This window comes from Georgenia phoenicis (assembly GCF_047302425.1).
GTDB lineage: Bacteria > Actinomycetota > Actinomycetes > Actinomycetales > Actinomycetaceae > Oceanitalea.
Genome location: NZ_CP154855.1, coordinates 2,874,097 through 2,931,767, shown reverse-complemented (window position 1 = coordinate 2,931,767; position 57,671 = coordinate 2,874,097). Strand labels below are relative to the sequence as shown.

Genomic DNA, 57,671 nt, shown 5'->3' with positions numbered 1-57,671 from the left:
AGCGAGTCCGAACAGGGCGACACAGTCGCGTGCTCTAGACCCGAAGCGAAGTGATCTACCCATGGGCAGGTTGAAGCGCGGGTAAGACCGCGTGGAGGACCGAACCCACTTAGGTTGAAAACTGAGGGGATGACCTGTGGGTAGGGGTGAAAGGCCAATCAAACTTCGTGATAGCTGGTTCTCCCCGAAATGCATTTAGGTGCAGCGTTGCGTGTTTCTTGCCGGAGGTAGAGCTACTGGATGGCCGATGGGCCCCAACAGGTTACTGACGTCAGCCAAACTCCGAATGCCGGTAAGTGTAAGCGCAGCAGTGAGACTGCGGGGGATAAGCTTCGTAGTCGAGAGGGAAACAGCCCAGACCACCGGCTAAGGCCCCTAAGCGTGTGCTAAGTGGGAAAGGATGTGGAGTTGCACAGACAACCAGGAGGTTGGCTTAGAAGCAGCCACCCTTGAAAGAGTGCGTAATAGCTCACTGGTCAAGTGATTCTGCGCCGACAATTCAGCGGGGCTCAAGCACACCGCCGAAGCCGTGGCATCAGCACATGTCCCCAGCACCCACCTTCGGGTTGGTGTTCAGGGGTGTTGATGGGTAGGGGAGCGTCGTGTGGGAGGTGAAGCTGCGGGGTGACCCAGTGGTGGATCCCACACGAGTGAGAATGCAGGCATGAGTAGCGAAAGACGGGTGAGAAACCCGTCCGCCGAATGACCAAGGGTTCCAGGGCCAGGTTAATCCGCCCTGGGTAAGTCGGGACCTAAGGCGAGGCCGACAGGCGTAGTCGATGGACAACGGGTTGATATTCCCGTACCGGCGAAACACCGCCCATACCGAGCCCGGTGATGCTAACCGCCCAACGCCCACATGACACCCTTCGGGGTGCGCGTGGGCCGCGCGCGGGACCCGAACCGGTAGTAGGTAAGCGTATTAACAGGGGTGACGCAGACAGGTAGCCTCCGCGTGCTTTATGGCTATGCACGTCTAAGGAAGCAGGGCGAGGTCCAGGCAAATCCGGGCCTCATACAAGCCTCAGAGCCGATAGTGACCGCATTCGCGGGAAGCAGGGTGATCCTATGCTGCCAAGAAAAGCCTCGACGCGAGGTGTTAGCCGCCCGTACCCTAAACCGACTCAGGTGGTCAGGTAGAGTATACCAAGGCGATCGAGATAATCACGGTTAAGGAACTCGGCAAAATGCCCCCGTAACTTCGGGAGAAGGGGGGCCTGAGGGGTGAAGCCACTTGCTGGCTAGCCTTTGAAGGCCGCAGAGACCAGGGAGAAGCGACTGTTTACTAAAAACACAGGTCCGTGCGAAGTCGCAAGACGATGTATACGGACTGACGCCTGCCCGGTGCTGGAAGGTTAAGAGGACGGGTCAGCTCAACTTCGGTTGGGCGAAGCTCAGAATTTAAGCCCCAGTAAACGGCGGTGGTAACTATAACCATCCTAAGGTAGCGAAATTCCTTGTCGGGTAAGTTCCGACCTGCACGAATGGCGTAACGACTTCTCCGCTGTCTCAACCGTGAACTCGGCGAAATTGCACTACGAGTAAAGATGCTCGTTACGCGCAGCAGGACGGAAAGACCCCGGGACCTTTACTATAGCTTGGTATTGGTGTTCGGGACGGCTTGTGTAGGATAGGTGGGAGACTGTGAAGCAGCCACGCCAGTGGTTGTGGAGTCATCGTTGAAATACCACTCTGGTCGTTCTGAACATCTAACTTCGGTCCGTAATCCGGACCAGGGACAGTGTCTGGTGGGTAGTTTAACTGGGGCGGTTGCCTCCCAAAATGTAACGGAGGCGCTCAAAGGTTCCCTCAGCCTGGTTGGCAATCAGGTGGCGAGTGTAAGTGCACAAGGGAGCTTGACTGTGAGACTGACAGGTCGAGCAGGGACGAAAGTCGGAACTAGTGATCCGGCGGTGGCTTGTGGAAGCGCCGTCGCTCAACGGATAAAAGGTACCCCGGGGATAACAGGCTGATCTTGCCCAAGAGTCCATATCGACGGCATGGTTTGGCACCTCGATGTCGGCTCGTCGCATCCTGGGGCTGGAGTAGGTCCCAAGGGTTGGGCTGTTCGCCCATTAAAGCGGTACGCGAGCTGGGTTTAGAACGTCGTGAGACAGTTCGGTCCCTATCCGCTGCGCGCGCAGGAAACTTGAGAAGGCCTGTCCCTAGTACGAGAGGACCGGGACGGACGAACCTCTGGTGTGCCAGTTGTTCCGCCAGGAGCACGGCTGGTTGGCTACGTTCGGAAGGGATAACCGCTGAAAGCATCTAAGCGGGAAGCCTGCTTCAAGATGAGGTTTCCACCACCCTCGAGGTGGGAAGGCCCCCAGCAGAACACTGGGTTGATAGGCCGGACGTGGAAGCGGGGACTAAAGACCCGTGGAGCTGACCGGTACTAATTGGCCAACAACTTCACCACACTCATGAAGATCAATGACTGACGCGTCCACTGTACGGTTCTGGAGCCACCCACCCCTACACACACCCGTGTGTGAGGAAGCGGTCGGACAACTCCACAGAGTTACGGCGGTCATAGCGAGGGGGAAACGCCCGGTCCCATTCCGAACCCGGAAGCTAAGCCCCTCAGCGCCGATGGTACTGCGTGGGAGACTACGTGGGAGAGTAGGACACCGCCGAACACCCGTTCCGTAAGGGCCGCACCACTGGTGCGGCCCTTACGTGTTTCTAACGCCGGCCACCGGCGCCAACGACGGGGGCTCGAGGGCAGGCGCACACACCTCGTGCCGCGGAGACGGTTCGGCGCACCGTCCGTGGCCTCGCACGTAGGTGCTCGGCACCCGGTCCGTGGATTGGTAGGCTGCCCGTGAATCGTTACATCAGCGTGTGCTGTGCGGCTCCGTCGACATGGCTGTCGCGTCGCCGGCACCGGAGCTCGGCGGATGCGATCGGGCCGTGACGTGCCAGGCCCAGACACTTCTCGAAAGGCTGCCCATGACCGCTGTCCGCGCTGTCATCAACCTCGATCTTCCGGGTGCAACCATCAGCCGCCACGTCTACGGCCACTTCGCCGAACACTTGGGCAGGTGCGTCTACGGAGGCTTCTGGGTCGGGGAGGACTCCACGGTCCCGTACGCCGGCGGGATACGCCTGGACGTCGTCGAGGCGCTGCGCGAGCTCAACATCCCCAACCTGCGCTGGCCGGGCGGCTGCTTCGCGGACGAGTACCACTGGCGGGACGGTATCGGCCCGGGTAGCCAGCGCACCCGCGTGGTCAACTCGCACTGGGGTGACGTCGTGGAGGACAACTCCTTCGGCACGCACGAGTTCATGGCTCTGTGCGAGCTCCTCGGCGCCGACGCATACATCAGCGGAAACGTGGGTTCAGGCTCCGTGCAGGAGATGAGCGAGTGGATCGAGTACCTCACGCGAGCCGACGACTCGCCCATGGCAGCCCTCCGGCGAGCCAACGGCCGTGAGCAGCCGTGGAAGGTGCCCTTCTTCGGCATCGGCAACGAGGCCTGGGGATGTGGGGGCAACCTGCGCGCCGAGCAGTACGCCTCCCTGGCCCGTCAGTACTCGACCTACGTGCGCAGCCACGCGGGCAACGACGTGTACCGGATCGCGTCAGGTGCGTCCGACGCCGACTACCACTGGACCGAAACGCTGATGCGTTCGTTCGGCCCACTGGACGAGGACGACGGGCCGGCTGCTCCGTTCCAGGCGCTGTCGCTTCACTACTACACGATGACCGGCCCGTGGGCGGACAAGGGCTCGGCCACGGAGTTCTCGGACGAGGAGTGGTACCTCGCACTGAAGCGCGCTCACCACATGAACGAGCTGTTGACGCGACACGGGCAGGTGATGGACCGCTACGACCCCAAGAAGCGGGTCGGCCTGGTGGTGGACGAGTGGGGCACCTGGTGGAACGTCGAGAGGGGAACCAACCCCGGCTTACTGTTCCAGCAGAACACCCTGCGCGACGCCCTCGTCGCCAGCGTGCATCTCGACGCGTTCCACCGCCACTCCGACCGCGTCGTGATGGCGAACATCGCCCAGACGGTCAACGTCCTGCAAGCGATGCTGCTCACCGATCCGGAGACGGACCAGCTGGTGCGCACTCCGACCTTCCACGTCTTCGCGATGAACACCGGGCACCATGACGCGCAGGGACTGGCGACCCATCTGCTCGGCGATGTCCCCACGCGTCACGTCGAGGGAGTCGACCTACCACTGATCTCCATGTCTGCCTCGACCAAGGGCGACACCGCGCTCGTCTCGCTGACCAACCTCGACGCAGACCAGGGCCACACCGTCGTCCTCGACCTGCGGGGTCGCGACATCCACGCCCACCGCGCCCGGGTGCTGACGGCACCGCAGACGAATGCGCACAACACCGCGCCTGAGCCCGACGCCGTTGCCCCGGAGGACCTCGAGGTGGTGGCCGCGCACGAGCGTGGCCTCGAGCTGGCGCTCCCGCCTCACTCGTATGTCACCGTCCACCTGGAGCTGGCTGCGCCCGCCCATCGGTGACCGCGGCGACCTGGGCGAGCCTGCCCGCCCGTGGCCGTCGGCCGACGCGGGCCCAGGCGCTCGCGCACCCGGGAGCTCACCCCGCGGTATGAACGAGAACACAGCGGCGCAGTCAGGGCTGGCAACGTGCGCACAGCCCGATCGATGGCGCATCGCCGCAGGTCAGGAGCCTGGACGGGCCGGCAGGCGTCGTCTCCAGCCGTCGTTTGACGCAAGGCCGGCGAGCCCGTAGTGTTTCACCTCGTTGCCCCCCAGGGAGGCACGGACGCCAGGCCGAGAGGCTGAGCGGCCGGTCCCGGGGATGGCGAGTCCACAGCGAAGCGAGCGGCCGAGCGCCGTGCCCACTGGTGTGGATGTCGGGTGGTGCAGGTCCTGAAAACGCGAGTTGACAGGGCGGGGCCGCCCGGGTAACTTTAAGAAGTTGCCCCGGTCCGGGTCGGCGCTGCAGAGCGCAGATCACGGCGGTGTGTGTCTGTTTCTTGAGAACTCAACAGTGTGCCAAGTTTTTGGTGCCAAATATGGTCCTGGCGTCGGCTGTGTCCCCTCCGTCTGGTGGGGGCTGGTTGGTGTCTGGGGTCGTTAGTTTGTTTGGTTGATGCCCGTCCCGTGGTTCCTCGTTTCTGCGGGTGGGTGTTTGCCTGGATCGCTCGCCACTGTTTGGTGGTGGGTGTTTCTTCGTATGGTTGTTACCCCTTTTGGGGTGGCGATAGACATTTACGGAGAGTTTGATCCTGGCTCAGGACGAACGCTGGCGGCGTGCTTAACACATGCAAGTCGAACGATGAAGCCCAGCTTGCTGGGTGGATTAGTGGCGAACGGGTGAGTAACACGTGAGTAACCTGCCCCTGACTTCGGGATAACCTCGAGAAATCGTGGCTAATACCGGATATGACACGCATTCGCATGGGTGTGTGTGGAAAGATTTATCGGTTGGGGATGGGCTCGCGGCCTATCAGCTTGTTGGTGGGGTGATGGCCTACCAAGGCGACGACGGGTAGCCGGCCTGAGAGGGTGACCGGCCACACTGGGACTGAGACACGGCCCAGACTCCTACGGGAGGCAGCAGTGGGGAATATTGCACAATGGGCGCAAGCCTGATGCAGCGACGCCGCGTGAGGGATGACGGCCTTCGGGTTGTAAACCTCTTTCAGTAGGGAAGAAGCTCCTCGGAGTGACGGTACCTGCAGAAGAAGCGCCGGCTAACTACGTGCCAGCAGCCGCGGTAATACGTAGGGCGCAAGCGTTGTCCGGAATTATTGGGCGTAAAGAGCTCGTAGGCGGTTTGTCGCGTCTGCTGTGAAAACGCAAGGCTTAACCTTGCGCCTGCAGTGGGTACGGGCAGACTAGAGTGCGGTAGGGGAGACTGGAATTCCTGGTGTAGCGGTGGAATGCGCAGATATCAGGAGGAACACCGATGGCGAAGGCAGGTCTCTGGGCCGTTACTGACGCTGAGGAGCGAAAGCATGGGGAGCGAACAGGATTAGATACCCTGGTAGTCCATGCCGTAAACGTTGGGCACTAGGTGTGGGATCCATTCCACGGGTTCCGTGCCGCAGCTAACGCATTAAGTGCCCCGCCTGGGGAGTACGGCCGCAAGGCTAAAACTCAAAGGAATTGACGGGGGCCCGCACAAGCGGCGGAGCATGCGGATTAATTCGATGCAACGCGAAGAACCTTACCAAGGCTTGACATACACCGGAAAAGTGCAGAGATGTGCTCCCCGTAAGGTCGGTGTACAGGTGGTGCATGGTTGTCGTCAGCTCGTGTCGTGAGATGTTGGGTTAAGTCCCGCAACGAGCGCAACCCTTGTCCTGTGTTGCCAGCACGTGATGGTGGGGACTCATAGGAGACTGCCGGGGTCAACTCGGAGGAAGGTGGGGATGACGTCAAATCATCATGCCCCTTATGTCTTGGGCTTCACGCATGCTACAATGGCCGGTACAAAGGGCTGCGATACCGCGAGGTGGAGCGAATCCCAAAAAGCCGGTCTCAGTTCGGATTGGGGTCTGCAACTCGACCCCATGAAGTCGGAGTCGCTAGTAATCGCAGATCAGCAACGCTGCGGTGAATACGTTCTCGGGCCTTGTACACACCGCCCGTCACGTCATGAAAGTCGGTAACACCCGAAGCCGGTGGCCCAACCCCTTGTGGGAGGGAGCTGTCGAAGGTGGGACTGGCGATTAGGACGAAGTCGTAACAAGGTAGCCGTACCGGAAGGTGCGGCTGGATCACCTCCTTTCTAAGGAGCTCACCACATCATCGCCCGCTTCGTCGGGGTTCATCGGTGGTGTCAGGTGGCCACGCAGGCGCCGCACGTGTGCCTGGTGGTTGCTCATGGGTGGAACATCGATGCTTGGCATGCTGTTGGGTCCTGAGGACACAGGCACCCGGCCACGGTTGTGGCTGGTGGGCGTGTTTCTTCTGGTGGCCGCCTTCTGCCGGCTCTCGCACTGTGTGTGCTGGGGAGACGGGGTTGGTCGGTGGGTTGCTTGAGAACTGTACAGTGGACGCGAGCATCTTTGATCTTTTGTGGTCAAGTTTTTAAGAGCATTCGGTGGATGCCTTGGCACTAGGAGCCGAAGAAGGACGTGGTGGCCTGCGATAAGCCTCGGGGAGTTGGCTAACGAACCGTGATCCGAGGATGTCCGAATGGGGAAACCCAGCTGGGGTCATGCCCAGTTACCCGCGCCTGAATATATAGGGCGTGTGGAGGGAACGTGGGGAAGTGAAACATCTCAGTACCCACAGGAAGAGATATTCCGTGAGTAGTGGCGAGCGAAAGCGGATGAGGCTAAACCGGGGGTGTGTGATAGACGGCAGTCGTTGCACCTCCGGGGTTGTGGGACCCGCCAGCCCGGTCTGCCGACCGGGTAGGGAGTGACAAAGTGCTGTCATAGTCGAACGGTCTGGGAAGGCCGGGCACAGAAGGTGAGACCCCTGTAGACGAAATGGCAGTGCCTCCCGGTGGGGATCCCGAGTAGCACGGGGCCCGTGAAATCCCGTGTGAATCTGGCAAGACCACTTGCTAAGCCTAAATACTACCTAGTGACCGATAGCGGACAAGTACCGTGAGGGAAAGGTGAAAAGTACCCCGGGAGGGGAGTGAAATAGTACCTGAAACCGGATGCTTACAACCCGTCGGAGCCTCCCTAGTTGGGGTGACGGCGTGCCTTTTGAAGAATGAGCCTGCGAGTTAGTGGTACGTGGCGAGGTTAACCCGTGTGGGGAAGCCGTAGCGAAAGCGAGTCCGAACAGGGCGACACAGTCGCGTGCTCTAGACCCGAAGCGAAGTGATCTACCCATGGGCAGGTTGAAGCGCGGGTAAGACCGCGTGGAGGACCGAACCCACTTAGGTTGAAAACTGAGGGGATGACCTGTGGGTAGGGGTGAAAGGCCAATCAAACTTCGTGATAGCTGGTTCTCCCCGAAATGCATTTAGGTGCAGCGTTGCGTGTTTCTTGCCGGAGGTAGAGCTACTGGATGGCCGATGGGCCCCAACAGGTTACTGACGTCAGCCAAACTCCGAATGCCGGTAAGTGTAAGCGCAGCAGTGAGACTGCGGGGGATAAGCTTCGTAGTCGAGAGGGAAACAGCCCAGACCACCGGCTAAGGCCCCTAAGCGTGTGCTAAGTGGGAAAGGATGTGGAGTTGCACAGACAACCAGGAGGTTGGCTTAGAAGCAGCCACCCTTGAAAGAGTGCGTAATAGCTCACTGGTCAAGTGATTCTGCGCCGACAATTCAGCGGGGCTCAAGCACACCGCCGAAGCCGTGGCATCAGCACATGTCCCCAGCACCCACCTTCGGGTTGGTGTTCAGGGGTGTTGATGGGTAGGGGAGCGTCGTGTGGGAGGTGAAGCTGCGGGGTGACCCAGTGGTGGATCCCACACGAGTGAGAATGCAGGCATGAGTAGCGAAAGACGGGTGAGAAACCCGTCCGCCGAATGACCAAGGGTTCCAGGGCCAGGTTAATCCGCCCTGGGTAAGTCGGGACCTAAGGCGAGGCCGACAGGCGTAGTCGATGGACAACGGGTTGATATTCCCGTACCGGCGAAACACCGCCCATACCGAGCCCGGTGATGCTAACCGCCCAACGCCCACATGACACCCTTCGGGGTGCGCGTGGGCCGCGCGCGGGACCCGAACCGGTAGTAGGTAAGCGTATTAACAGGGGTGACGCAGACAGGTAGCCTCCGCGTGCTTTATGGCTATGCACGTCTAAGGAAGCAGGGCGAGGTCCAGGCAAATCCGGGCCTCATACAAGCCTCAGAGCCGATAGTGACCGCATTCGCGGGAAGCAGGGTGATCCTATGCTGCCAAGAAAAGCCTCGACGCGAGGTGTTAGCCGCCCGTACCCTAAACCGACTCAGGTGGTCAGGTAGAGTATACCAAGGCGATCGAGATAATCACGGTTAAGGAACTCGGCAAAATGCCCCCGTAACTTCGGGAGAAGGGGGGCCTGAGGGGTGAAGCCACTTGCTGGCTAGCCTTTGAAGGCCGCAGAGACCAGGGAGAAGCGACTGTTTACTAAAAACACAGGTCCGTGCGAAGTCGCAAGACGATGTATACGGACTGACGCCTGCCCGGTGCTGGAAGGTTAAGAGGACGGGTCAGCTCAACTTCGGTTGGGCGAAGCTCAGAATTTAAGCCCCAGTAAACGGCGGTGGTAACTATAACCATCCTAAGGTAGCGAAATTCCTTGTCGGGTAAGTTCCGACCTGCACGAATGGCGTAACGACTTCTCCGCTGTCTCAACCGTGAACTCGGCGAAATTGCACTACGAGTAAAGATGCTCGTTACGCGCAGCAGGACGGAAAGACCCCGGGACCTTTACTATAGCTTGGTATTGGTGTTCGGGACGGCTTGTGTAGGATAGGTGGGAGACTGTGAAGCAGCCACGCCAGTGGTTGTGGAGTCATCGTTGAAATACCACTCTGGTCGTTCTGAACATCTAACTTCGGTCCGTAATCCGGACCAGGGACAGTGCCTGGTGGGTAGTTTAACTGGGGCGGTTGCCTCCCAAAATGTAACGGAGGCGCTCAAAGGTTCCCTCAGCCTGGTTGGCAATCAGGTGGCGAGTGTAAGTGCACAAGGGAGCTTGACTGTGAGACTGACAGGTCGAGCAGGGACGAAAGTCGGAACTAGTGATCCGGCGGTGGCTTGTGGAAGCGCCGTCGCTCAACGGATAAAAGGTACCCCGGGGATAACAGGCTGATCTTGCCCAAGAGTCCATATCGACGGCATGGTTTGGCACCTCGATGTCGGCTCGTCGCATCCTGGGGCTGGAGTAGGTCCCAAGGGTTGGGCTGTTCGCCCATTAAAGCGGTACGCGAGCTGGGTTTAGAACGTCGTGAGACAGTTCGGTCCCTATCCGCTGCGCGCGCAGGAAACTTGAGAAGGCCTGTCCCTAGTACGAGAGGACCGGGACGGACGAACCTCTGGTGTGCCAGTTGTTCCGCCAGGAGCACGGCTGGTTGGCTACGTTCGGAAGGGATAACCGCTGAAAGCATCTAAGCGGGAAGCCTGCTTCAAGATGAGGTTTCCACCACCCTCGAGGTGGGAAGGCCCCCAGCAGAACACTGGGTTGATAGGCCGGACGTGGAAGCGGGGACTAAAGACCCGTGGAGCTGACCGGTACTAATTGGCCAACAACTTCACCACACTCATGAAGATCAATGACTGACGCGTCCACTGTACGGTTCTGGAGCCACCCACCCCACACACACCTGTGTGGTGCGGTCGGACAACTCCACAGAGTTACGGCGGTCATAGCGAGGGGGAAACGCCCGGTCCCATTCCGAACCCGGAAGCTAAGCCCCTCAGCGCCGATGGTACTGCGTGGGAGACTACGTGGGAGAGTAGGACACCGCCGAACACCCGTTCCGTAAGGGCCGCACCACTGGTGCGGCCCTTACGTGTTTCCGGGCTCCTTGTCAGCCGTGCAGCGCCAGGAGGGCGGACTCCAGGCGCTCGAGCAGCAGGGTGAGCTCGTCCCGCGTGATGATGAGTGGGGGAGCGAGGCGGATCGTCGAGCCGTGCGTGTCCTTGGCCAGCACCCCGTGCCGCTGCAGTTCCTCGCACAGGCGCCGGCCGCTGGCCACCCGCGGGTCGACATCGACGCCCGCCCACAAGCCTCGCACGCGGTGGTGCAGCACGCCCAGGGTGTGCAGGCGCGCGAGCCCCTCCTCGAGCACGGGCTCCAGCTCGCGCACGTGTGCCTGCACGTCGCCCGGCTCGAGGAGCTCGACCACCGCCTCGCCCACGGCGCAGGCCAACGGGTTGCCCCCGAAGGTCGAGCCGTGCTCTCCCACGCCGAGGACACCGAGGATCTCGTGGTTAGCCACGACCGCGGACACGGGCAGCACACCGCCGCCCAGCGCCTTGCCCAGGACGTAGACGTCCGGGACCACCTGCTCGTCGCCGCAGGCGAAGGTGTGGCCCGTGCGCCCCAACCCGCTCTGCACCTCGTCGGCGATGAGGAGCAGGCCGCGCCGGTCGCAGAGCTCCCGGACCGCGGCGAGGTAGCCGGGCGGGGGGAGGATGACGCCGGCCTCACCCTGGATCGGCTCGAGAAGAACTGCGGTGGTCGTCGGGGTGACGGCGGCCTCCAGGGCGTAGACGTCACCGAAGGGGACGAGGTCGAAGCCGCCGTCGTAGGGACCGAAGCCCGTACGGGTGGCAGGGTCGGAGGAGAAGCCGACGATCGTCGTCGTCCTGCCGTGGAAGTTGTTCTCGGCCACGACGATGCGTGCGCGGCCGTCCGGTACGCCCCGACGCGAGTAGGCCCACTTCCGAGCCACCTTGATTGCCGTCTCCACGGCCTCGGCCCCCGTGTTCATCGGCAGCACCCGGTCCTTGCCGCACAGGCCGGCGAGGCGGGCCGCGAAGCCGGCGAGCCGGTCGTTGTGGAAGGCGCGGCTCGTCAGCGTGAGCCGGTGGAGCTGCTTCTCCGCCGCGGCCAGCAGCTGGGGGTGGCAGTGCCCGAAGTTGAGGGCCGAGTAGCCGGCCAGGGCGTCGAGGTACTCGCGGCCTTCGGCGTCCCGCACCCACACCCCGCGCCCCTCGGTGAGCACCACCGGCAGCGGCGCGTAGGTCTGGGCGAGGACGGACGCCTCGGCCGCGATGGTCTCCGTCGTCGTCATGGAACGCCTCCTCGCGTCGGTGCGATCCATCACGATGCTATGCCTCAGATCCGCGGAAATCCCGCGTTCTGGGAGCCCTCCGGCGGTGCGGCCGTGTCATCCGCCGGTAACGTTGGAACGCGTAGCATGACGCGAGTCGTCTCTCACCCAGCAGAAGGACCACGCACCATGAACTCTCTTCCCCTGGCTCGACGCACCGCGCTCGCCGCGTCCGCGGCTGCAGCGCTCCTGCTCGTGTCGGCCTGCGGGGGCGGCGAGGAAGAGGGCGGCGAGGACGCCGGCCTCGGTCTCGTCAACGAGGGCACGCTGACGGCGTGCTCCAACGTCCCCTTCCCGCCCTTCGAGGTCGAGGACCCCGAGGCGCCCAGCGGGTACAGCGGCTTCGACATCGACCTCCTCCAGGCGATGGCCGACGAGATGGAGCTCGAGCTGGAGGTCCTCAACGTCAGCTTCGAGGCCCTGCAGTCCGGCTCCACCTTCGCAGCGGGTCAGTGCGACATCGGTGCCTCGGCCATCACGATCACCGAGGAGCGCGAGGAGAACCTCACCTTCTCCGAGCCCTACTACGACTCCCTCCAGTCCCTGCTCGTCGCGCCCGGCTCGGGCATCGAGTCGATCGACGACCTCGAGGGCAAGAGCGTCGGCGTCCAGGCCGGCACGACCGGCCTCTCCTACGCGCAGGAGAACGCCGAGGGCGCCACGCTCGTGGAGTACCCGGGTAACGCCGAGCTCTGGTCTGCGATCCAGGCCGGGCAGATCGACGCGATCCTCCAGGACCTTCCCGTGAACCTCGAGAACGCCCAGGCGGACCCGAGCTACGTCATCGTCGAGGAGTACGAGACGGACGAGCAGTACGGCTACGCCATGTCCAAGGACGCGTCCGCCGAGCTCGTGGAGGCGGTGGACTCCGCCCTCCAGACCCTGCGTGACGACGGTACCTACCAGGAGATCTACGACTCCTACTTCTCCGTCAACCCGCAGTAGACCATGCGCATCACCACACGTCGGCGGTTGACGAGGACCGGGCTGTACGTCCTGTTCTTCGCGGTTCTCGCGGCCGTCGCCCTGCTGGCGGACTGGGAACGGATCGCCAACCAGTTCTTCCGCCTCGACATCGCCCGGGACCAGTTCCCGGAGATCATCACGATCGCGCTGAAGAACACGGTTCTCTTCACGCTCATCTCCTTCGCCGGGGGACTGGTCCTCGGGATCTTCTTCGCGCTGATGAAGCTCTCGAGCGTGGGCCCCTACCGGTGGTTCGCGACGGCGTGGATCGAGCTGTTCCGCGGCATGCCGGCACTGCTCACCATCTTCGCCATGGTCTACGTGGTGCCGATCGCCTTTGGCTTCCGCATCCCGGGCGGACAGGTCGGGGCGGGGCTCATCGGCCTCATCTTCGTCGCGTCCGCCTACATGGCCGAGGTCATCCGCTCGGGGATCCAGGCGGTGCCGAAGGGGCAGACCGAGGCCTCGCGCTCGCTCGGCATGAGCCCGGCGAAGACGATGGGCTGGGTGGTGCTGCCGCAGGGCTTCCGGATCATCATCCCGCCGCTGACCAACGAGTTCGTCCTCCTCCTCAAGGACACCTCGCTGCTGTTCATCGCCGGCTCCACGGTGCTGACCAAGGAGCTGACGACCTTCGCGCGCGACGGCCTGACCAACACGGGCAACGGCACGACGCTCGTCATGGCCGCGATGCTCTACCTGCTCATCACGATCCCGCTCACCCGGCTCGTGGCGGTGCTCGAACGACGGATGGCGAGGGGACGATGACGGCACGCACCACGGTGCCCGCGATCGAGGTCGTGGGCCTGCGCAAGAGCTTCGGTGACAACGAGGTCCTCAAGGGCATCGACCTGTCGGTGCACAAGGGCGAGGTCGTCTGCGTCATCGGTCCGTCCGGCTCGGGCAAGTCCACCCTGCTGCGGACGGTCAACCGGCTCGAGGAGCCCAGCGGGGGCGCGCTGCGCATCGAGGGCGAGGACATCCTCGACCCCGACTGCGACATCGACGCCGTGCGCACGCGCATCGGGATGGTCTTCCAGCAGTTCAACCTCTTCCCGCACCTCGACGTCATGGGCAACCTCACCATCGCCCAGCGCCGGGTGCTCAAGCGCGGCAAGCAGGAGGCCGTCGAGGTGGCCCGCGCGATGCTCGAACGCGTGGGCCTCGCCGACCGCGGTGACGCCTACCCCGCCCAGCTCTCCGGCGGGCAGCAGCAGCGCGTGGCCATCGCCCGCGCGCTGTCGATGAACCCGGACATGATGCTCTTCGACGAGCCGACGTCCGCACTGGACCCCGAGCTCGTCGGGGAGGTCCTCGACGTCATGAAGCTCCTCGCCGCCGAGGGCATGACGATGATGGTCGTCACCCACGAGATGGGCTTCGCCCGGGAGGTGGGCGACCGCCTCGTCTTCATGGACGACGGCCTCATCGTCGAGGAGGGCGTCCCCGCCGAGGTCCTCGCCTCACCCCAGCACGCCCGCACACAAGCCTTCCTGTCGAAGGTGCTCTGACCCGCGCCACCTCCACCCCAGGCGCGTCCCTCCGAATGCCCGTTTGACCGGTCAACGAGAGGAACACCATGCAGGTTCGACGACGAGTCTGGGGAGGAGCAGCGGCGTGCGCCGTGCTGCTCGGGGCGGTGACGGTGCCCGCCGCGGGCACCGGGCCGGTGACGACCGCGGTGCCACCGCCGGCGGTGGACGCGGCACCTGAGGGCATGCCCTACCCCCGGCAGGAGCCGCTCGCGGAGCCTCCTCCCGACGCCGAGGACCAGTCGCTCTGGCGGGGCGCCATCCCCTTCCACGAGATCGCCCCGCTCCTCAACGGGCTCGCGGAGGACAGCCAGTACGTGTCCACCGAGGTGGTCGGTCAGTCCACCCAGGGACGCGAGCTCTACCTCGTGACGATCACCGCCCCTGAGACGGCGGAGGAGAGCGCCCAGCAGGACGAGTGGCGCGACCGGATCAAGCGCGACGCCGCGGCCGCCCAGGAGGACGCCGAGCTCATGGCCGGCTACAAGCCCCCGGTCTGGTTCAACAACAACATCCACGGCAACGAGTGGGACGGCACCGACGCCGCCCTGTCCTACATCACCGAGCTCGTCGGGGCCCTCGAGGCGGGGGACGCGGAGGCTCTCGCGCTCGCCGCGGGCTACCGGCTGTACTTCACGGTCACCAACAACCCCGACGGCCGCGTGGCCGGGACCCGGGCCACCGCCCTCAACCTCGACGCGAACCGCGACTTCATCACCAACACGACACCGGAGACGCGCGCCATCCGCGACCTCACCGGGGACCTGCAGCCGATCTTCTTCGTCGACCTGCACGGCTACACCGACATCCTCCAGGTCGAGCCCACCGGCCCGCCGCAGGGGGAGAACTACGAGCACGACCTCCTCATGCCGTACTCCTACGCCGCCGCGCTGCGCATCGAGCAGGACGTCGTGGCCGCGGACATCGAGGGCAACCCGCTGACGGAAGCCGGCGGGATCCTCATCCCGTACCGCGACATCCCCGACGGCTGGGACGGCTGGCCGCCGATCTTCACCCCGCAGTACGTCCAGTTCCAGGGCTCGATCGCCTACACCGTCGAGCTCGGTCCCGGCAGGGTCGACGACCCGGAGGAGAACGCCGCTCGCCTGGCGACCAACCGACAGGTCGGCCACCAGGTCATCGAGTCGACGATCGCCTACGTCGCCGAGAACCGCGACGCCATCCTCGGCAACCAGATGGAGATCTTCCGCCGTGGCGAGGCAGGGGAGCCGCTCCGCGAGATCCCCGCGAACCCCGACCCGGACGACTACGCCGGCCCCGACGAGTGGGCAGCGGAGTGGGACGCCGCCGACGTCACCGGCACCGCCTTCCCGCGTGCCTACGTCATCCCCGCCGGCTCGACCGACGCCGCGACGCTCGTCGACCACCTCCTCGCCCACGGCGTCGAGGTGGGCGCCGCCGACGCCGCCTTCACCGCTGGTGGGCAGGAGTACCCGGCCGGCACCTTCGTCGTCGACATGCACCAGCCGCTCCGCGGGCTGGCCAACGTGCTGCTCTCCGTCGGCTCGGACATCTCCGACCGCGTGCCGAGCATGTACGACATCTCCGCCTGGAGCCTCGGTCGCCTGTGGGGAGCGGACGTCGACCGCGTCGGTGCGACCACCGACCCGGCCCTCCCGGTGACGACGACCCCCCTCGCCGTCGCCCCGCCCACCGGCGCCTTCCCGCAGGGCACCGAGTACGTGAGCCTTACCCTCGACGGCGTCGCGCCCGTCCAGGCCGTCAACCTCCTCCTCGCCGGCGGGGTCGCCGTCGCCGACGTCGGTGACGGCACCGTCGTCGTCGGTCCCGAGGGCCTGGAGGACGCGGCCGCAGTGAGCGAGCTGCTCGGTGTCGCCTTCGCGGCCACCGACGGGAGCGAGCTCGCCGGCGACGACGTGCGCGGCCTGTCCGCGCTGCGCGTCGGCTACACCTCCTCGGCGCCCTACGGCGGTGAGGACGAGCTCGTCCTCACCGGCCTCGGCTTCGTCGACCCGGTGCGCGTGACGGCGGCCGGGCTCGCCGATGGCAGCGTCGACCTCGAGGAGGTCGATGTCCTGTGGCTCGGGGCGCCGCTGCGGCTGGGGGCGGACGACGCCGCGGCCCGGGCAACGCTCGCGCTGGACGAGTACTTCGAGGCGGGCAAGGGCGTCGTCGCCACCGCGCAGGCCGGTGTCTGGGCGGCCGACACCTTCGGGCTCTTCGACGCCTCGGCGGTCGGTGGGCCGGGCCGCGCCAACGGCGTCGTGCTCGTCGACACGGCCGACGGCGTCATCGGCGCCCAGGCGGAGGAGGCCGCCTTCACCTACGGGCCGGTGTACTTCACCGAGCTCGGGGAGGAGGTGACGGTCGAGCAGACCTTCACCACCGCGCCGCTCCTCAGCGGGCACTGGCTGCCGAACGCGGACGGCACCGGAGGGCCCGAGCAGGCCGCGGGCCGACCCTCGGTCATCTCGGCGGTGACCGACGCCGGCACCCGAGCGCTCGTCTTCGGCACCGACCCGCTCTTCCGCACGCACCCCCGGGGCATGTTCGACGACGTCGCCGCCGCGCTGCTGTGGGCCGGGCCGGAGGGGGCGCTCGTCGAGGCGCCGGTGGAGGAGCCCACGGGAGCACCGACGGAGGAGCCGACCACCGCGGAGCCCGGCGAGGGACCGACCACGCCGCCCTCGACGTCGGAGCCGCCCACCGCGGCGCCCACGGCCGCACCGGCCGACTGGCAGGGGAGCGGGCGCCTGCCCGCCACGGGCGCGGACGTGTGGCCGCTCGTCCTGCTCGCCGTGCTGCTCGCCGGTGGGGGAGCGGTGCTCGTCGTCCGCCGTCGTCGGCGCGAGGTCTGAGCCGGTGGGGCGGCACCTCCCACGGGGCTGCCGCCCCACCGCATGTCTTGCCGCTCGAACGGCGTACGAGCGTGTCGGCGGGGAGTCTAGACTCCCCCCATGACCACCGAAGCCACTGACATCAAGCCGCGCAGCCGTCAGGTGACCGACGGCCTCGAGGCGACGGCGTCGCGAGGCATGCTCCGCGCCGTCGGCCTGGGGGACGACGACTTCGCCAAGCCCCAGATCGGCATCGCGAGCTCGTGGAACGAGATCACGCCCTGCAACCTCTCCCTGGACCGCCTTGCCCAGGGCGCGAAGGAGGGCGTCCACGCCGGCGGTGGCTACCCCCTGCAGTTCGGCACCATCTCGGTGTCCGACGGCATCTCCATGGGCCACGAGGGCATGCACTACTCCCTCGTCTCGCGCGACATCATCGCCGACTCCGTCGAGACCGTCATGCAGGCCGAGCGCCTCGACGGCTCCGTGCTCCTCGCCGGCTGCGACAAGTCGCTGCCCGGCATGCTCATGGCTGCGGCCCGCCTCGACCTCGCCGCCGTCTTCCTCTACGCCGGCACGATCATGCCCGGCTGGGTCAAGCTCGAGGACGGCACCGAGAAGGACGTCACCCTCATCGACGCCTTCGAGGCCGTCGGCGCCTGCTCGCGCGGGCTCATGAGCCGCGAGGACGTCGACCGCATCGAGCGCGCGATCTGCCCGGGCGAGGGCGCCTGCGGTGGCATGTACACCGCCAACACCATGGCCTCGGTGGCCGAGGCTATGGGCATGTCCCTGCCCGGCTCCGCCGCGCCGCCGTCGGCCGACCGCCGCCGCGACATGTTCGCCCACCGCTCCGGCGAGGCCGTCGTCGAGATGCTGCGCCAGGGCATCACCGCCCGCGACATCATCACGAAGAAGTCGCTGGAGAACGCGATCGCCGTCGTCATGGCCTTCGGTGGCTCGACGAACGCCGTCCTCCACCTCCTCGCGATCGCCAACGAGGCCGAGGTCGACCTCACGCTCGACGACTTCAGCCGCATCGCCGACCGTGTGCCCCACCTGGGCGACCTCAAGCCTTTCGGCCGCTACGTCATGAACGACATCGACCGCATCGGTGGCGTGCCCGTCGTCATGAAGGCCCTGCTCGACGCCGGCCTGCTCCACGGGGACTGCCTCACCGTCACGGGCAAGACCGTCGCGGAGAACCTCGAGGGCATCAACCCGCCCGACCCGGACGGCAAGATCCTGCGCGCGCTCGACAACCCGATCCACGCGACCGGTGGCATCACGATCCTCGGCGGCTCCCTCGCCCCCGAGGGCGCCGTCGTGAAGTCCGCAGGCTTCGACTCCGACGTCTTCGAGGGCACCGCTCGCGTCTTCGAGCGGGAGCGCGCCGCCATGGACGCCCTCGAGGACGGCACCATCCAGGCCGGCGACGTCGTCGTCATCCGCTACGAGGGCCCCAAGGGCGGCCCGGGCATGCGCGAGATGCTCGCCATCACCGGTGCGATCAAGGGCGCCGGGCTCGGCAAGGACGTCCTCCTCCTCACCGACGGCCGCTTCTCCGGCGGCACCACCGGCCTGTGCGTCGGGCACGTCGCCCCCGAGGCCGTCGACGCCGGCCCGATCGCCTTCGTCCGCGACGGCGACAAGATCCGCCTCGACGTCGCCGGCAAGACGCTCGACCTCCTCGTCGACGACGAGGAGCTGGCCCGCCGCCGCGAGGGCTGGGCGCCGATCGCGCCGCAGTTCACCAAGGGTGTGCTCGGCAAGTACACGAAGCTCGTCCAGTCCGCGTCCAAGGGCGCCATCCTGGCCTGAGCCACCCCGCCCCACAGACGCCGAGAGCCGGACTCCTCGTAGAGGAGTCCGGCTCTCGGCGCCTGTGGGGGCGGCTACGGGACGAGGAGGACCTTGCCCGTCGTCTGGCGGCCCTCGAGGGCGGTGTGGGCGGCAGCGGCCTCGGCCAGCGGGAACTCCTGCCCGATGCGCACGTCCAGCCCCTCGGTGACAGCGTGGAAGAGGTCGGCGGCCCGCCACAGCAGCTCGGCGCGGTCGGCGGTGTAGTGCGCGAGCGTCGGGCGGGTGACGAAGAGCGAGCCCGCGGCGTTGAGCCGCTGGAGGTCGAAGGGCGGCACCTGGCCGCTGGAGCCGCCGAACAGCACGAGCATGCCGCGTGGGCGCAGGCTGCCCAGGGAGGCGTCGAAGGTCGCCTTGCCGACGCCGTCGTACACGACGTCGACGCCGCGGTCGTCGGTGAGCTCCCGGACGATCCGGGGAAGCTCGGCGGTGAGGTCGTCGAGCTCGGTGTAGCGGATGACGTGCTCCGCGCCTGCCTCCCGGGAGAGCTGCTCCTTCTCCGCGGTGCCGACGGTCGAGATCACCCGGCCACCGCGGCGCACGACCAGCTGGGTAAGCAGCAGGCCCACACCACCGGCGCCGGCGTGGACGAGCGCGACGTCGCCGGGGGAGACGGGGAAGGTCGAGGCGCTGAGGTAGTGGGCGGTCATGCCCTGGAGGGGGAGGGCTGCGGCGGTGTGGAGGTCGATGCCCGCGGGGACGGGGATGGCCTCGCGCACCGGCACGTTGACACGCTCGGCGTAGCTGCCCGGCGCGGCCGCCCACGCGACGTGGTCACCGACGGAGAACTCCGTGACGCCGTCGCCGACCTCGACGACGCTGCCGGCACCCTCGGAGCCGACCACGTGCGGGAACTCCATCGGGTACACCCCGCCGCGGCGGTAGGTGTCGATGAAGTTCACCCCCGCGGCGGCCACCTGGACCCGGACCTCGCCCGGACCCGGCGGGACGTCGGGCAGGTCGACGACGGTGAGGACCTCGGGGCCCCCGGCCTCGGTGGCATGGACGGCGCGCATGCTTCATGTATAGCGGGTGCTCCCGCCCCGGGGAGCGTGGCGGGCGGTACGCGTGCTGTCGACGCCCGAGAGTCCGGCTGTCGGCGGGCGCGGGTGTGTTCGGATGGCGGAATGGGAAACCAGTATGTGAGACGGGTTGGGTTCGGTCGGTGGGCGGGGTTACAGTTTCGGCATGCAGCAGGACGTCGTACTTCCCAGGCGCGCAGCCGCCGACCGCTGAGCCGGTCCCGCTGCGCGCATCCCTTCGCACCCACACCGGGTCGAGGGGTTTTTTCTTTGCCGCTCTGCCGCACCACCACCGAGGTACCAGGAGGGTCATCATGGCCAAGGGACCAGTCCCCGCGCCGCCCCGCACCACCCCGCAGCCGCCCAGCGTCGTGGCGCCGGCCGCGCCCGCCGGGCAGATCCGCGAGGAGGTCGACGGCGCCACGAGCATCGTCCGCTCCCTCGAGGAGGTCGGCGCGGAGGTCATCTTCGGCATCCCCGGCGGCGCGATCCTGCCGACCTACGACCCGCTCTTCGACTCCACCCGGCTGCGGCACATCCTCGTGCGCCACGAGCAGGGCGCCGGGCACGCCGCGACCGGCTACGCCGCGGCCACCGGGAAGGTCGGCGTGTGCATGGCGACCTCCGGTCCGGGGGCGACGAACCTCATCACCGCCCTGGCGGACGCGAACATGGACTCGGTCCCCGTCGTCGCCATCACCGGGCAGGTGGGTGCGAGCGCGATCGGCACCGACGCCTTCCAGGAGGCGGACATCGTCGGCGCGACGATGCCGCTGACCAAGCACTCCTTCCTCGTCACCGATGCCGACGACATCCCTGCCCGCATCGCCGAGGCCTTCCACATCGCCTCGACCGGCCGGCCCGGCCCGGTGCTCGTCGACATCGCCAAGAGCGCGCAGCAGGCGCGCACGACCTTCGCCTGGCCCCAGCAGCTCGACCTGCCCGGCTACCGCCCGGCCGTCAAGCCGCACTCCCGCCAGGTGCGCGAGGCGGCCCGCCTCCTCGCGACCTCGCGCCGCGCCGTGCTCTACGTCGGCGGCGGCGTCATCCGCGCCCAGGCCTCGGCCGCGCTGCGCCAGCTCACCGACCTGTCCGGGGCACCCGTCGTCACCACGCTCATGGCGCGCGGTGCGCTGCCCGACTCCCACCCCCAGCACCTGGGGATGCCGGGCATGCACGGCTCGGTGGCGGCGGTGGCCGCGCTCCAGCAGGCCGACCTCATCGTCACCCTCGGCGCCCGCTTCGACGACCGCGTCACCGGCCAGCTGTCCTCCTTCGCGCCGAAGGCGACGATCGTCCACGCCGACATCGACCCGGCGGAGATCTCCAAGAACCGCCACGCGGACGTCCCGATCGTCGGCGACCTCGCCGACACCATCCCCGACCTCGTCACCGAGCTCGCCGCCGCCCACGAGCAGTTCGGCAAGCCGGACATCGAGGCCTGGTGGAACCGCCTGGACGAGCTGCGCGAGACCTACCCGCTGGGCTGGACGCCGACGGCGGACGGTCTCGTCGCGCCGCAGCACGTCATCAGCCGGATCGGGGAGATCTCCGGGCCGGAGTCGATCTACGCCTCGGGCGTCGGGCAGCACCAGATGTGGGCCGCGCAGTTCATCCGCTACGAGCACCCGCGCACCTGGCTCAACTCCGGTGGCCTGGGAACGATGGGCTACGCCGTCCCGGCCGCCATGGGCGCCAAGGTCGGCATGCCCGACCGCACGGTGTGGGCGATCGACGGCGACGGCTGCTTCCAGATGACCAACCAGGAGCTGGCCACCTGCGCCCTCGAGGGCATCCCGATCAAGGTGGCCGTCATCAACAACTCCTCCCTGGGCATGGTGCGCCAGTGGCAGACCCTCTTCTACGACGGGCGCTACTCCAACACCGACCTCAACACCGGGCACCAGACCGCCCGCATCCCCGACTTCGTCAAGCTCGCCGAGGCCTACGGCTGCGTCGGCCTGCGCGCGGAGACCGTCGCGGACGTGGACGACACGATCAAGCAGGCGATGGAGATCGACGACCGTCCCGTCGTCGTCGACTTCGTCGTCAGCCGCGACGCGATGGTGTGGCCGATGGTCGCCGCGGGCGTGAGCAACGACGACATCCAGTACGCGCGGGGGATCACCCCCTCGTGGGACCGCGACGAGTGAAGCGAGGAACCCGATGAGTACCCGTCACACCCTGTCGGTGCTGGTGGAGAACAAGCCCGGCGTGCTCACCCGCGTCTCCGCGCTGTTCGCCCGCCGCGCCTTCAACATCCACTCCCTCGCCGTGGGCCCCACCGAGCACCCGGAGATCTCGCGGATCACGGTGGTCGTCGACGCCGCCGAGCTGCCCCTCGAGCAGGTGACCAAGCAGCTGAACAAGCTCATCAACGTCATCAAGATCGTCGAGCTCGAGCAGGAGTCCTCCGTCCAGCGCGAACTGCTGCTCGTCAAGGTGCGCGCCGACGACTCCTCGCGCACCGCCGTCCTCCAGGTCGTCGAGCTGTTCCGGGCGCACGTCGTCGACGTCGCCCCGGACGCCGTGACCATCGAGGCGACCGGCTCGCACGGCAAGCTCCAGGCGCTGCTCACCGCCCTCGAGCCGCACGGCGTCCGGGAGATCGTCCAGTCCGGCACCGTGGCCATCGGCCGCGGCTCCCGCTCGATGACCGACCGCGCCCTCGAGCGGGTCCGGTCCGCCTGACCCGCATACTGACCCCCAGAACCACCACCCGGCCCCGGCCGGACCGAACCCACCAACACCAGGGAGAACACTGTGGCTGAGCTGTACTACGACGACGACGCCGACCTGTCCGTCATCGCCGGGAAGAAGGTCGCCGTCATCGGCTACGGCAGCCAGGGGCACGCCCACGCGCTGAACCTGCGCGACTCGGGCGTCGACGTCACCGTCGGTCTGCGCGAGGGCAGCTCCTCGGCCGCCAAGGCCAAGGACCAGGGCCTGCAGGTCGCGAGCATCGCCGACGCCGTCAAGGGCGCCGACGTCGTCGTCATCCTCGCCCCGGACCAGGTGCAGCGGACCCTGTACGCGCAGGACATCGAGCCCAACCTCAAGGCCGACGCCACGCTGCTCTTCGCCCACGGCTTCAACATCCGCTTCGGCTACATCAAGCCGGCCGCCGGCCACGACGTCGTCATGGTCGCCCCCAAGGGCCCGGGCCACCTCGTGCGCCGCGAGTACGAGTCCGGCCGCGGCGTGCCCGTCATCGTCGCCGTCGAGCAGGACGCGACCGGCACGGCCTGGGACACCGCGCTGTCCTACGCCAAGGCCATCGGCGGCCTGCGCGCCGGCGGCATCAAGACGACCTTCACCGAGGAGACCGAGACCGACCTCTTCGGCGAGCAGGCCGTCCTGTGCGGTGGCACCTCCCAGCTCGTCCAGTACGGCTTCGAGGTCCTCACCGAGGCCGGCTACCAGCCCGAGGTCGCCTACTTCGAGGTCCTCCACGAGCTCAAGCTCATCGTCGACCTCATGTGGGAGGGCGGCATCGCCAAGCAGCGGTGGAGCATCTCCGACACCGCCGAGTACGGCGACTACGTCTCCGGCCCGCGGGTCATCTCCCCGGAGGTCAAGGAGAACATGAAGGGTGTCCTCGCCGACATCCAGTCCGGCGCCTTCGCCGACCGCTTCATCAAGGACCAGGACGCCGGTGCGCCGGAGTTCAAGGAGCTGCGCGCCAAGGGCGAGCAGCACCCGATCGAGACCACCGGCCGTGAGCTGCGCAAGCTCTTCAGCTGGGTCGAGACCAAGGACTCGGACTACACCGAGGGCAGCGCCGCGCGCTGAGCCCGGCACACGAGGCGCCGGTCGGGGAGCTCCCCGGCCGGCGCCTCGCGCGTTCGCCGCAGGCGCTACCAGCCGCGGTGGTGGTACCTCACGAGCTGCCCCTCACCCATGGCGCCGGTCGTCGCGTAGATCGTGCGACCGTCGACCTCGACGTCGGCCGGTGAGTCGGCCGTGAAGAGGGTGCTTGCCCGTCGGTGGAGCGGGCGGATGACCGAGACCTCGCCGCCGAACATCTCCGCGACGACGATGTGCCCGGACTCCATGAGCGCCAGGCCGGTCGCCCCGTGCATCCCCCCGGCGAGCTCCAGGAACCACCCCCGCTGGCTGACGCGGTACACCTTGCTCAGCGGCAGCGCCTCACCCGCGCCGCCCTCGAGCGTGGTGACGTAGAGCGCGCCGTCCCACCCGACCTCGACGTCGGTCGGGACCGGCTCGGGCGTGTAGCGCTTGCCCACGACGCAGTCCGGCAGCGCCGCCCCCTCGAACTGCCCGTCGGCCCAGGCCTTGAGCTCCGCGGTGAAGGTGATGGTGGTCGCGGGAAGAACATGGGTCCGCGTGACGCGCCCGGTCCTCTCGTTGATCTCGAGGATCGCGTTGGCGGCCGCGTCGGCGACGTAGATCGTCCCGTTGTGGACGTCGAGCTGGTAGCCGTGGGACTCGACGATGCCCTGGTACTCGCTGAAGAGCGGCAGCCCGATGGCCTCCTCGAACGCCGCCAGGTCCGCGGCGCACTGCGCGCCGAGGTTGCGGAAGCCGTAGGTGTCGTCCGCGTCCGGGTTGTGCGCCATCTCGTAGGCCCACAGGTCCTCGCTGACGACGGACCGCGTGCCGTTCTTCGCGGTCTTGACCACGTGGCTGGTCGGCGCCTCGCCCCTGTAGTCGGTCTCGATGTGGTAGGTCGCCCCGCGGTCGTAGGCGACGCCGACGAGCTCGCCCTCCTCGGGGGAGAGCGGGAGCTGGTGGAGGGTGGAGACCTCGCCGCGACTGGTCACCTTGGACAGGGTGTTGGCGAAGGTCTGGGTGACGTAGACGTCGCTCTTGTTGCCGACGGCGAGCGTGAGCGGGCCGATGAGGCCGCCCGCGACCCCCTCGGGCTCGCGGGCACGGTCATCGGCCTGTGCCGGGACCGTGAGGAGGGTGGCGGCCAGCGCGAGGACGCTCGCTCCGGCTGCCAGGGTGGACTTGCGCATGGGCTTCTCCAGGCGTGAGAGAGGACGGTCGGTCCCTGGGTGGGAACGCCGGTACCCGAGTGCGCGGCGACGGGCTGCCTGGGCCCGCCTCGCCCTCCCGTATCCGCCGGGACAGCGTGAGGTTATGCCCGCCCGTCGAGAAACGGACAGGGTGACGAGGGAGGATTCGCGCGGAGCCACCCGCACTCACCCTCCCGCGCTCAGCGCAGGATCGGGACCTGGAGCGGGTAGCGGTAGACCTCGCCCCGGTTGGCGGCGATGGCGCCCCTGATCGACAGGACGAGCTGGGCGATGAAGGCCCCCGCCCACAGGACGAGCGCGACGGGGATGAGGAACACGGTGACGAAGCAGACGAAGGCGATGACACCGACGATCCACACGGTGAGGTTGAAGTTGAAGGCGCTCGCCGCCGCGTTGCGGATGAGCGGCCCGCGGTCGCGCCAGACGAACCACACGATGAGCGGGGCGAGCCAGCTGACCGTCCCGACGCTCAGCACGATGCCGGCGAGCGGGGAGAGGTGGGCGATGACGGCGATGGTCCGGTCGTCGGCGGAGGGCTGCTGCCCGTAGGGCTGGTTCGCGTAGGGAGCCTGGCCGTAGAGCTGGTTGCCGTAGGGCGGGTAAGGGGGCTGCTGCTGACCATAGGGGTCGGCCGGGGCGCCGTAGGGGGACTGTCCGTACGGGCCGGCGGGCTGCTCGTAGGGCGAGTGTCCGTACGGGGACTGCCCGGGCCCTGGACCGCCGCTGGACGGGCGCTGGGGGTCGTCACCGAAGTCGGGTGTGGTGGACATGGTCGCTCCTTCGTCTGCACTGCGCGGCGCTCGCGACCAGCGTACGGGCGAGCAGGTGCCGCGCGCCGAGCTACTGGCAGACTCCCACCATGACCGACGACGCCGCTCACGTCCCGACCGACCCCCGCGACGCCGCGATCGCCGCGTACTGGGCCACCGCCCGCAAGCGGGCCGGGCTCAACCGGCTCGACGTCGTCGTGGGCCAGCAGGCCCTGGGGACGGTGCAGCCGCCGGCGTGGTCCTTCGGCTCCGACCCGCGGGAGGCCGACTCCCTCCTCGCCCTCGTGCTCTCGGGCGCGAAGACGGCGACGTCGAGTGCCGCCGAGCCCTACCCCGTGCGCGGCGAGCCCGTGCCGCGGCCCGGCGACCTCTCGATCATCCTCGACGGCGCGGGCCGGCCCCGGGCCCTCATCGTCACGACGGCGATCGACGTCGTCCCGTACGCCGCGGTCGGCGCGGAGCACGCCGCGGCCGAGGGGGAGGGCGACCTGTCCCTCGAGCACTGGCGGGCCGTCCACGCCCCCTTCTTCACGGCCGAGCTCGCCGAGGTGGGGCTGACCTTCGACGACGACAGCGAGGTCGTCCTCGAGCGCTTCCGGCTGCTGGACCCGCGGCCCGGCAAGGACACCGCGGACGTCCGCGAGCCGGTCACTACGTGAGACAGCCGTCCCGATCAGTGGACGGATGACTACGGTGGGCGCATGACGCGCACTATCGACCTCGCAGTGATCGCCGGAGACGGCATCGGCCAGGAAGTCGTCGCCGAGGGGCTCAAGGTCCTCGACGCCGCCCTGCAGGACGTCACCGTCCGCACGACGCCGTACGACCTCGGCGCCGCCCGCTGGCACCGCACGGGGGAGTCCCTCACCGACGAGGACCTCAGCGCCATCCGCCAGCACGACGCGATCCTCCTCGGCGCCGTCGGCGACCCGAGCGTGCCCAGCGGCGTCCTCGAGCGCGGGCTGCTCCTGCGGCTGCGCTTCGAGCTCGACCACTACGTCAACCTGCGCCCCTCGAAGCTCTTCCCCGGCGTCCCCACCCCGCTGGGCGAGCCCGGTGAGATCGACTTCGTCGTCGTCCGCGAGGGCACCGAGGGCCCCTACGTCGGCAACGGCGGCGCCATCCGCGTCGGCACGCCCCACGAGGTGGCCAACGAGGTCAGCGTCAACACCGCCTTCGGCGTCGAGCGCGTGGTCCGCGACGCCTTCGCGCGCGCGGCGGCCCGTCCCCGCAAGAAGCTCACCCTCGTCCACAAGCACAACGTCCTCGTCCACGCCGGCCACCTGTGGCGGCGGACGGTCGAGCGCGTCAACGCCGAGTTCCCCGACGTCACGGTGGACTACCTCCACGTCGACGCCGCGACGATCTTCCTCGTCACCGACCCCGGGCGCTTCGACGTCATCGTCACCGACAACCTCTTCGGCGACATCATCACCGACCTCGCCGCGGCCGTCACCGGCGGCATCGGCCTGGCCGCCTCGGGCAACGTCAACCCCGACCGCACCACCCCGAGCATGTTCGAGCCGGTCCACGGCTCCGCGCCGGACATCGCCGGCCAGGGCAAGGCGGACCCGACGGCCACCGTCCTGTCGGTCGCGCTCCTCCTCGCCCACCTCGGGCACGACGACGCCGCCACTCGCGTCGAGCGCGCCGTCGCCGCCGACATCGCCGGGCGCGGCACCACCCCGCGCACGACGAGCGAGGTCGGCGACGCGCTCGCGGCCGCCGTCGCCGAGGGCGCCCGCGCCCGCTGAGCGGCCGCGCGCCGGGCCTGTCCGGCGGCGCCCGGGCGATACTCTCGAGTACCACTGCACGCACCAGCACCCGCCGCCGGCGGATGACCGAAGGACCGCTGGAGGCCCGTCATGACCACTGCACCTGCCGATTTCGCGATCGTGCCGAGCTCGCGCCCGCGGACGACGGCGGAGCGCACCGCCGCCCTCGAGCGGCTGAGCTTCGGGGTGGAGTTCACCGACCACATGGCGCGGGCCACGTGGTCGGTCGACGGCGGGTGGCACGGTCACCGGGTCGAGGGCTTCGCCCCGCTCGAGCTGTCCCCGGCCGCCTCGGTGCTCCACTACGGCCAGGAGATCTTCGAGGGCCTCAAGGCCTACCGGCACGCCGACGGCTCGGCCTGGGCGTTCCGGCCCGAGGCCAACGCGCGCCGCTTCCAGCTCTCCGCGCGCCGCCTGGCGATGCCCGAGCTGCCGGTCGAGGACTTCCTCGCCTCCATCCGCGCCCTCGTCGAGACCGACCTCGAGTGGGTGCCCTCGACGCCGGGCGCGAGCCTGTACCTGCGGCCCTTCATGATCGCGACCGAGCCCTTCCTCGGGGTGCGGCCCGCCCACCGCTTCGAGTACCTCGTCATCGCCTCCCCGGTGGGGCCCTACTTCGTCAACGGCTTCCAGCCGGTCTCGATCTGGGTGGCCGAGGACTACCACCGCGCCGGGCCGGGCGGCACCGGCAACGCGAAGTTCGGCGGCAACTACGCTGCCAGCCTGCTGCCCCAGCAGACGGCCTACGCCCGCGGCTTCGACCAGGTGTGCTTCCTCGACGCCGCCACGGGCACCAACCTCGAGGAGCTCGGCGGGATGAACATCTTCGTCGTCGGGGCCGACGGCGTCGTGCGCACCCCGGCCCTCACCGGCACGATCCTCGAGGGCGTCACCCGCTCCTCGATCCTTACGCTGCTCACCGACCAGGGCACCGCCGTCGAGGAGTGCGACATCCCGCTCGCCGGGCTGCTCGACGGCATCCGCGACGGCTCCGTCAGCGAGGTCTTCGCCTGCGGCACCGCCGCGGTCATCACGCCCATCGGCCGCCTGGCGGGGGAGTCCTTCGACGTCACCGTGGGCGACGGCGCCGCCGGGCCGGTCACCGAGCGCCTGTTCACCCAGCTCACCGACATCCAGTTCGGCCGCGCCGCGGACCCGCACGGCTGGATGCAGCCGCTCGTCTGAGCGGGCGGGAGGCCGGGGTGGACGGGTGCTACAGGTCACCCGCCGGGTGTGGCATCATGACGCCATGCAGTTCCGGCTCATTATCGGCTAGCGCACGCGGCACCACCCGCCACGTGCGCAACCTCCCGTACCCCGGGAGGTTTTTTTGTTGCCGGAGACCCCGGCGGCGACCGAGACCGGCACCACCCCCGTCGGGGAGCAGGACTGCGACGGCTGACAGAGGGAAGACACACCATGAGCACGACGACGCGCCTCGCCTCGCAGGCTGAGCTCGCCATCGACGTCTACGACACCACCCTGCGCGACGGCGCCCAGCAGGAGGGGATGAACCTGTCCGTCGCGGACAAGCTCGCCATCGCCCCGCTGCTCGACGAGCTCGGGGTGGGGTACATCGAGGGCGGGTGGCCCGGCGCGATCCCCAAGGACACCGAGTTCTTCGCGCGCGCGGCCAAGGAGCTCGACCTGCGCCACGCCCGCCTGGCCGCCTTCGGCTCCACCTGCAAGGCCGGCACGCGTCCCCACGACGACCCCCAGGTCCGTGCGCTCGTCGACTCCGAGGCGCCCGTCATCACGATCGTCGCCAAGAGCGACATCCGGCACGTCGAGCGCGCCCTGCGCACGACGGCGGAGGAGAACCTGCGGATGATCGCGGACACCGTCCGCTACCTGCGCGAGCACGACCGCGAGGTCATCCTCGACGCCGAGCACTTCTTCGACGGCTACCGCTACGACGCCGAGTACGCCGTCGCCGCGGTCCGCGCGGGCCTCGACGCCGGCGCGCACGTCGCCGTCCTGTGCGACACCAACGGCGGGATGCTGCCGGGGTGGGTCCACGAGATCGTCACCGACGTCCGTGCGCGGGTCGACGGCGTCCTGGGCATCCACGCCCACAACGACACCGGCTGCGCCGTCGCCAACTCCCTCGCCGCCGTCGAGGCGGGGGTGCGGCACGTCCAGGGCACGGTCAACGGCTACGGCGAGCGCACCGGCAACGCCGACCTCGTCACCGTCGTCGCCAACCTCGAGCTCAAGCACGGGGTGGACACCCTCGCCGGGGACGGGCTGCGCGAGTCGAGCCGCCTGTCGCACGCGATCAGCGAGATCACCAACATCAGCCCCTACGCCCGCCAGCCCTACGTCGGCGCCAGCGCCTTCGCCCACAAGGCCGGCCTGCACGCCTCGGCGATCCGGGTGGACCCCGACCTCTACCAGCACATCGACCCGGTGGCCGTGGGCAACGACATGCGCATGCTCGTCTCGGAGATGGCGGGGCGGGCGAGCATCGAGCTCAAGGGCCGCGAGCTGGGGATCGACCTGTCCGGCCGGCCGGACGTGCTCGCCCGGGTCACCGAGCGGGTCAAGGCCGCCGAGGCGCAGGGCTACACCTTCGACGCGGCCGACGCGTCCTTCGAGCTGCTCCTGCGTGAGGAGCTCGACGGCAGCCGCCCGCGGTACTTCTCCGTCGAGAGCTGGCGGGCCATCGTCCAGACGCTGAGCGAGGACATCTCCCTCACCCTGGCCGAGGCCACCGTCAAGCTCCACACCGGCCGCGGCCGGGTCGTGTGCACCGGCGAGGGCAACGGTCCGGTCAACGCGCTCGACCACGCACTGCGCCAGGCCCTGGTCGACGTGTACCCCGAGCTCGAGGACTTCGAGCTCATCGACTTCAAGGTCCGCATCCTCGACACCCAGTCGGGCACCGACGCGACCACCCGCGTGCTCATCGAGACCTCCGACGGCGCCCGCTCCTGGAGCACCGTGGGCGTGGGGCCCGACATCATCGAGGCCAGCTGGGAGGCCCTCGTCGACTCGGTGGTCTACGGCCTGCTGCACCGCGACGTCGAGCCGCGCTGAGGCCGGGCGCCACTGCCGGTAGCCTGAGCCGGTGCGTGGTGAGTACAAGGTTCCCCAGGGCAAGCTCGTCGCCGTCGACCTCGAGGTCGTGGAGGACCGGCTGCGGCACGTCAGCGTCTCGGGGGACTTCTTCCTCGAGCCGGACACCGCCCTCGAGGCCATCAACGCGGCCCTCGAGGGCATGCCGGCGACGGCGGGCGCCGAGGAGCTCGCCCAGACGGTGACCCGCGCGCTCACCCCGGACGTCGCGCTCGTCGGCTTCAGTGCCGACGCCGTCGGCATCGCGGTGCGCCGCGCCCTGGGGCACGCGACGAGCTGGGCCGACCACACCTTCGAGGTCATCGGCCCGCGCGTGCTGCCCCCGGCGATGCACGTGGCCCTGGACGAGGTGCTGCCCGGCGAGGTGGCCGCCGGCCGCCGCGGCCCGCTCATGCGCATCTGGGACTGGGACGGCCCGCTCGTCGTCATCGGCTCCTTCCAGTCGGTGCGCAACGAGATCGACCCCGAGGGGCTCGCCCGCCACGGCATGTCGGTGGTCCGCCGCGTGTCCGGCGGCGGGGCGATGTTCATGGAGCCCGGCAACTGCATCACCTACTCCCTCGTCGTGCCCACCTCCCTCGTCGAGGGGCTGAGCTTCGAGCGCTCCTACGCCTTCCTCGACGACTGGGTCCTCGGCGCCCTCAAGGAGGTCGGCGTCAACGCCCGCTACGTGCCGCTCAACGACATCGCCTCCGACGCCGGCAAGATCGGCGGCGCCGCCCAGAAGCGCTTCGCGAGCGGCGTCGTCCTGCACCACGTGACGATGAGCTACGACATCGATGCCGACAAGATGCTCGAGGTGCTCCGCATCGGGCGCGAGAAGATGTCGGACAAGGGCACCACGAGCGCCAACAAGCGGGTCGACCCGATGCGCTCGCAGACCGGGATGAGCCGCGAGGCCATCATCGAGTCCTTCATCGCCCACTTCGAGGGCCGCTACGACACCGTGCGCTCGGACTACACCGCCGAGGAGCTGGCCCGCGCCGAGCAGCTCGTCGAGGAGAAGTTCCTCGACGACGCCTGGACCTACCGCGTGCCCTGACGCAGCCTCGCAGCCGGATCCCGCCACAACCGGCGGCGACACGCCGCCGGTCACGGGCGGCGAGTCGCGCTCATCCGCCGGCGTTTGTGGCGGGATCCGGAAGCTGGACGAGGGGCTCAGTCGATCCTGCGCGCGTAGGCGGGGATCGTGAGGAACGGCGGGTAGTCCTCCGCGAGAGCCGTCTCGGCGAAGAGCTCGGCGGCCTGCGCCACGCGATCCACCCGGTCCGCGTCCCCGTCCACCTCCGAGACCAGACGCAGCCGCTCCTCCTCGAGGAGCGCGGTGACGAGCTCCCGGGTGACCGGGGCGCCGTCGTCGAGCACGGTGCGGTGACGGACCCACTGCCACACCTGGGAGCGGGAGATCTCCGCGGTGGCGGCGTCCTCCATGAGCCCGGAGATCCCGACGGCGCCCCGCCCGCCGAGCCACGCCTCGAGGTAGCGCAGCGCCACGGCGACGTTCGTCCGCAGACCCTCGCGGGTCACCCGTGGCGGTGGGACGGCCAGGAGGTCGGCGGCGGTGACGGTGACCTCCTCCCGGGTCCGGTGGATCTGGTGCGGGGTGAAGCCGAGGGTGGCGTCGAAGACCTCCCGGACGGCGGCGACCATGCCCGGGTGGGCGACCCACGAGCCGTCGAAGCCGTCGTCGGCCTCCCGCTGCTTGTCGGCCCGCACCCGGGCGAGGACCTCCTCGGTTCGCTGCGGGTCCTTCGACGGGATGAATGCCGACATCCCGCCGATCGCGTGGGCGCCGCGCCGGTGGCAGGTGCGCACGAGAAGCTCGGTGTAGGCACGCATGAACGGGACCGTCATCGTGACGTCGGCGCGGTCGGGCAGGACCATGTCCGGCCGGTCCCGGAAGGTCTTGATGAGGGAGAAGATGTAGTCCCAGCGCCCGGCGTTGAGGCCGGCGCTGTGGTCCCGCAGCTCGTAGAGGATCTCCTCCATCTCGAAGGCCGCGGTGATGGTCTCGATGAGCACCGTCGCGCGGATGGTGCCGTGCTCGATGCCCAGCTGCCGCTCGGTGAAGGTGAAGACCTCGTCCCACAGCCGCGCCTCGAGGTGGTTCTCCAGCTTCGGCAGGTAGAAGTACGGGCCGGACCCGCGGGCGAGGAGCGCGTGAGCGTTGTGCACCATGTACAGACCGAAGTCCACGAGGCTGGCGGACATCGGCTGACCGTCGAAGCGCAGGTGCTTCTCGGTGAGGTGCCAGCCGCGCGGGCGCATGACGATCGTCGGGAGCTCGCCGTCGTGGAGGCGGTAGTCCTTGCCCTCGGGGGAGGTGTAGGTGATGGTGCGGCGGATCGCCTCGCGCAGGTTGGCCTGACCGGCGATGACGTTCTCGAGGTGCGGGGTGTTCGCGTCCTCGAGGTCGGCGAGCCACACCTTCGCCCCGGAGTTGAGGGCGTTGATCGTCATCTTCCGCTCGGTGGGGCCGGTGATCTCCACCCGGCGGTCCTCCAGGCCAGGCGCCGGAGGCGCCACGTGCCACGAGGTGTCCTCGCGGATGTGCCGGGTCTCGGGCCGGAAGTCCAGCCGCCTGCCGTCGGCGAGCTCCTGGCGGCGGCGCTGGCGCAGCTCGAGCAGCTCGGCGCGGCGACCGGCGAAGCGCTTGTGGAGCTCGGTGAGCAGGGCGAGGGCCTGGGGCGTGAGGATCGCCTGGCTCGCCGGCGTGGATGGGATGTCGACGACGGTGCGCACGGTCCCGTCCAGCCCGAAAGGTGGCCGTTCGCGGCGCCGACGACGGCGGGGCGGGGCGATCTCGTCTCCCGCGGTCGGCGGCGTGGGCGCCGAGGGCGGGGTGAGGGGAGGGTCGTACCGGTAGGGGGCGGTGGTCTGCGTGGTCATGGCGGTGTCCTTCGGTGTTGGCTTGGGAGTGCGGGCCGGGTCGGCGCCGGGTGGCGCCGCCCCACCGGCCTCAGAACTGCTGCTCCTCGGTGGACCCGCGCAGGGCGAGGGTGTCGCTGCCGGGGTTGAGCGCGGTGGAGACGAGGTCGAAGTAGCCGGTGCCCACCTCCCGCTGGTGGCGGGTGGCGGTGTAGCCGTCGGCCTCCGCGGCGAACTCCTTCTCCTGGAGCCCGACGTAGGCGGTCATGCCGTGCTGCGCGTAGCCGCGGGCCAGCTCGAACATGCCGTGGTTGAGCTGGTGGAAGCCGGCCAGGGTGATGAACTGGAACCGGTAGCCCATGGCGCCGAGCTCGCGCTGGAAGCGCGCGATCTCGTCGTCGTCGAGGTGCTTCTTCCAGTTGAAGGACGGCGAGCAGTTGTAGGCGAGCATCTTGCCCGGGTGCTCTGCGCGGACCGCCTCGGCGACCCGGCGGGCCAGGCCGAGCTCCGGCGTCGAGGTCTCGACCCAGATGAGGTCCGCGTACGGCGCGTAGGCCAGGGCGCGGGCGACGACGGCATCCGGTCCGGGCGCCGTGCGGTAAAAGCCCTCGGCGGTGCGCTCGCCGGTGGTGAAGGCGGCGTCGTGCGGGTCGATGTCGGAGGTGATGAGGTTGGCGGCGAGGGAGTCGGTGCGCGCGACGAGCACGGTGGGAACGTCGAGGACGTCGGCGGCGAGGCGGGCCGCGCTCAGCGTGCGGATGTGCTGGGAGGTCGGCACGAGCACCTTGCCACCGAGGTGGCCGCACTTCTTCTCCGCGGCGAGCTGGTCCTCGAAGTGGACGCCGGCGGCACCGGCCCGCACGAGGGCCTTGGTGAGCTCGAAGGCGTTGAGCGGCCCGCCGAAGCCCGCCTCGGCGTCGGCGACGATCGGGGCGAGCCAGTCGAAGCCCGGGTCGGTGCCCTCGGCGAAGGAGATCTCGTCGGCCCGGAGCAGGGCGTTGTTGATCCGCCGCACGACGCGCGGGACGGAGTCGACGGGGTAGAGCGACTGGTCGGGGTAGGTCTGGCCAGCGGTGTTCGCGTCGGCCGCGACCTGCCAGCCGGACAGGTAGATCGCCTCGAGGCCGGCACGGACCATCTGGGTGGCCTGGCCGCCGGTGAGCGCGCCGAGCGCGTGGACGTAGTCCCGGGTGTGGAGCAGCTCCCACAGCCGCTGCGCACCGCGCCGGGCGAGGGTGTGCTCCTCGCGGACGGTGCCGCGCAGCCGGACGACGTCCTCGGCCGAGTAGTCCCGCCGGACTCCCGCCCAGCGGGGGTTGCCCGCCCACTCCTGGGCGAGGTCGGCGGCCTCGCTGCGGATGCGGGTGGCGACCGACCGGCCCTCACCGTGCGTCGTCGGGGTCAGCGTCGTCGTGGTCATCGGTTCTCTCCCTGGTCGGCCGGCTCGCGCCGGTGAACAACTGCGTGCCTCCACTCTGGAAGCATGATCTGCGCCACACCAAGGTCTAAGGTTGGTGAAGTTCCGTGATCCTTCACTGGAGGAGAAGAAGTGCCGGACGCAGACGACATCGACCTCGCCGTCCTCGGGCCCCGGATCCGCCACGCCCGCCGCGCCCGCGGGCTCACGCTCGCGCAGCTGGCCGGGCGGGTGGGTCGGGCGCAGTCGCTGCTGTCCCAGATCGAGAACGGTCGGCGCGAGCCGCGGCTCGCCCTCCTCGCGGCGATCGCCCGCGAGCTGCACGTCCCGGTCGAGGAGCTCCTCCGTCCGGAGCCGCCGTCACACCGAGCGGCGCTGGAGATCGACCTTGCCCGGGCGCAGGCGGCACCTCACTACTCCGCGCTCGGCCTGCCCGTGGTCAAGCCGGGGGCCACCCTGCCCACGGAGGTGCTCGAGGCGCTGGTCGGCATGCACCACGAGCTCGCGCGGGCCACCGCGATCCGGGCGGCCACGCCCGAGGAGGCTCGTCGGGCCAACGCGGAGCTGCGCGCGGACATGCGTGCCCGGCACAACTACTTCCCGGAGATCGAGGAGCTCGCGGCACGGATCGGGGAGGCGGTGGGCCACCGGTCCGGGCCGCTCACCGACCGGGGAGTCGGTGCCGTGACGCGGCACCTCGGCTTCACGGTGGAGCGGGTCCCCGACCTGCCGCGCTCCACCCGCTCGATCATCGACCGCCGCAACCAGCGCATCTACCTGCCCGTCACCGCGCGGGCCGGCCAGGACCCCCGCACGATCGTCCTGCAGACCTTGGGGCACGTCGCGCTCGGGCACGTCGAACCGCAGAGCTACGCCGACTTCCTGCGCCAGCGGGTGGAGGTCAACTACTTCGCCGCAGCGCTGCTCGTGCCCGAGGCCGCGGCCGTGAAGTTCCTCAGCGCGGCCAAGGACGAGCGGGCGCTGGCGATCGACGACCTGCGCGACGCCTTCGCCGTCTCCTACGAGACCGCCGCGCACCGGTTCACCAACCTCGCCACCGAGCACCTCGACCTGCCCGTCCACTTCATGCGGGTGGGGGAGGACGGGGTCATCTACAAGGCGTACGAGAACGACGACGTCACCTTCCCCACCGACGTCACCGGAGCCATCGAGGGGCAGGTCGTGTGCCGCTACTGGGCCTCCCGCGCGGTGTTCCACAACCCTGACCGGTACGCCACCCACCACCAGTACACCGACATGGGCCGCGGGACCTACTGGTGCACCACCCACGTCGAGCGGACGGGAACGGGGGACTTCGCCATCGACGTCGGCGTCCCGTTCGCGTACGCGAAGTGGTTCCAGGGCCGCGAGACGACGGTCCGCGCGCGCTCGGCGTGCCCCGAGCCGGCCTGCTGCCGCCGGCCCCCGGCCGAGCTCGCCGCCCGCTGGGCGGCCGACTCGTGGCCCAGCGCCCGGGCGCACTCCCACCTGCTCGCCGCGATCCCGCCCGGCACCTTCCCGGGCGTCGACGACACCGAGGTCTACGAGTTCCTCGACCGCCACGGCGCCCGCTCCTGAGGCTCCGCAGGGGCGCCCCGGCGTCAAGGCCGGGCCTGTGGGGGCGATAGGCTCGGGCCCGTGAGTGAGGTCCTCGAGGCGCTGGCGGCGGTCCGGGACCGGGTGGCCGCCGGGGCACGGAGCGTCGGTCGTGATCCGGCCGAGGTCGACATCCTCCTCGCGGTCAAGACCCAACCCGTCGAGCTCGTGCGCGAGGCCGTCGCGGCCGGTTTCCCCCTCCTCGGGCACAACCGCGCCCAGGAGCTCGTCGCGACCGCGCCGGACCTCGCCGACCTCCCGCACGAGATGCACTTCATCGGGCGGCTGCAGTCGAACAAGGCGGGCAAGGTCGTCCCGCTCGTCGGCTGCGTGCAGAGCGTCGACAGCCTGCCTCTCGCCGAGCGGCTCGACCGCCTCGCCGGCCGCGAGGGACGCGAGCTCGAGGTCCTCGTCCAGGTCAACACCTCCGCAGAACCGACCAAGGCGGGTGCCGCGCCCGAGGACGCGGTGGCGCTCGCCGTCGCCGTCGGGGCACTGCCGCACCTGCGGCTGCGCGGGCTCATGACGATCGGGGCGAACTCCACCGACGTCGACGTCGTCCGTGCCTCCTACGAGCGCCTGGCCGCGCTGCGCGACGAGGTGCTCGGCAGCGGCGCGGACGGCACCGGTGCGGCGCGGGAGCTGTCGATGGGCATGAGCGGTGACCTCGAGGTCGCCGTCGCCGCGGGCGCGACGATGGTCCGGGTGGGCAGCGCCGTCTTCGGGGCGCGTCCGGCCTGACCGGCTAGGTTGTCCTCGACGGGGGCTCGTCACGTACCGTGTCGGGGTTCTTGAGAGACGGGAAGGTCCATGTCCGACACCGGCCGCCGGCTGACGCCGGCGCAGCTGTTCCTCATCGTCGTCGTCAGCATCCTCGTGCTGCTCTTCGTCATCCTCCTCGCCGGCCGCCTCGGGGGCGGTGGCGAGGACCCGACGCCGTCGTCGACGAGCACCGAGCGGGAGAGCGAGCCGGCCGAGACGCCGACGCCGGAGCCCGAGGCGGAGTACTTCTCCTCGCCGTCGGGGAACATCGTCTGCGCCATCGGCACCGACTCCGCCGACTGCGTGATCTCCAACTTCACCTACGACCCGGTGGACGCCGCCTCCTGCGAGGAGGAGGGCGCGGGCGGCCACCTGCGCGTGGAGGAGGCGGGGGCCTCGATGCCGTGCGAGCCGCTCGTCGTCGCCGGTGACGTGCCCGTCCTCGACTACGGGCAGACGACGGCGGCGCACGGCTTCACCTGCGAGAGCGCGCGGTCCGGGGTCACCTGCCGCCACGACGGGTCCGGCTACGGCTTCAGCGTCGCCCGGGCCGCCTACGAGCTGTTCTGAACGGCGAGGGCCGCCCGGGGGCTCCCCGGGCGGCCCTCGCCGTCAGGTCACCAGATGCGCACGCGCTCCTCGGGCGGGAGGTAGAGCGCGTCGGTGGGCTGGACGTCGAAGGCCTCGACGAAGGCGTCGAGGTTGCGCACGACGCCGTTGCAGCGGAACTCGTTGGGCGAGTGCGGGTCGATCGACAGCAGCCGGATCACCTCGGCGTCGCGGGCCTTTTGCTGCCAGATGCGGCCCCACGAGTAGAAGACCCGCTGCAGACCGGTGAGCCCGTCGACCACCGGGGCGTCCTCGAGGCCGGACAGGCCCTGCTTGCGCAGCGCGATGTCGTAGGCCTTGATCGCGATCGACAGCCCGCCGAGGTCGCCGATGTTCTCCCCGATCGTCAGGGCGCCGTTGACGTGGTGCGAGCCGTTCAGCTGGGCGGGGGAGAAGGCGTCGTACTGCGCGATGAGCGCCTTGGTGCGGGCCTCGAACTCGGCGCGGTCCTGCTCGGTCCACCAGTCGTGCAGGCGGCCGGTGCCGTCGTACTTGCTGCCCTGGTCGTCGAAGCCGTGCCCGATCTCGTGCCCGATGACCGAGCCGATGCCGCCGTAGTTCCACGCGTCGTCGGCGTCGACGTCGAAGAACGGGGGCTGGAGGATCGCCGCCGGGAAGACGATCTCGTTCATCGTCGGGTTGTAGTAGGCGTTGACCATCTGCGGCGGCATGAACCACTCGTCGCGGTCCATGGGCTCGCCGAGCTTGGCGAGGTTGCGCGCAGTCTCGAAGAGCTCGGCGCGGCGGACGTTGCCGAGGAGGTCGGTCGGGTCGGTCTCGAGGGTGGAGTAGTCGCGCCACGTGTCGGGGTAGCCGATCTTCGGGGTGAAGGCGGCGAGCTTGTCCAGCGCGCGCTGCTTGGTCTCCTCACCCATCCAGTCGAGCTCGGTGATGGACTGGCGGTAGGCCTCGATGAGGTTGTCGACGAGCTTCTGCATGCGGGCCTTGTGCTCCGGCGGGAAGTGGCGCTCGACGTAGAGCTTGCCCACCGCCTCGCCCAGGGCACCCTCGACCAGCGAGACGCCCCGCTTCCAGCGCTCGCGCATCTCCGGCGCGCCGGTGAGCGTGCGGCCGTAGAAGTCGAAGTGCTCCTCGACGAAGGCGGAGGGCAGGTAGGGCGCCCGCGCCGAGACGACGTGCCACAGCAGCCACATGCGCAGGGAGTCGACGTCCAGCTCCTCCCACGCGGCGGCGAAGTGGGTGAGGAAGGACGGCATGCCGACGATGGTCGAGTCGACCGCGCCCGCGGGCAGGTTGAGGGACTCGCGCCACAAATCCCAGGGGAAGCCGGGCGCGGAGTCGACGACCTCGGCCCAGGTGCGCGGGTTGTTGATCTGGTCCGCCTCGCGCGAGCGGACCTTGTCCCAGTGGCCGGCGGCCAGGCGGGTCTCGACGTCCATGACGCGCTGGGCGGCGCCCATGGCCTCGTCGGCGGTGACGAGCCCGGAGAGCTCGAGCATCGCCGCGACGTGGGCGAGGTAGGCCGAGCGGGTCTCGGCGTGTGCGTCCTCGCGGTAGTAGGACTCGTCCGGCAGCCCGAGACCGCTCTGCCACAGGAAGACGCGGTAGCTGTCCGGGTCGTTGAAGTCGGTGTCGACGAAGAGCGCGACGGCGCCACCCACGCCGGTGGAGGCGAGCGTGCCCATGGCGCGGGCGAGGGCGTCCTTGTCCCGGGCGGCGGTGAAGAGCTCGACGTCGGGCTGGAGGGGTCCGGTGCCGAGGGCCTCGACGCGCTCCTCGGCCATGAAGGAGGCGTAGAGGTCACCGATCTGCTTGGCCTCGCCCGTGGCCTCCTCGTCCGCGGCGGCCTCGGTGATGATGTCGCGCACCCGCTGCTCGGACAGGTCGCGCAGCACCATGAAGGCGCCGTCGCGGGCACGGTCGGCGGGGATCTCGTGCTCGCGCAGGTAGGTCCCGTTGATGTGGCGGTAGAGGTCGTCCTGCGGCCGCACGCTCGTGTCCATGGCCTGCGCGAACGACATGGTCGTCTCGTCAGTCGTCATGGTCCGACGATACGGGAGGGCCGGGCGCCGGCACGGGCCGAGACGGTGGCCCCGGCCCGCCGCGCGGCACGGCAAGATAGGGGCCATGCGCATCCACATCGCCGCCGACCACGCAGGCTTCGAGCTCAAGGCCGCCCTCGTCGAGCACCTCACCGCGGGGGACCACGACGTCGTCGACCACGGGGCCGCGACCTACGACGCCCAGGACGACTACCCGTCCTTCTGCTTCTCCGCGGGTGAGGCCGTCGTCGCCGAGCCGGGCAGCCTCGGCATCGTGCTGGGTGGCTCGGGCAACGGTGAGCAGATCGCCGCCAACAAGGTGCGCGGTGTGCGTGCCGCGCTCGCGTGGGACCTGGACACCGCCACGCTCGCGCGGGCGCACAACGACGCCAACGTCATCTCCCTCGGCGCTCGCAAGCACTCGGTCGACGAGGCGATCGCCCTCGTCGAGGCCTTCATCGCCGAGCCCTTCTCGGGGGAAGCCCGCCACCAGCGCCGCATCGACCAGCTCGCCGCGTACGAGCAGCGCTGACCCCACCTGCCGGTCGCCGAGAGCGGAGTTGTTCCTGGAACAACTCCGCTCTCGGCGTTACGAGGGGGGCTCGGCGTTGGTCAGAAGCCCCAGCCGGTGGAGGGGGCCACCGGCCAGGAGAAGGCCGTCGCGGCCGGTGCGAGCGCGCCGGGGACGAGCTCGGTGACCCGCCCGGCCGCGGCGAGCGCCGTGAGCGTCGTCCCGCCGAGGTAGGCCGCGCCGAGGTCCGCGATCCCCACCGCGAGGTGCGCCGGTGCCTCGGTGCGGGCCACCTCCACGCCGTCCGGCCCGCCGCGCACGTGCCAGCGGCCGGCGTTGTCCGGGACGAGCGGGTCGCTCACCTCGAGGACGACGTCGACGGCGCACGGGTAGGCCCGCGCGCCCAGTGCGGCGGGAAGGTCGAGGATGCGCAGCCACACGTCGTCGTGCACCTTGCGGTTGATGCCGCGGACGTCGATGAGCAGGCCGAGGAGGGCGTCGTCGGGCGCGAGGTTGCCCACCTCGACGCTCCCCATGAGGTCGAGGTCGAGAAGTGCGGCCCACAGCGCGCGGGCGGCCGGGGCGTCGAGCGCGAGGGCGTCGTGCACGTGGACGGTGCCCTCCGGCCTGCCCTCGTCGCTCCACTTCTCCTTGCGGCGGAACAGCGCGTAGCCCCGAGGTGCACCCGTCGCGTCCCGGACGAAGGCGATGCGGCGGCGCTCGGCGCCGCGCCGCGCGGAGGGCCAGTCGATGACGCGCATCTGCCGCAGCGCCTCCGTGTCCCGGGTGATCCACCCGGGGCGCAGCACCTGGCCGTGGACGTGCTCGAGCTCGGTACTGTGCCGCGGGCCGTCGAGGCTCTCGAGCTCGACGACGAGGTCCTCACTGCCGGGGACCTCGCGGAGCCCTGCGCCGCGGCCGAGCGTCGCGGACACGCGGTGGGTGGCGATCCCGTAGCCGTAGCGGCCGTAGATGCCGCTCTCCGCGGCGTTGAGGACCGAGACGACCTCGCCGCGCTCACGTGAGCGGCGCAGGTGGGCGTGGAGCATCGCGCGGCTCAGCCCGCGGCGGCGGTGGCCCGGGTGGACGCCCACCCAGGTGAGGCCGGCGGCGGGCAGGCGCTCGCCACCGGGCACCTGGACCCGGAAGGCGTACGAGGAGTGCATCGCCGCGAGCGTGGTGCCCCGCGGTCCGTCGTGCCAGACGCCGACGCTGCGGCCGGGCTCGAGCTCCCAGACGTGGACCTGCTCGTCCTCGGGGGCGAAGTCGAAGGCGAAGGCCCACCGGTCGATGTCGTGCATCGCGGCGCGGTCGGCGGCGTCGTCGAGCTCGGCCAGGCGGTAGCCGGTCGGGAGCGGGGGAGCGGGCGGGTCGGTGAAGGTCACCGCCGGATCATGGCAGCGGCCGGCCCGTGCGGTCAGGTGATTTTGCGACAATGGCCGGCGTGACCGACTGGAGCGAGCTCGTCCTCGACATCGCCGACGACGTCCCACCCGGCCGCGCCACGACGTACGGCCTCATCGCCGAGGCGGCGCGCCTGCGGACGGGCCGCGGCTCGGCACGGTCGGTCGGCGCGGTCATGGCCCGCGAGGGCGGCGCCGTCGCGTGGTGGCGGGTCGTCCGCGCCGACGGGTCCCTGCCCGAGCAGCTCACCGCCCGGGCCGCCGAGCACTACCGCGGGGAGGGGACACCGCGCCGCCCGGGCGGCGCCGTCGATCTCACCCGCGCCCTGTGGGACCCCCTGGAGGAGACACATGCCTGAAGGCCACTCGATCCACCGCCTCGCCCTCGCCTTCGACGAGCTGCTCCACGGGCAGCGCCTGGCCGTGAGCTCCCCGCAGGGGCGCTTCGCCGCCGGTGCCGAGGTCCTCGACGGGCGGCGCCTCGTCGCCACCGACGCCCACGGCAAGCACCTGTTCCTCGGTTTCGGCGAGGACGGTGAAGCCCGTGAGGAGCTGCGCTGGCTGCGCGTGCACCTGGGCCTGTACGGCTCGTGGACCTTCGCCGGGGACGCCACCTTCCAGGCCCCCCACGCCATCGGTGCCCCCCGCCGGCGCGTCGCGGAGGAGGAGACGCCGCTGCCCGTCGGCGACGACGGCGCGCAGGTGCCGCCGTCGGAGTGGACGGTGCCCGAGCCGCGCGGTGCGGTGCGGGTGCGGCTGCTGGGCGAGCACGGCGTCGCCGACCTCACCGGCCCCACCGCATGCGAGGTGGTGACGCCCGAGGAGAAGGAGGCGGTCCACGCCCGCCTGGGGCCCGACCCGCTGCGGGCGGACGGGGACGTCGAGCAGTTCGTCGCGAACGTCCGCCGCCGCGCCCGGCCGGTGGGCGAGCTCCTCATGGACCAGTCGGTCATCGCCGGCGTCGGCAACATCTACCGCGCGGAGGCGCTGTACCGGGCGCGGCTGCACCCGCGCAAGCTCGGCCGGACCGTGGCGGCCCCGCGGCTGCGGGAGATGTGGGCCGACCTCGTCACGCTCATGTCCGACGGCGTGAGCACCGGCCGCATCGTCACGACCGAGCCGGAGGACCGCGAGGTGGAGGACGACCGCTGGTACGTCTACCACCGCTCCGGCGGGCCGTGCCTGCGCTGCGGGAGCACGGTCGCCGAGGACGAGATGGCCGGGCGGCGGGTCTTCTGGTGCCCCCGTGAGCAGCGGCGACCGGCGGCGGCCTAGCGCACCTGCGCGGGGGCGGTGGCCAGCAGTGCGCTGACCGTCTCGGCCAGCGGCGTGCCCAGGTGCACGGTGCGGTCCCCGCGCGGGGCGAGCAGCCCCTCCTCGTCGGCCCGGTAGAGCTCGGCCAGGCTCTCGGCGACGGCCACGGGCAGGCCGGTGCCGACGAGCGTGTCGACCCACGCCTCCTCGGGGATCGTGACGGCCGCGACGTCACGCCCGAGCGCGGCGGACAGGACGGCGGCCACCTCGCGCTCGGTGGTGAGCGGGCCCAGGACGTCGACCGCCTCGCTGGACGCGGGAGGGGAGAGCAGGCTCCTGGCGGCGACGGCGCCGACGTCCCGGGTCGCCCCCATCGGCAGCGGCACGTCCGCGGACGTGGCGAGCACGGGGTAGACGCCCTCCGCCCGGACGAGGTCGAGGGCGTCGGTGACCTTCTCCTGGAAGTGGCCCGAGCGCAGCGCGGTGAGGGTCGTCCCCGTCGCCCGCACCGCCTCCTCGAGGGCGTGGAGCCCGACGACCGGGCCGGTGCCGGCGGGCAGGTCGGCACCACCGGAGGAGAGGGCGACGACGTGCGGCACCCCCGCGTCGGCCACCGCGCCGGCCGTGGCCGTGACGACCGCCGTGGCGTGGGCGGCGGGGTCGGAGGAGGTGAGGTCGAAGGGCAGGAGGGTGAAGAACCCGGTGCACCCGGCGAGGGACGCTGCGAGCGCGGCGCGGTCGCGCAGGTCGACGACGCGGACGTCGGCGCCCCGCTCCTCCCACTCCGTGGCGGCGGCGGGACGGCGGACGAGGACGCGGACCTGCGCCCCGGCGTCGAGCAGGTGCTGTGCGACGGCGGACCCGACGCGTCCGGTGGCTCCGGCGATGACGTACATGGCGTTGCTCCCTGGGTCGAGGTGGCTGGTAGTCCGACGCTAGAAGGCCTGGTCCGGCTGATCCATGCTCGAAAGGCCGGCGCTCTTGCTCGTTCGTCCAGGTCTCCCGGACGGGCGGCACGGGTGGGACACTCGCGACGTGGACGTGACGGCACCGTGGCGGCCGACCGACCGGTTGAGCCGAGCCCTGCACACCGTGCGCATGCACGGCACCTTCTACTGCCGCGCCGAGCTCACCGCGCCGTGGGCCCTGCGCATGCCGGCAGTGCCCGACGCCGTGAGCTTCCACGTGCTCACCGCCGGCGCCTGCTGGGTGGGCGTGCCCGGCCACGCGCCGGTCGAGCTGCGCGCCGGCGAGCTGGCGCTCGTCCCGCACGGGCGGGGGCACGACCTGCTCAGCGCCCCCGGCGCCGGCCCCGCGCGGAGGGTCGAGCGGCTTCCGCAGGACTACCTCACCGAGCACTACTCGGTCCTGCACCACGGCGGTGGCGGGCCGCCCACGCAGCTCGTCTGCGGCGTCGTCGGCTTCGCGGAGCCGACCGCCCGGGAGCTGCTGCGCGCGCTGCCACCCGTGCTCCTCACGCGCGGCGCCCCCACCGTCCGGGAGACGGTGCGGCTCATGGCCGAGGAGCTGTCCCACCTGCGCCCGGGCGGCGAGGCCGTGGCCACCCGGCTCGCGGACATCCTCGTCGTCAGGGCGGTCCGCGCCTGGCTCGAGCACGACCCCACGGCCCGCGAGGGCTGGCTGCGAGCCCTGGACGACGAGCACGTCGGCCGGGCGCTGGAGGCCGTCCACGCCGAGCCGGGCCGGCCGTGGACCCTCGAGCTGCTCGCGCGCACGGCCGCGATGTCGCGGTCGTCCTTCGCCGCGAGGTTCACGGCGCTCGTCGGTGAGCCGCCGATGGCCTACGTGACCCGGTGGCGGATGCTCCTCGCCCAGGAGCGGCTGGCCCGGGACGACACGACCGTGGCGGCGCTCGCGGCCGAGCTGGGCTACCGCTCGGAGGCGGCGTTCAGCCGCGCCTTCACCCGCACCGTGGGCAGGACGCCCGGAGCAGTCCGGCGGGAGTCGGGTCGGACGAGGCCCACCGCGTGAGGAAAGGCCTCGCGTCGGCGAGGGGACCGCGGGCACCATCGACGGCATGCGAGGAGACGAGCACCAGACCGTCACCGCAGAGCTGAGTGGCGTCGTCCGGCGAGCAGAGGCCAACGTCGCGGGCGGGGGTGGGCCCTTCGCCGCCGTCGTCGTCCTGCCGGACGGGCGGCGCTTCGAGGGCACCAACCGGGTGGTGGCGACGAGCGACCCGACCGCCCATGCGGAGGTCGTCGCCATCCGGCGGGCGTCCAGCGCGACCGGGTCGGTCGCGCTGGACGGCGCCGTCGTCTACGCCAGCTGCGAGCCGTGCCCGATGTGTGTCGCCGTCGCCCTGTGGGCACGCGTCGGCGAGGTCCACTACGCAGCCGACCGCCACGACGCCGCCCGGGCGGGCTTCGACGACGCCGCCTTCCACGACTACTTCACCGACCCGGCGCGTCGGGAGCTGCTGCCCGTCGTGGGGCAGCGGGTGCCCACGGCCACGCGACCCTTCCTCGCCTGGGAGGCCAGGGCGGACCGCACCCCGTACTGAGCGCGGGCCGGCTCAGATGAACAGCGCCGGGTCGGCCCAGGGGTCGATCTCGGCCGGACGCTCCCGGACCCGGCCGGGCACCCCGACGGCGACGGCACCGGCCGGCACGTCCTTGACGACGACGGCGTTGGCCCCGACCTGGGCGTCGTCGCCCACCGTGATGGGCCCGAGGACCTTGGCTCCCGCGCCGATGACGACGCGGTCGCCGATCGTGGGGTGGCGCTTGCCGCGGGTCATCGAGCGGCCCCCCAGCGTGGTGCCGTGGAACATGACGACGTCGTCGCCCACCCGCGCCGTCTCCCCGATGACCACGCCCATGCCGTGGTCGATGAACAGGCGCCGGCCGAGGACGGCGGCGGGGTGGATCTCGATACCGGTGAGGGCGCGGACGAGCTGGGACAGCAGCCGTGCGGGCAGCCGGCCCAGGGGGCCGGCGTGCCACATCCGGTGGCAGACCCGGTGGGCCCACAGGGCGTGGACACCGGGGTAGCCGAGGGCCACCTCCGCGAGGCTGCGCGCCGCGGGGTCACCGCGGCGCGCAGCCTCGAGGTCCTCCCGCAGGAGGACCCAGAAGCGGACGGAGGAGTTGTGCACGTCAGTCGGCGAACTCGCTGTAGAGCGGCGTGGACAGGTAGCGCTCGCCGAAGCTCGGGATGACGACGACGATCGTCTTGCCGGCGGCCTCGGGCCGGGCGGCGATCTCGAGGGCGGCGGTCACCGCGGCGCCGGAGGAGATGCCGACGAAGATGCCCTCCTCGGCGGTGAGCCGGCGGGCCATCTCGACCGACTGCTCGGCGTTGACGTCGATGACCTCGTCGTAGACCGAGGTGTCGAGGATCTCGGGCACGAAGTTCGCGCCGATGCCCTGGATCTTGTGCGGGCCGGGCTGGCCGCCGTTGAGGATCGGGGACTCGGCCGGCTCGACGGCGATGACCTTGACGTCCGGCTTGCGCTCCCTGAGCACCTGGCCCACGCCGGTGATGGTGCCGCCGGTGCCGATGCCGGCGACGAAGTAGTCGACCTCGCCGTCGGTGTCGTTCCAGACCTCCTCGGCGGTGGTCTGGCGGTGGATGGCGGGGTTGGCCTCGTTGGCGAACTGCTTGGCGAGGATCGCGCCCTCGCGCTCGGCGGCGATCTCCTCGGCCTTGGTGACGGCGCCCTTCATGCCCTCGGAGCCGGGGGTGAGGACGAGCTCGGCGCCGAAGGCGCGCAGCAGCGCCCGGCGCTCCTTGCTCATCGTCTCGGGCATGGCGAGGACGACCTTGTAGCCGCGGGCGGCGCCGACCATCGCCAGCGCGATGCCGGTGTTGCCGGAGGTGGCCTCGACGATGGTGCCGCCGGGGGGCAGGGCGCCGGACTGCTCAGCCGCGTTGACGATCGAGACGCCGATGCGGTCCTTGACGGAGTTGGCCGGGTTGTAGAACTCGAGCTTGGCCAGGACCGTGGCGTTCAGGCCCTCGGTCACCCGGTTGAGGCGCACGAGCGGGGTGCGGCCGATGAGGGCGGTGACGTCGTCGTAGATGCGTGCCATTGGGGGTTCCTTCGCGTCGGGAGGTTCGGGTGCAGGGGCCACCGACGGTGGTGGCGGGGGAGCGCCGGGCATGCGGCAGGCCGCACGGTTGGAGCCGGGCGCTCTACAGACAGCGGTGGCAGCGGGAGGAGGCGGGGAGGGCGAGCACGGGCACGGCTGCGGCATCTCCTCTCACTGCTGCCGGGCCGGTCAGGTGCCGGCCGCGTTCCTTGAACCCTAAACCAGGCCCACAGGGCGATCAATCGGTGGCCGTATCGCGGGCGGACGTCCGGGCGCGGGCCGCGTAGGTGTTGAGGAGTGCGGCGCCGGTCGCGGCGTCGTCGACGGTGACGACGAGGTGCCGGCCCCCGGAGCGCTCGACGGCGATCGCCTCGCCGGCGCGGATGACGACCCCGACCGTGCCGGAGACGTTGGTGCGTAGCCCCCAGCCTCCGAACTCGGGGAAGGGGTTGACCGTCGTGACGTCGGCGCGCTCGACCTCGCCCGCCGGGACCTGGAGCCGGGGCCAGCCGAAGGTGCCCCGGGCCGTGAGGCCTCGCGCGTCGACCTGGACCTGCCAGGTGGTCATGGTGAGGACGAGGACGAGCACCGGGAGCGTGATGACGAGCGGCAGGACGGTGTCCGCGAAGAGCCACAGAACCACCCCGGCCACCGCGCCGGCGGCGACGACGACCCAGGTGACGGTGGTGCCGAGCCCCGCGACGCCACGCACCCACACGGCACGCTGCCCCTCGGGGAGCTCCGCCGTCGGGGCGCCGTCGGCGACCGCGCCGGTCGCGGGGAGGGCGGGGTCGGCCCCGGCCAGTGCCCCGGCGGCCGTGCCGAGCGCGAGGGCCACGACGATCGTGACGGCGAACCAGCCGTCGGGCGAGCCCGCGTCCGCGGCGGACGCGGCGTCGACCTGGGGGACGACACTCGCCAGCGTCATGCCGGCGAACATGACGGAGAAGCCCGTCGCGAGCCCGAGCACCATCCGGCGGTTGAGCGCCTGGCGGCCCGTGAGGACGGAGAGCGCCGCGAGGACCACGAGCGAGACGCCGCTGATGACGGCCATCGGGACGAGCAGCTCGCCGACCGAGCCGGTGCGGTCCACGCCCGACGGGCCCCAGTGCACCGCGACCTCCTCGGGCAGCCGGGGGACGAGCCGGGCGACGACGACCCACGCGGCGGCCGTGACGAGCACGGGGACGAGGACGCCGAGCAGCCAGGCGCGGCGGCGGTGGGGCAGGGTCTGGTTCATCGGGTCTCCTCGGTGGTGAGCAGGGCGGCGACGGCGGACAGCGGCAGCCCCAGGCGGGCCGCCTCGCGGCGGACGGTGGCGACGGCCTCGAGCAGCGGCGTGTACTGCTCGACGGCGTGGGCGGTGACGACGGCGCCGCGGCCGCGACGCAGCTCGACCAGCCCCTCGTCGCGGAGCAGCTGGTAGGCGTGCAGGACGGTGTGCTGGTTGACGTCGAGCGACTCGGCGAGGTCGCGTGCCGAGGGCAGGCGCTCGCCGCTGGCCACCTCGCCGCGGAGCACCGCCGTGCGCACCTGGTCCGCGAGCTGCTCGAAGAGCGGCAGCGGCGACGCCGCATCGATCCGGATCAACATGCTTAAACCATACTTGCTCTATCCCAACTAGAACAAGTCCCCAACCGCCGACAGCACACTTACCGCCGACAGCACAGTTACCGCCGACAGCACAGTTACCGCCGACAGCACACTTACCGCCGACGGTCGGATTCTCCGCGCGCCAGGTCCAGGCCGGAGAATCCGGCTGTCGGCGATGAGGGGGGTCGGAGGATCCGGCTGTCGGCGATGAGAGGGGGGCGATGAGGGGCGGTGCGCTGGGCTAGGCGGGGAGCTCGACGACGCGGGTGCCGGCGGCGCGCACCTCGGCCGCCCCGCCGGTGAGGCCGGCGACGGCGGAGGCGAGCGCGTCGTCGTCGTTCGTCGCGAGGGTGAGGGTCACGTGCTCGGCGTAGGCGACGTCGTCGACCACGAAGCCGAGCGCGCGCAGCTCGGACTCCACGCGGCCGGCGTCCGCGTGGGGGAGTGCGACCGCGTGCAGGCGGCTCTCGCGCTGGACGACGACGGGCGCCTCCTCGAGCGCGCCCCGCACGGCGTCGGAGTACGCGCGTACCAGCCCGCCCGTCCCGAGCTTGACGCCGCCGAAGTACCGGACGACGACCGCGGCGAGGTCCACCAGGCCGCTGCCGCGCAGCACCTCGAGCATCGGCATGCCGGCGGTGCCCGCCGGTTCGCCGTCGTCGGAGGAGCGCTCGACGAGGTTCGCCCCCGGGACGCGCACGACGAAGGCCGAGCAGTGGTGCCGCGCGTCGGGGAAGGCGTGCCGGGCGTCCTCGACCAGGCCGCGCGCAGCCGTCTCGTCGTCGGCGCGGCGCAACCAGGTGATGAAGCGGGAGCGGCGGATCTCCAGCTCGGTCGCGGTGGTCACGCCACCGGCAAGGGTGCGAACATCCATGGTGCGGCCATTGTGGACGCCCCGGAGGGGGCAATGTCACACCCGTACCGGGCACCCGGCATTGGACCCGGGCGGCTGTGGCGTGGCACGCTATACGACGGCAATCGTCTCGACCACGAAAGGAGCGGCAGGGCAGATGGCAGTTCCGAAGCGCAAGATGTCCCGTAGCAACACCCGCTCTCGCCGGTCCCAGTGGAAGGCGGAGCCCACCACGCTCCAGACCATCCGCGTGCAGGGCCGCGAGATCCAGGTGCCCCGGCGCCTGGCCAAGGCCTACCAGAAGGGCCTGGAGTTCGCGGACTGATCCGGTACTTCACGCAGACGGCCGTCACCCCTCGGGGTGGCGGCCGTCTCGCGTTCCCGGGCCCTGCTGCTCGAGCCAGACGAGGACGTCGTGGGGCACGTCGTCGCTCGAGACCGTCCCCACGTGCCCGCGGCCGGGGTAGGTGACGAGCGTGCAGTCCGTGATGCCGGCCGCGGTCTCCCGGACGGTCTCCAGGGAGAAGAAGCGATCCTCCTCGCCGGCGAGGAGCAGGACCGGTGCGGTGATCCGTCCGAGGACCTCGCTCGCGTCGAAGGAGCGCTCGGCGTCGGCCTCGACGAGCAGGTCGCCCGGCGGGGTCGCCGACCCGGAGACGAGCCGGCCCGCGACGGGGCCGAGGACCCGGCGTGCCCGCTCGTGCCGCGGCTCGGGCAGCAGGTACTCGAGGAAGACGGCGCCGGCCTCCGCGTCGCGGCCCTCGGCGCGCAGGCGCGCCCAGCGGGAGTCCACGTCCGTGCCCCACTCCTCGACCCGAGCGGCGGCACCGACGAGCACGACGGCGCTCGCGGTGTCGGGGTGGGTGGCGGCGAGATGCAGCGCCACCATGCCGCCGTAGGACGTGCCGAGCACGACGTCGACGGCGCCGCCCAGCTCCTCGCGGACGAAGCGTGCGTAGTCGTCGGCCATGTCGGCCACCGTGTGGCCCGGTGCCATGCCGCGCGGCCGGGTGACCGTCCAGACCGTGAACCCGGCGCGGACGTAGGGGCGCAGCTCGCGCTCGGTCAGTCGGCCCAGCAGCCCCTCGGGCAGGTCGCTGCCGGGGCCACCCGGGATGCTGAGGAGGGACCGCGGGCCGTCGCCGAGGGCGAGGAACTCCATCCCGCCGGCCGAGGTGCCGGTACGGCGGGGGACTGGGGGTTCGTTCGGACGGGCCGCCGCGACGACACCCGCCGCGACAGCGGCCAGGACCGCACCCACTGCCAGACGTCCGCGACCGTCCATCGGCCACCTCCCGGGGAGGGCTGCACCTGCACTGGTACGTGGAGCGGGTGACCAGAATCGAACTGGCACCATCTGCTTGGAAGGCAGAGGCTCTACCATTGAGCTACACCCGCAGCGCGCCGGTCTCCGGCGTGCAGCAACGAGTGTAACGCGCCCTGGGCGGTCGCCTACAATCGACTCGCGGCCACCGGCCGAACGGGATGTAGCGCAGCTTGGTAGCGCATCCGCTTTGGGAGCGGAAGGTCGCAGGTTCAAATCCTGTCATCCCGACCCTCGCCTGCGGCGGACGTCACCCCGGGCCCCCGCTCCCGCCGTCGCGGGCCCGCGCGGCGGTGCTCTACGATGGAACGCGCCTGTGCGCACGTCCGTCTGCCTCGGTTCGCGCACGCACAGCACCCGCACTTCCCCCGCGCGGGGGCGTCCCCAGGAACCGAAGAGTGGAGAGCATCGCAGTGAAGAGCGCCGTCGAGACCCTTGAGCCCACCCGGGCCAAGCTCACCGTCGAGGTGTCGTACGAGGAGCTCAAGTCGAGCATCGACCACGCCTACTCGCACATCGCCGAGCAGGTGAACGTGCCCGGCTTCCGCAAGGGCAAGGTTCCTGCACGCATCATCGACCAGCGCGTCGGCCGCGCGGCCGTCATCGAGCACGCCGTCAACGACGCGCTGCCGGGCCTGTACCGCGACGCCGTCGCCGAGACCGGCATCAAGCCGATCGGCCAGCCCGAGGTCGACGTCACCGAGGTCCCCAACCTCACCGGCGCCGTCGGCGGCCAGCTGACCTTCACCGCCGAGGTCGACGTGCGGCCGGAGATCACCGTGCCCGACCTGTCCACCTACGAGATCACCGTCGACTCCGTCGAGGTGAGCGACGAGGACGTCGAGCAGCGCCTCGAGTCCCTGCGCGAGCGCTTCGGCACCCTCGTGGGCGTCGACCGCGCCGCAGGCGACGGCGACTTCGTCTCCATCGACCTCAAGGCGACCGTGGGCGAGGAGGAGGTCGACTCCGTCACCGGCACCTCCTACCAGGTCGGCGCCGGCACGATGCTCGAGGGCATGGACGAGGCCATCACCGGCCTGTCCGCCGGCGAGAGCACCACCTTCACCACCACCCTCGTGGGTGGCGAGCGCGCGGGTGAGGAGGCCGAGGTCACCGTCACCGTCAACAGCGTCAAGGAGCGCGAGCTCCCCGCCGCCGACGACGAGTTCGCCGAGCTCGCCTCCGAGTTCGACACCATCGACGAGCTGCGCGCCGACCTGCGCGAGCAGGTGGCCAAGGACAAGAACGCGAACCGCGCCGTCGCCGCCCGCGACGAGCTGCTCGAGCGCCTGCGCACCGAGATCGACTTCCCCCTGCCGAAGAACGCGGTCGACGCCGAGATCAAGGCGCACCTCGAGGCCGAGGGCAAGCCCGAGGACGACCCGCACGGCGAGGAGGTCCGCGAGGACACCGAGAAGGCCATGCGCGACCAGTTCATCCTCGACGAGCTCGCCGAGGCGCTGGAGGTCCAGGTCGGCCAGAACGAGCTCCTCGAGTTCCTCCTGTCCACCTCCCGCCAGTACGGCATGGACCCCAACGAGTTCATCCAGTCCGCGGGCCAGGCCGGCCAGATCCCGATCTTCGCCGGTGAACTCGCGCGCAACAAGGCGCTGGCCGTCGCGCTGCGCAAGGTCAAGGTCGTCGACGGCGAGGGCAAGGACGTCGACCTCAGCGACTTCATCGGCTCGGACGACGACGACGCCGCTGCGGCAGCCGCCGCGGCCGCCGCCGTCGCGGACGCCGCCGAGCAGGCCGGTTCGGCCGAGAGCGCCGACTCCGGCGACAGCGCCGACTCGGCCGACTCCGGCGAGAGCGCCGACTCCGCGGACAGCGGCGACTCGGCCGACAGCGCCGAGTCCGCGCCCAGCGCCGACTGAGCTCAGTGATCCACAGGGCGGTGCCGACCGGCGCCGCCCTGTGGCGTACCCGGGCAGGGTGCGCCATGAGCGAAAACGCCCCGGAGGCGGCAGGAATGAGCCGCGGGCGGGGTTAGTGTCCTAGAAACATCGCCGCGGCGGGCCGGTCCCGACCGCCGGTGCCCGGACGACCAATGGGAGCGTGCACGTGAGCCAGCAGCCTCGAGGTGCCCACGAGGGCAACAGCCTCGGCCTCAGCGACTCGATCTACCAGCGCCTGCTCAGGGAGCGCATCATCTGGCTCGGCTCGGAGGTGCGTGACGACAACGCCAACGCCATCTGCGCCCAGATGCTGCTGCTCGCCGCGGAGGACCCCGAGCGCGACATCTTCCTCTACATCAACTCCCCGGGCGGCTCGGTGACCGCCGGCATGGCCATCTACGACACCATGCAGTACGTCCAGCCGGACGTCGCGACCGTCGGCATGGGCATGGCCGCCTCGATGGGACAGTTCCTCCTGTCCTCCGGTGCCAAGGGCAAGCGCTACGCCACGCCCCACGCCCGCGTCATGATGCACCAGCCCTCGGGCGGCATCGGCGGCACCGCCACCGACATCCGGATCAACGCCGAGCTCATCCTCCACATGAAGCGCGTGCTGGCCGAGATCACCGCCGAGCAGACCGGCAAGACGGTCGAGCAGATCAACCGCGACGCCGACCGCGACCGCTGGTTCACCGCGCCCGAGGCCCTCGAGTACGGCTTCGTCGACCACGTCGTCGAGTCCGCTGCCTCCGTCTCCGGCGGCGGCGGAACGACCGGCAAGTAGCGGACCACCGACGACCACCCAGGAGCACCAGTGAGCATCGAATCCCAGTTCATGGCCCGCGCCGGACGCCTCGACGGCTCCGCCCTCGCCGGGGGCCTCGCACCGGCCGCGCCGTCCGCGCGCTACGTGCTGCCCCAGTACGAGGAGCGCACCGCCTACGGCTACAAGCGGCAGGACCCGTACACCAAGCTCTTCGAGGACCGCATCATCTTCCTCGGCGTGCAGATCGACGACGCGTCGGCCGACGACGTCATGGCCCAGCTCCTCGTCCTCGAGAGCTCGGACCCCGACGGCCTCATCACGCTGTACATCAACTCGCCCGGTGGCTCCTTCACGGCGCTCACCGCGATCTACGACACGATGCAGTTCATCAAGCCGCAGATCCAGACCGTCTGCCTCGGCCAGGCGGCCTCCGCCGCGGCCGTGCTGCTCGCGGCCGGCTCGCCCGGCAAGCGGCTGGCGCTGCCGAACTCGCGCGTGATGATCCACCAGCCGGCGGTCCAGGGCGGCGGCTACGGCCAGGCCTCGGACATCGAGATCCAGGCCCGCGAGATCCTGCGGATGCGCGAGTGGCTCGAGGAGACCATCGCCCACCACTCGGGCAAGCCGATCGACGAGGTGCGCGAGGACATCGAGCGCGACAAGATCCTCACCGCGGCCGAGGCCCTCGAGTACGGCCTGGTCGACCAGGTGCTGGAGTCCCGCAAGGCGGAGACCCCGGCGATCAAGGCCTGAGCACCGTCCGAGCACGAGCCGCCGGCCGGGCAGCACGCCCGGCCGGCGGTGTCGTGCCGGACTGTGGACAGGTATCGACCGACACACCCCGGCCCGGCGACAAGACACGCGGGCCCGTCATGGTGTCCAATGGGACGAGAACCCCCACCGGTGAAGAGGAGTGAGCATGGCGCGGAGTGCTGAGGGTGCTGACCTGCTCAAGTGCTCCTTCTGCGGCAAGAGCCAGAAGCAGGTGAAGAAGCTCATCGCCGGGCCGGGGGTGTACATCTGCGACGAGTGCATCGACCTGTGCAACGAGATCATCGATGAGGAGTTCGCCGAGGCGAGCGAGATCGGCCTCGTCGACCTGCCCAAGCCGCGGGCGATCTTCGACTTCCTCGAGCAGTACGTCGTCGGCCAGGAGCCCGCCAAGCGCTCCCTCGCCGTCGCCGTCTACAACCACTACAAGCGGGTCCAGGCCGCCGAGAAGGCACCCGCGTCCGACGACGCCGTCGAGCTGGCCAAGTCCAACATCCTCCTCATCGGGCCCACGGGTACCGGCAAGACCTACCTCGCCCAGACGCTGGCGAAGATGCTCAACGTGCCCTTCGCCATCGCCGACGCCACCGCGCTCACGGAGGCCGGCTACGTCGGTGAGGACGTCGAGAACATCCTCCTCAAGCTCATCCAGGCCGCCGACTTCGACGTCAAGAAGGCCGAGAAGGGCATCATCTACATCGACGAGATCGACAAGATCGCCCGCAAGAGCGAGAACCCGTCGATCACGCGCGACGTCTCCGGCGAGGGTGTGCAGCAGGCGCTGCTCAAGATCATCGAGGGCACTCAGGCCTCTGTGCCGCCCCAGGGCGGGCGCAAGCACCCCCACCAGGAGTTCCTCCAGATCGACACCTCGAACGTGCTGTTCATCGTCGCCGGCGCCTTCGCCGGGCTCGAGGACATCATCACCTCGCGCATCGGGCGCAGCGGCATCGGCTTCGGCGCCACGCTGCGCTCCACCGACGAGGACGTCGACCCCTTCTCCGAGGTGCGCCCCGCCGACCTCCACAAGTTCGGGCTCATCCCCGAGTTCGTCGGCCGCCTGCCCATCGTCACGACGGTCTCCCCGCTCGACCGCGGGGCGCTCATCAAGATCCTCACCGAGCCGCGCAACGCACTGGTACGCCAGTACCAGCGGATGTTCGAGATCGACGGCGTCGAGCTCGAGTTCACCGAGGACGCCCTCGAGGCGATCGCCGACCTCGCCCTCCTGCGCGGCACCGGTGCGCGCGGCCTGCGCGCCATCATGGAGGAGATCCTGCGCGAGACGATGTTCGACGTCCCGAGCCGGGACGACGTCGAGAAGGTCGTCATCACCGCGGACGTCGTCCAGCAGAACGTCAACCCCACGCTCGTGCCGCGCGAGAAGAAGCGCCGTCCGCCTCGCGAGAAGAGCGCCTGAGCCCCCTCCCGCGAGGTGCGCGCCCGCGTTTCGTGGGTCACAGTGGACAGCACTGCACGCGATTCGAGTGAGGTGCTGTCACATGCAGATCGATTGGCTCACGAGCCAGGTCCCCAGTGGCGACGACGTCGTCACGGTCACCTTCGACGCCACACGCGAGACGGAGAACGGCTACCAGGCCGTCGTCACCCGCTGGCGAGATCTTCGGCGCACGCTGGAGGGCCGAGGCATCAGCGCCCGCACCCTCGACCACGTCGAGGAGCAGGTGCGGATCCCCACCCACGTGGCCGGGAAGCACGGCCGCACGATCGTGGCCGGGCCGGACGGCGTCGTCATCGACCGCGTGCTTCGCGAGCCGCCGTCGGACGACACGGGGGTCGTGGGCCTCGACGTCGTGTCGCTGGCGAAGGTCGCGGACGGCACCGTGTCCTACCTGCTGGCTGAGATCGACCGCACGGGGGCCGATCTCACCCTGCAGCGCCACTCCGCCTTCGAGTACGAGGCCGGGGACGAGCTGGGCAGTGTCGAGGGCGACCAGGACGTCATCAACAAGGTGCGCCGGGCGGGGATGGCCACCCGCCGGCTGCAGGCCCGCGCCGAGGACTCCTGGGAGCGCAACGCGGAGACGGTCGCCTCCGAGCTGGACCGGATCGTCACCGAGCGTCGGCCCGAGCTCCTGCTCCTCACCGGTGACGTGCGGGCGGTCGCGCTCGTGCGCGAGCGGCTGGGCGCGGAGGCGGGAGCGATCGCCACGGTGCTCGACGGCGGCTCACGCGCCGCCGGCGTCAACGAGCAGGCCTTCGACAAGAACCTGCACGAGGCGCTCGACGTCTTCCGCGCTCGCCGCACCGAGGAGGTCCTCGACCGTTTCCGGCAGGAGGAGGGCCGGGAGGGCACCGCGACGCAGAGCGTCGACGACGTCGTCGCGGCACTCGCCCGCGGCCAGGTCGCCGAGCTCATCCTGCGCGAGGACACGGTCGGCCGGAACTCCCAGCTGCGGCTGCGCAGCCTGTGGGCGGGGGAGGGGGCGCTGGAGGTCGCCACGACCCCGGCGCTGCTCGCCGACCTCGGGGTGACCGAGCCCCGGGAGGTGCGCGCGGACCTCGCGATCGGACGGGCCGCCGTCGAGCAGGGTGCGGGGGTGACGATCGCCGACGAGGCGAGCGCCTCCGAGCTCGTCGACGGCGTCGGGGCGCTGCTGCGGTGGCGTGACGCGTCCACGCCCAGCGAGCACGCCTACAAGGTGAGCGGGGACACCGCCCGCTCCTGAGCCGACGACGACGGCGCCCCCACCACTCGCGGTGGGGGCGCCGTCGCGTGTGAGACGCGGCGGGGACGGGCTCGTCGGGCGGCCTAGGATCGGCCCATGAGCGAGACCATCCCGGCCGAGCTGGCACGTGCCCGCGGCACCATCGACAACATCGACGCCGCCCTCATCCACCTGCTCGCCGAGCGCTTCAAGTGCACCCAGCGGGTGGGCCACATCAAGGCCGACCTCGGCCTGCCGCCGTCGGACCCCGCTCGGGAGGCGGAGCAGATCCAGCGCCTGCGGGCCCTGGCCGAGGAGGCGGGCCTCGACCCCGTGTTCGCCGAGAAGTTCCTGTCCTTCATCGTCGCCGAGGTCATCCGCCACCACGAGGCGACGGCGGAGTCCCGCCAGGCGGAGTGACCCCCCGCCCGTGCGGGCGGGGGGCGGCGCCGGTCAGGTGCCGTAGATGTCGTTGATCTCGCGCTCGAAGTCGGTGAGGACCTTGGCCCGCTTCACCTTCTGGCTCGGGGTGAGGTAGCCGTTCTCCATGGTGAAGTCGGTCGTCAGGACGTTGATCTTGCGGATCGACTCCGCCCGGGAGACGGCCTCGTTGGCGCGGGTGACGGCGCGGTCGAGGGCGGCGAGCACGCGCTCGTCGCTGGCGGCCTGCTCGACGTTCATCGGGGGCAGGTCGTGGTTGGCGAGCCAGCCGGGCAGCATGTCCTCGTCGAGGGTGACGAGCGCGCCGATGAAGGGGCGCCCGTCACCGACGACGACGACCTGGGAGACGAGCGGGTGGCCGCGCAGGCGGTCCTCGAGCACGG

General features: G+C 70.1%; 45 protein-coding genes, 2 tRNA genes and 5 rRNA genes (2 of these 52 only partly in view). 35 read left to right on the top strand and 17 right to left on the bottom strand.

The window, feature by feature from the left end:
* The 6 genes from AA0005_RS13915 to rrf (AA0005_RS13890) all read left to right on the top strand — a co-directional run.
* Window positions 1-2,419, top strand: a 23S ribosomal RNA gene (locus AA0005_RS13915); it begins 709 nt to the left of the window's first position.
* Window positions 2,420-2,522: 103 nt separating this feature from the next.
* Window positions 2,523-2,639, top strand: a 5S ribosomal RNA gene (gene rrf / locus AA0005_RS13910).
* 313 nt (window positions 2,640-2,952) lie between these two features.
* Complete coding sequence (locus AA0005_RS13905) at window positions 2,953-4,491, top strand: alpha-N-arabinofuranosidase (protein WP_413450734.1); 1,539 nt, start codon at window positions 2,953-2,955, stop codon at window positions 4,489-4,491.
* A gap of 713 nt (window positions 4,492-5,204) precedes the next feature.
* A 16S ribosomal RNA gene (locus AA0005_RS13900) occupies window positions 5,205-6,730 on the top strand.
* Between the two features lie 292 nt (window positions 6,731-7,022).
* A 23S ribosomal RNA gene (locus tag AA0005_RS13895) occupies window positions 7,023-10,150 on the top strand.
* Window positions 10,151-10,247: 97 nt separating this feature from the next.
* Window positions 10,248-10,364 (top strand): 5S ribosomal RNA (gene rrf / locus AA0005_RS13890).
* The 16S, 23S and 5S rRNA genes sit together here, the layout of an rRNA operon.
* A gap of 58 nt (window positions 10,365-10,422) precedes the next feature.
* Here the strand turns inward: rrf (AA0005_RS13890) and rocD are convergent.
* Window positions 10,423-11,631, bottom strand: a complete 1,209-nt coding sequence (gene rocD / locus AA0005_RS13885; protein ID WP_413450733.1) for an ornithine--oxo-acid transaminase — start codon at window positions 11,629-11,631, stop codon at window positions 10,423-10,425.
* A 168-nt stretch (window positions 11,632-11,799) separates the two neighbouring features.
* Between rocD and AA0005_RS13880 the strand changes: the two genes are divergently transcribed.
* From AA0005_RS13880 to ilvD, 5 genes are all read left to right on the top strand, one after another.
* Window positions 11,800-12,615: an ABC transporter substrate-binding protein gene (locus tag AA0005_RS13880; RefSeq protein WP_413450732.1), complete on the top strand. Its 816-nt coding sequence runs from the start codon at window positions 11,800-11,802 to the stop codon at window positions 12,613-12,615.
* A gap of 3 nt (window positions 12,616-12,618) precedes the next feature.
* The gene (locus AA0005_RS13875; protein WP_413450731.1) at window positions 12,619-13,404 is read left to right on the top strand and encodes an amino acid ABC transporter permease; all 786 of its coding nucleotides are present in this window, start codon (window positions 12,619-12,621) and stop codon (window positions 13,402-13,404) included.
* Window positions 13,401-14,147, top strand: a complete 747-nt coding sequence (locus AA0005_RS13870; protein WP_413450730.1) for an amino acid ABC transporter ATP-binding protein — start codon at window positions 13,401-13,403, stop codon at window positions 14,145-14,147. Before AA0005_RS13875 ends, AA0005_RS13870 begins: the two co-directional genes overlap by 4 nt.
* Window positions 14,148-14,215: 68 nt before the next feature.
* On the top strand, window positions 14,216-17,008 hold the full coding sequence (locus tag AA0005_RS13865) for a M14 family zinc carboxypeptidase (protein WP_413450729.1): 2,793 nt from the start codon (window positions 14,216-14,218) through the stop codon (window positions 17,006-17,008).
* Between the two features lie 99 nt (window positions 17,009-17,107).
* A complete protein-coding gene (gene ilvD, locus AA0005_RS13860; RefSeq protein WP_413450728.1) occupies window positions 17,108-18,808 on the top strand; it encodes a dihydroxy-acid dehydratase in 1,701 nt (566 codons plus the stop codon).
* 74 nt (window positions 18,809-18,882) lie between these two features.
* Here the strand turns inward: ilvD and AA0005_RS13855 are convergent, their stop codons facing one another.
* Window positions 18,883-19,863: a quinone oxidoreductase family protein gene (locus tag AA0005_RS13855; protein ID WP_413450727.1), complete on the bottom strand. Its 981-nt coding sequence runs from the start codon at window positions 19,861-19,863 to the stop codon at window positions 18,883-18,885.
* 320 nt (window positions 19,864-20,183) lie between these two features.
* Here AA0005_RS13855 and AA0005_RS13850 point away from each other — a divergent pair, with 320 nt between their 5' ends.
* The 3 genes from AA0005_RS13850 (at window position 20,184) to ilvC (ending at window position 23,661) form a co-directional block, all read left to right on the top strand.
* A complete protein-coding gene (locus AA0005_RS13850; protein ID WP_413450726.1) occupies window positions 20,184-22,022 on the top strand; it encodes an acetolactate synthase large subunit in 1,839 nt (612 codons plus the stop codon).
* Between the two features lie 13 nt (window positions 22,023-22,035).
* Window positions 22,036-22,560: an acetolactate synthase small subunit gene (gene ilvN / locus AA0005_RS13845; protein WP_413450725.1), complete on the top strand. Its 525-nt coding sequence runs from the start codon at window positions 22,036-22,038 to the stop codon at window positions 22,558-22,560.
* A gap of 72 nt (window positions 22,561-22,632) precedes the next feature.
* The gene (ilvC, locus tag AA0005_RS13840; protein WP_413450724.1) at window positions 22,633-23,661 is read left to right on the top strand and encodes a ketol-acid reductoisomerase; all 1,029 of its coding nucleotides are present in this window, start codon (window positions 22,633-22,635) and stop codon (window positions 23,659-23,661) included.
* 65 nt (window positions 23,662-23,726) lie between these two features.
* Here ilvC and AA0005_RS13835 read toward each other — a convergent pair whose 3' ends face one another.
* Both AA0005_RS13835 and AA0005_RS13830 read right to left on the bottom strand, forming a co-directional pair.
* Window positions 23,727-24,851: a ScyD/ScyE family protein gene (locus tag AA0005_RS13835; protein ID WP_413450723.1), complete on the bottom strand. Its 1,125-nt coding sequence runs from the start codon at window positions 24,849-24,851 to the stop codon at window positions 23,727-23,729.
* 200 nt (window positions 24,852-25,051) lie between these two features.
* The gene (locus AA0005_RS13830) at window positions 25,052-25,642 is read right to left on the bottom strand and encodes a DUF4870 domain-containing protein (RefSeq protein WP_413450722.1); all 591 of its coding nucleotides are present in this window, start codon (window positions 25,640-25,642) and stop codon (window positions 25,052-25,054) included.
* 89 nt (window positions 25,643-25,731) lie between these two features.
* Here AA0005_RS13830 and AA0005_RS13825 point away from each other — a divergent pair, with 89 nt between their 5' ends.
* The 5 genes from AA0005_RS13825 to AA0005_RS13805 all read left to right on the top strand — a co-directional run bounded on the left by AA0005_RS13825 (window position 25,732) and on the right by AA0005_RS13805 (window position 31,537).
* Window positions 25,732-26,301: an ASCH domain-containing protein gene (locus AA0005_RS13825; RefSeq protein WP_413450721.1), complete on the top strand. Its 570-nt coding sequence runs from the start codon at window positions 25,732-25,734 to the stop codon at window positions 26,299-26,301.
* A gap of 42 nt (window positions 26,302-26,343) precedes the next feature.
* Entirely contained in the window at window positions 26,344-27,396 is a 1,053-nt protein-coding gene (locus AA0005_RS13820) for a 3-isopropylmalate dehydrogenase (RefSeq protein ID WP_413450720.1), read from the top strand.
* A 111-nt stretch (window positions 27,397-27,507) separates the two neighbouring features.
* A complete protein-coding gene (locus AA0005_RS13815) occupies window positions 27,508-28,602 on the top strand; it encodes a branched-chain amino acid aminotransferase (RefSeq protein ID WP_413450719.1) in 1,095 nt (364 codons plus the stop codon).
* Between the two features lie 234 nt (window positions 28,603-28,836).
* Window positions 28,837-30,456: a citramalate synthase gene (gene cimA / locus AA0005_RS13810; protein ID WP_413450718.1), complete on the top strand. Its 1,620-nt coding sequence runs from the start codon at window positions 28,837-28,839 to the stop codon at window positions 30,454-30,456.
* 31 nt (window positions 30,457-30,487) lie between these two features.
* On the top strand, window positions 30,488-31,537 hold the full coding sequence (locus AA0005_RS13805; protein ID WP_413450717.1) for a biotin/lipoate A/B protein ligase family protein: 1,050 nt from the start codon (window positions 30,488-30,490) through the stop codon (window positions 31,535-31,537).
* A gap of 116 nt (window positions 31,538-31,653) precedes the next feature.
* On the opposite strand, the gene aceB is transcribed toward AA0005_RS13805, so the two are convergent.
* Together aceB and aceA are read right to left on the bottom strand one after the other, a co-directional pair.
* Entirely contained in the window at window positions 31,654-33,384 is a 1,731-nt protein-coding gene (gene aceB, locus AA0005_RS13800; protein ID WP_413450716.1) for a malate synthase A, read from the bottom strand.
* Between the two features lie 70 nt (window positions 33,385-33,454).
* Window positions 33,455-34,783, bottom strand: a complete 1,329-nt coding sequence (aceA, locus tag AA0005_RS13795; protein WP_413450715.1) for an isocitrate lyase — start codon at window positions 34,781-34,783, stop codon at window positions 33,455-33,457.
* A gap of 129 nt (window positions 34,784-34,912) precedes the next feature.
* Here aceA and AA0005_RS13790 point away from each other — a divergent pair, with 129 nt between their 5' ends.
* The 3 genes from AA0005_RS13790 to AA0005_RS13780 all read left to right on the top strand — a co-directional run bounded on the left by AA0005_RS13790 (window position 34,913) and on the right by AA0005_RS13780 (window position 37,708).
* Complete coding sequence (locus tag AA0005_RS13790) at window positions 34,913-36,358, top strand: helix-turn-helix domain-containing protein (RefSeq protein WP_413450714.1); 1,446 nt, start codon at window positions 34,913-34,915, stop codon at window positions 36,356-36,358.
* Between the two features lie 60 nt (window positions 36,359-36,418).
* Window positions 36,419-37,117, top strand: coding sequence for a YggS family pyridoxal phosphate-dependent enzyme (locus tag AA0005_RS13785; RefSeq protein ID WP_413450713.1), 699 nt, complete (start codon window positions 36,419-36,421; stop codon window positions 37,115-37,117).
* Window positions 37,118-37,186: 69 nt separating this feature from the next.
* Complete coding sequence (locus tag AA0005_RS13780) at window positions 37,187-37,708, top strand: hypothetical protein (protein ID WP_413450712.1); 522 nt, start codon at window positions 37,187-37,189, stop codon at window positions 37,706-37,708.
* 47 nt (window positions 37,709-37,755) lie between these two features.
* Here the strand turns inward: AA0005_RS13780 and AA0005_RS13775 are convergent, their stop codons facing one another.
* Window positions 37,756-39,750: a M13 family metallopeptidase gene (locus tag AA0005_RS13775; RefSeq protein ID WP_413450711.1), complete on the bottom strand. Its 1,995-nt coding sequence runs from the start codon at window positions 39,748-39,750 to the stop codon at window positions 37,756-37,758.
* A gap of 85 nt (window positions 39,751-39,835) precedes the next feature.
* Between AA0005_RS13775 and AA0005_RS13770 the strand changes: the two genes are divergently transcribed.
* The gene (locus AA0005_RS13770; protein ID WP_413450710.1) at window positions 39,836-40,282 is read left to right on the top strand and encodes a ribose-5-phosphate isomerase; all 447 of its coding nucleotides are present in this window, start codon (window positions 39,836-39,838) and stop codon (window positions 40,280-40,282) included.
* 80 nt (window positions 40,283-40,362) lie between these two features.
* Here the strand turns inward: AA0005_RS13770 and AA0005_RS13765 are convergent, their stop codons facing one another.
* A complete protein-coding gene (locus AA0005_RS13765; RefSeq protein ID WP_413450709.1) occupies window positions 40,363-41,646 on the bottom strand; it encodes a GNAT family N-acetyltransferase in 1,284 nt (427 codons plus the stop codon).
* Window positions 41,647-41,705: 59 nt separating this feature from the next.
* Between AA0005_RS13765 and AA0005_RS13760 the strand changes: the two genes are divergently transcribed.
* Both AA0005_RS13760 and AA0005_RS13755 read left to right on the top strand, forming a co-directional pair.
* Window positions 41,706-42,023 carry an MGMT family protein gene (locus tag AA0005_RS13760; RefSeq protein WP_413450708.1) on the top strand — a complete coding sequence of 106 codons (318 nt, stop codon included), beginning with the start codon at window positions 41,706-41,708 and terminating at the stop codon, window positions 42,021-42,023.
* Window positions 42,016-42,939, top strand: coding sequence for an Fpg/Nei family DNA glycosylase (locus AA0005_RS13755; protein ID WP_413450707.1), 924 nt, complete (start codon window positions 42,016-42,018; stop codon window positions 42,937-42,939). Before AA0005_RS13760 ends, AA0005_RS13755 begins: the two co-directional genes overlap by 8 nt.
* On the opposite strand, the gene AA0005_RS13750 is transcribed toward AA0005_RS13755, so the two are convergent.
* On the bottom strand, window positions 42,936-43,814 hold the full coding sequence (locus AA0005_RS13750) for an NmrA family NAD(P)-binding protein (protein WP_413450706.1): 879 nt from the start codon (window positions 43,812-43,814) through the stop codon (window positions 42,936-42,938). The two genes, AA0005_RS13755 and AA0005_RS13750, sit on opposite strands and share 4 nt — an antisense overlap.
* Window positions 43,815-43,953: 139 nt before the next feature.
* Here AA0005_RS13750 and AA0005_RS13745 point away from each other — a divergent pair, with 139 nt between their 5' ends.
* Both AA0005_RS13745 and AA0005_RS13740 read left to right on the top strand, forming a co-directional pair.
* On the top strand, window positions 43,954-44,910 hold the full coding sequence (locus AA0005_RS13745; RefSeq protein ID WP_413450705.1) for an AraC family transcriptional regulator: 957 nt from the start codon (window positions 43,954-43,956) through the stop codon (window positions 44,908-44,910).
* 46 nt (window positions 44,911-44,956) lie between these two features.
* Complete coding sequence (locus AA0005_RS13740) at window positions 44,957-45,442, top strand: nucleoside deaminase (protein WP_413450704.1); 486 nt, start codon at window positions 44,957-44,959, stop codon at window positions 45,440-45,442.
* A gap of 12 nt (window positions 45,443-45,454) precedes the next feature.
* On the opposite strand, the gene epsC is transcribed toward AA0005_RS13740, so the two are convergent.
* From epsC to AA0005_RS13715, 5 genes are all read right to left on the bottom strand, one after another.
* Window positions 45,455-46,036, bottom strand: a complete 582-nt coding sequence (epsC, locus tag AA0005_RS13735) for a serine O-acetyltransferase EpsC (protein WP_413450703.1) — start codon at window positions 46,034-46,036, stop codon at window positions 45,455-45,457.
* Window position 46,037: 1 nt separating this feature from the next.
* Window positions 46,038-46,973, bottom strand: a complete 936-nt coding sequence (cysK, locus tag AA0005_RS13730; protein ID WP_413450702.1) for a cysteine synthase A — start codon at window positions 46,971-46,973, stop codon at window positions 46,038-46,040.
* 238 nt (window positions 46,974-47,211) lie between these two features.
* A complete protein-coding gene (locus AA0005_RS13725; protein WP_413450701.1) occupies window positions 47,212-48,213 on the bottom strand; it encodes a DUF1648 domain-containing protein in 1,002 nt (333 codons plus the stop codon).
* Complete coding sequence (locus AA0005_RS13720) at window positions 48,210-48,566, bottom strand: GntR family transcriptional regulator (protein ID WP_413450700.1); 357 nt, start codon at window positions 48,564-48,566, stop codon at window positions 48,210-48,212. The genes AA0005_RS13725 and AA0005_RS13720 overlap by 4 nt, the downstream gene beginning before the upstream one ends.
* A 241-nt stretch (window positions 48,567-48,807) precedes the next feature.
* A complete protein-coding gene (locus tag AA0005_RS13715) occupies window positions 48,808-49,440 on the bottom strand; it encodes an IMPACT family protein (RefSeq protein WP_413450699.1) in 633 nt (210 codons plus the stop codon).
* Window positions 49,441-49,576: 136 nt separating this feature from the next.
* Here AA0005_RS13715 and rpmF point away from each other — a divergent pair, with 136 nt between their 5' ends.
* Window positions 49,577-49,744: a 50S ribosomal protein L32 gene (gene rpmF, locus AA0005_RS13710; RefSeq protein ID WP_413450698.1), complete on the top strand. Its 168-nt coding sequence runs from the start codon at window positions 49,577-49,579 to the stop codon at window positions 49,742-49,744.
* A 24-nt stretch (window positions 49,745-49,768) separates the two neighbouring features.
* Here the strand turns inward: rpmF and AA0005_RS13705 are convergent, their stop codons facing one another.
* Together AA0005_RS13705 and AA0005_RS13700 are read right to left on the bottom strand one after the other, a co-directional pair.
* Entirely contained in the window at window positions 49,769-50,704 is a 936-nt protein-coding gene (locus AA0005_RS13705; RefSeq protein WP_413450697.1) for an alpha/beta fold hydrolase, read from the bottom strand.
* 39 nt (window positions 50,705-50,743) lie between these two features.
* Window positions 50,744-50,817 (bottom strand) — tRNA-Gly (locus AA0005_RS13700).
* Window positions 50,818-50,900: 83 nt separating this feature from the next.
* On the opposite strand from AA0005_RS13700, the gene AA0005_RS13695 reads away from it, so the two are divergent.
* The 7 genes from AA0005_RS13695 (at window position 50,901) to AA0005_RS13665 (ending at window position 57,267) form a co-directional block, all read left to right on the top strand.
* Window positions 50,901-50,974: transfer RNA gene (locus AA0005_RS13695), tRNA-Pro, on the top strand.
* Window positions 50,975-51,141: 167 nt separating this feature from the next.
* Window positions 51,142-52,620, top strand: a complete 1,479-nt coding sequence (gene tig, locus AA0005_RS13690; protein ID WP_413450696.1) for a trigger factor — start codon at window positions 51,142-51,144, stop codon at window positions 52,618-52,620.
* Window positions 52,621-52,807: 187 nt separating this feature from the next.
* Window positions 52,808-53,425: an ATP-dependent Clp protease proteolytic subunit gene (locus tag AA0005_RS13685; RefSeq protein WP_413450695.1), complete on the top strand. Its 618-nt coding sequence runs from the start codon at window positions 52,808-52,810 to the stop codon at window positions 53,423-53,425.
* 30 nt (window positions 53,426-53,455) lie between these two features.
* Window positions 53,456-54,160: an ATP-dependent Clp protease proteolytic subunit gene (locus AA0005_RS13680; protein WP_413450694.1), complete on the top strand. Its 705-nt coding sequence runs from the start codon at window positions 53,456-53,458 to the stop codon at window positions 54,158-54,160.
* Between the two features lie 166 nt (window positions 54,161-54,326).
* Window positions 54,327-55,598: an ATP-dependent Clp protease ATP-binding subunit ClpX gene (gene clpX / locus AA0005_RS13675; protein ID WP_413450693.1), complete on the top strand. Its 1,272-nt coding sequence runs from the start codon at window positions 54,327-54,329 to the stop codon at window positions 55,596-55,598.
* An 82-nt stretch (window positions 55,599-55,680) separates the two neighbouring features.
* The gene (locus AA0005_RS13670) at window positions 55,681-56,868 is read left to right on the top strand and encodes a Vms1/Ankzf1 family peptidyl-tRNA hydrolase (protein ID WP_413450692.1); all 1,188 of its coding nucleotides are present in this window, start codon (window positions 55,681-55,683) and stop codon (window positions 56,866-56,868) included.
* A gap of 96 nt (window positions 56,869-56,964) precedes the next feature.
* Window positions 56,965-57,267 carry a chorismate mutase gene (locus AA0005_RS13665; protein ID WP_413450691.1) on the top strand — a complete coding sequence of 101 codons (303 nt, stop codon included), beginning with the start codon at window positions 56,965-56,967 and terminating at the stop codon, window positions 57,265-57,267.
* Between the two features lie 33 nt (window positions 57,268-57,300).
* Here AA0005_RS13665 and AA0005_RS13660 read toward each other — a convergent pair whose 3' ends face one another.
* Window positions 57,301-57,671 carry the end of an AMP-dependent synthetase/ligase gene (locus tag AA0005_RS13660; protein ID WP_413450690.1) on the bottom strand. The gene runs 1,450 nt beyond the window's last position, so 371 of the gene's 1,821 nt are visible here — the last part of the coding sequence; its start codon lies off the right edge, out of view; its stop codon occupies window positions 57,301-57,303.

Coding starts and splice junctions, on each gene's coding strand:
- AA0005_RS13905 (WP_413450734.1), top strand. CDS start 2,953: ATGACCGCTGTCCGCGCTGTCATCAACCTCGATCTTCCGGGTGCAACC.
- rocD (WP_413450733.1), bottom strand. CDS start 11,631: ATGACGACGACGGAGACCATCGCGGCCGAGGCGTCCGTCCTCGCCCAG.
- AA0005_RS13880 (WP_413450732.1), top strand. CDS start 11,800: ATGAACTCTCTTCCCCTGGCTCGACGCACCGCGCTCGCCGCGTCCGCG.
- AA0005_RS13875 (WP_413450731.1), top strand. CDS start 12,619: ATGCGCATCACCACACGTCGGCGGTTGACGAGGACCGGGCTGTACGTC.
- AA0005_RS13870 (WP_413450730.1), top strand. CDS start 13,401: ATGACGGCACGCACCACGGTGCCCGCGATCGAGGTCGTGGGCCTGCGC.
- AA0005_RS13865 (WP_413450729.1), top strand. CDS start 14,216: ATGCAGGTTCGACGACGAGTCTGGGGAGGAGCAGCGGCGTGCGCCGTG.
- ilvD (WP_413450728.1), top strand. CDS start 17,108: ATGACCACCGAAGCCACTGACATCAAGCCGCGCAGCCGTCAGGTGACC.
- AA0005_RS13855 (WP_413450727.1), bottom strand. CDS start 19,863: ATGCGCGCCGTCCATGCCACCGAGGCCGGGGGCCCCGAGGTCCTCACC.
- AA0005_RS13850 (WP_413450726.1), top strand. CDS start 20,184: ATGGCCAAGGGACCAGTCCCCGCGCCGCCCCGCACCACCCCGCAGCCG.
- ilvN (WP_413450725.1), top strand. CDS start 22,036: ATGAGTACCCGTCACACCCTGTCGGTGCTGGTGGAGAACAAGCCCGGC.
- AA0005_RS13835 (WP_413450723.1), bottom strand. CDS start 24,851: ATGCGCAAGTCCACCCTGGCAGCCGGAGCGAGCGTCCTCGCGCTGGCC.
- AA0005_RS13830 (WP_413450722.1), bottom strand. CDS start 25,642: ATGTCCACCACACCCGACTTCGGTGACGACCCCCAGCGCCCGTCCAGC.
- AA0005_RS13825 (WP_413450721.1), top strand. CDS start 25,732: ATGACCGACGACGCCGCTCACGTCCCGACCGACCCCCGCGACGCCGCG.
- AA0005_RS13820 (WP_413450720.1), top strand. CDS start 26,344: ATGACGCGCACTATCGACCTCGCAGTGATCGCCGGAGACGGCATCGGC.
- AA0005_RS13815 (WP_413450719.1), top strand. CDS start 27,508: ATGACCACTGCACCTGCCGATTTCGCGATCGTGCCGAGCTCGCGCCCG.
- cimA (WP_413450718.1), top strand. CDS start 28,837: ATGAGCACGACGACGCGCCTCGCCTCGCAGGCTGAGCTCGCCATCGAC.
- aceB (WP_413450716.1), bottom strand. CDS start 33,384: ATGACCACGCAGACCACCGCCCCCTACCGGTACGACCCTCCCCTCACC.
- aceA (WP_413450715.1), bottom strand. CDS start 34,783: ATGACCACGACGACGCTGACCCCGACGACGCACGGTGAGGGCCGGTCG.
- AA0005_RS13780 (WP_413450712.1), top strand. CDS start 37,187: ATGTCCGACACCGGCCGCCGGCTGACGCCGGCGCAGCTGTTCCTCATC.
- AA0005_RS13775 (WP_413450711.1), bottom strand. CDS start 39,750: ATGACGACTGACGAGACGACCATGTCGTTCGCGCAGGCCATGGACACG.
- AA0005_RS13770 (WP_413450710.1), top strand. CDS start 39,836: ATGCGCATCCACATCGCCGCCGACCACGCAGGCTTCGAGCTCAAGGCC.
- AA0005_RS13755 (WP_413450707.1), top strand. CDS start 42,016: ATGCCTGAAGGCCACTCGATCCACCGCCTCGCCCTCGCCTTCGACGAG.
- AA0005_RS13750 (WP_413450706.1), bottom strand. CDS start 43,814: ATGTACGTCATCGCCGGAGCCACCGGACGCGTCGGGTCCGCCGTCGCA.
- AA0005_RS13740 (WP_413450704.1), top strand. CDS start 44,957: ATGCGAGGAGACGAGCACCAGACCGTCACCGCAGAGCTGAGTGGCGTC.
- cysK (WP_413450702.1), bottom strand. CDS start 46,973: ATGGCACGCATCTACGACGACGTCACCGCCCTCATCGGCCGCACCCCG.
- AA0005_RS13725 (WP_413450701.1), bottom strand. CDS start 48,213: ATGAACCAGACCCTGCCCCACCGCCGCCGCGCCTGGCTGCTCGGCGTC.
- AA0005_RS13720 (WP_413450700.1), bottom strand. CDS start 48,566: ATGTTGATCCGGATCGATGCGGCGTCGCCGCTGCCGCTCTTCGAGCAG.
- AA0005_RS13715 (WP_413450699.1), bottom strand. CDS start 49,440: ATGGATGTTCGCACCCTTGCCGGTGGCGTGACCACCGCGACCGAGCTG.
- rpmF (WP_413450698.1), top strand. CDS start 49,577: ATGGCAGTTCCGAAGCGCAAGATGTCCCGTAGCAACACCCGCTCTCGC.
- AA0005_RS13705 (WP_413450697.1), bottom strand. CDS start 50,704: ATGGACGGTCGCGGACGTCTGGCAGTGGGTGCGGTCCTGGCCGCTGTC.
- clpX (WP_413450693.1), top strand. CDS start 54,327: ATGGCGCGGAGTGCTGAGGGTGCTGACCTGCTCAAGTGCTCCTTCTGC.
- AA0005_RS13670 (WP_413450692.1), top strand. CDS start 55,681: ATGCAGATCGATTGGCTCACGAGCCAGGTCCCCAGTGGCGACGACGTC.
- AA0005_RS13665 (WP_413450691.1), top strand. CDS start 56,965: ATGAGCGAGACCATCCCGGCCGAGCTGGCACGTGCCCGCGGCACCATC.